This window comes from Amycolatopsis stemonae (genome assembly GCF_054781455.1).
This window is the reverse complement of record NZ_BAAGUJ010000017.1, coordinates 108789-163099: the sequence shown is the minus strand read 5'-3', so window position 1 is coordinate 163099 and position 54311 is coordinate 108789. Positions and strand designations below refer to the sequence as shown.

Genomic DNA, 54311 nt, shown 5'->3' with positions numbered 1-54311 from the left:
AGGTTTCCTCGCCGCGGCGGCGCCGGATGTAGGGGTGCACCGAGCCGCCCTGGATCGGGCCCGGCCGGATCAACGCGACTTCGACCACGAGGTCGTAGAACTTCCTCGGCCGCAGCCGCGGCAGCGTGCCGAGCTGAGCACGGGACTCGACCTGGAACACGCCGATCGCGTCGGCGGCGCAGAGCATGTCGTAGACGTTCTTGTCGGCCAGGTCCAGCTCGCCGAGGTCGACCTCGCGGCCGTGGTGCTCGGCGACCAGGTCGATGCTGAAGCGCAGTGCCGAGAGCATTCCGAGCCCGAGCAGATCGAACTTGACCAGCCCGACGGCCGCGCAGTCGTCTTTGTCCCATTGCAGCACGCTGCGCCCGGCCATGGTCGCCCATTCGACCGGGACCACTTCGGACACCGGCTGCTTCGAGATCACCATGCCGCCGGAGTGGATGCCGAGGTGGCGTGGCATGTCCTCCATCTGCGCGGCGAGCTCGCGGACGTCCTCGGGCACGCCGTGGCCGCGTTCGCCCGGTGTCTCGCTGTCGGCGATCCGGCGCCACCGGTCGACCTGTTTGCCGAACGCGTCCTGCTGGCCCTCGCTGTATCCGAGTGCCTTGGCCGCGTCGCGGACCGCGGACTTCGCCCGGTAGGTGATCACGTTGGCGACCTGGGCGGCGTGCAGCCGGCCGTGCCGCTGGTAGACGTACTGGATGGCTTCCTCGCGGCGGCCGGACTCGATGTCGACGTCGATGTCCGGCGGGCCGTCGCGTTCCTCGGACAGGAACCGCTCGAACAACAAGCCCCACCTGACCGGGTCGGCATGGCAGATCCACAACGCGAAGCAGACCGCCGAGTTCGCGGCGGAACCGCGGCCCTGGGCGAGAATCCGGTTCTCGCGGCAGAACCGGACGATGTCCCAGACGACCAGGAAGTAGCCGGCGAACCCCAGCGCCTTGATGACGTCCAGTTCGCGCTCGAGCTGCGCGTAGGCGTCCGGTGCCTCGGCCGGGGTGCCGTAGCGGACGGCGGCGCCGTCCATGACCAGGTGGCGCAGGTAGGCGTCCTCGTCGGCGTGGCCGGGAGGTACCGGGAACGGCGGCAGCGTCGGGGCCACGAGCGTCAGGTCGACCGCGCACTCCTGGCCGAGCTTCGCCGCGCGGGCGACCGCGCCGGGGTAGCGGCGTTCGAACTGCTGCCGCTGCTCCGCGCCAGAGCGCAGGAACGCTGCGCCGGCCGCGGGAAGCCAGCCCTCCATCTCCTCGAGCGAGCGCTGGGCCCGGATCGCCGCGAGGGCATCTGCCAGCCGGCCGTCGCGGGGAGCCGCGTAGTGCACGTTGTTCGACACGACCGTCGGCAGGCGCAGTTCGCGGGCCATGGCGGCCAGGTAGTCGTTGTGCGTGCTGTCCAGCGGCTGGCGGTGGTCGATGAGCTCCACCGCGACGTGCTCGCGACCGAACCGGTCGGCCAGCAGGGCCAGTTCGTCGGCGGCCGCGGCAGGGCCGCGCTGGACAAGGGCCTGGCGGACGGCGCCCTTACGGCAGCCGGTCAGCACCTGGACGTGCCCGGCCAGCTCGTCCACCACCTCGGCGAGGTCGTAGACGGGGCGCCCTTTCTCCCCGCCGGCGAGCTGGGCGTGGGAGATCACCCGGCACAGCCGGCGGTAGCCCTCCAGGCCGCGGGCCAGGACCAGGAGGTGTGTGCCTTCCGGATCTGGGACGCCGTTCTGCCGGGCGGTCAGCCCGAGCGAGAGCTCCGCGCCGTACCCCGCGCCGATTTCGAGCTCGCGGGCGGCCGTGGCGAAGCGGACCGCGCCGTACATGCCGTCGTGATCGGTCAGCATGATCGCGTCCAGGCCCAGCCGGACGGCCTCTTCGACCAATGCCTCCGGTGAGCTGGCGCCGTCGAGGAAACTGAAGTCGGAGTGGACGTGCAGCTCGGCGTAGGGCACCCGCTCCTGCTCGGTGCCGTGCCCGGTCGCCAGGTCGGGCGGCGGGCGGTAGCCGTCGCGCTTGCGGCTCCAGGCCGGGGAGTCCCCGCCGTCGCCGTCGATCGCGGGTTTCCGGCCGGACGCGATGCGCTCCAGCTCCCGCCATGACGTTCGGTTGCCGCCGTCGAAATTGGACACACTTCACCCCGCGCTACTTGGGCGCCGCGGGAAGGACGGGCCGAACTACACTACTCGAACACCAGTGCGAGCAGCATTGCCATCATGGTCATGGCCAGCGGCGAAAGCAAATCGAGTCCCGCTCGGCACGGCCGAATGGGCTACGCGGAGGAGAGTCGATGCCGATGCCGGACACCAGCGATCTCGTCGACGAGGCCGCGGAGCAGATCCGAGCCACGGCCGAAGCCGACGGGCTGACCGCCGGGACCGCGATCGACGTTGTGCAGGCGATGTACGCCGTCCGCACCCGCAAGGGAACCGGCGATGTGAACCTGGTCGGCAACCGCCGACGCCTCGCGCACGTGGCCGGGAGCGCGATGCACGACGCCCGGCTCGATCCCGACCAGCTCCGCCGGGCAGTCATCGCCAAGCTCACGCCGAATCACACCGCGTCCAGCTGAACAGCTCGCGCCGGGCCGACGCTCCCCGCCGGCCTGGCGCGTGGGCTGTTTCCCGATCATCTGGGAAACGGGAAACACCTGTTCAGAAGGGGTTTCCAGCCATGATCGTTGAGTCATGGACACGACGCCTACCACCCTCACTACTGCCGCCGATTCCGCCGCCCCGGCCGTGCACCTGATCTCGTTCGGGTTCCTGCACGGCCCGGTCCCGGAGGCAGACCTGGTCCTGGACGTCCGCCGCTGGCTGCACGACCCCGCCGCCGCGAAGGCGATCCTGGACCTCGACGGCCGCGACGCCCGTGTGCAGCAGACCGTCTACGGCACGCCCGGCGCGGTGGAGCTGGTCGAGCACGCGGTGCACGCCGCCGGCGTCGCGCACCGCGGTGAACGCGTGCTGGCCTTCGGCTGCGCAGGCGGCCGGCACCGCAGCGTGGCCCTGGCCGAACTCGCCGCCGGTCGCCTGGCGCTGCGCGGCTACCGCGTCAGCCTGGAGCACCGCGACGTCCACCGCCCCCGCGTCCTGCGCGCCGCCACGACGACCACGGAACCTGACCGCCGTGAACTCCGCGACCTGTACTTCGAGGCCCCGAACTATTACCTGCCCCAGCCCGGCGACGCCCCGGCGGTGTTCCTCGCCGGCGGGATCACCGGCTGCCCGCGCTGGCATGATCACGCCGCCGCCGTGCTCGCCGCCGCGCCCGAGCCGGTCGTGGTGCTCAACCCCAACCGGGCGGACTTCCCGATCCACGACCCGGCCGCCGGCTGGGAACAGGTCACCTGGGAGCAGCACCACCTGCACCTGCCCGAGACCACCACGTTGTTCTGGTTTCCCGCCTGCGACCCGGCGGTGACGGTGCAGCCGATCGCGATGTACGAGCTGGGCCAGGCCCTCGGCGAAGGCCGCCGGATCGCCGTCGGCGCAGATCCCGGCTATCCGCGAGTGGCCGACGTCCGGATGCTCTGCCAGCTCGCCCAGCCCGGCCTTCCCGTTCACAGCACCCTTGACGACACTCTCGCCGCGGTCCTGGATGCGTTGCCCCGCCCCGCCGAAGCCGCATTCGCCGCCGCGTAGCCGTCGTTGTGGCCGAGCGCGTGGTGTTCGGCCACAACGGGCGCGGCCGCGGTGAGGGCGGGCGCCGGTCACGCGCTGAGGCGCAAGAACTCGCGGACCACACGGACATCGCGGTGTTGGGCCAGTTCGTCACGGATCTCGGTGAGCGCTTCACCCGGACGGTAGGAGTCGGAACCGGTGTGAGCGGGGAGAGCCTGGGAGGCAGTGGCACAGGCCGCGTCGAGGTCGCCGAGTTGCAGGTGAGCGCGGGCGGCGCGGGTGAGGTAGAGCGCGCTGTCGCGGGAGTGCCCGGTGGTCGCGTAGTCGGCGGCCTGCGCGGCCTCGAAGTGGGCCAGGGCCCGGCGCGGATCGTGCAGGTCGAGCGCGGAGGAACCGGCCAGCATCTCGATTTCGCCGGGGGTATGGGAGTAGGTCCAGGGCGGATCGTCGTCGTGGGTGCCTTGGGCGTAGGTGTCGCGGGCGGCGTCGAGTTCGCGAGCGCAGCCGCGCAGGTCGCCCGTTTTGGACAGGGCGCGCGCGGCGCGGGCGTGCAGCATGGAGCGGACCCGGGGCGTGGCATGCCGGGCCACGGTGCGCTGAGCGGTCTGGACGAGGTTGACCGCGTCCTGCGGGTTGCCCACCGAGTACGCCTGGATGGCCATGTAGGAGAGAATGTGGGCTCCGGCCTGGGGATCTTTGGCCTGGGCGGAGGCTTTGAGACCGGTGACGTAGAAGTCCTGGGCGGCGGCGTGCATGCCGAGCTCGAAGCTCTGCCAGCCGCACATGCGCGCGGCCTCGGCCAGGGTGGTGAACAGGCGCGGGCCGAGTGGGTCGTTGACGGCGGTGTGGGCCAGGGCGCTGAGCATGGTCATCTCGGCGATGGCGGTGGGGCGCAACGTCTCGCTGGCCAGGACGTCGTCGAGGTGGCGGAGGTCTTCGACACGCTGCTCAAGGCGGGTAATCGTGTGCGGAGCCAACCGTCCGGTGCGCGCGGCCACCGGTGCGGGTGCCGGGGGCGCCGCGAGGGCCTGGCTCCAGCTGGCCGCGATGGTGCCCAGCACGGTTCCGCTGGCGATGAGAAACCCGCGTCGGTCCATGGCTCCTCCCCGAGAGGTCGCCTCAATGGATCTCACGGTACCTGCTGGAGTCCAAGGTCCGTAGAGGATGCGGCGGTCTTCGGGGAAGGCCAGTAGCAGGAAATGCGGCCAGCCGGGTTGGTCGACGGCTTCGTGCGGGATGCCGTGCAGCGAGGCCATGGCCCGTTGGGCGTTGGTGTCGGGTTCGTGGGTTCCCTTTTCCCACCGGCAGACCTTCTCCCGGCGGATGGCCATGTGGCCGTGGCCCAGCGCGGCGTGGACCTTGTCCAGGCGGGCTAGGTAGTCGGTCGCGGTGAGGCCGAGCGCTTCGCGCAGCGCGGTCAGCGGGTGGAGGATCGGCGGCTCGAGCATCGCGCTTCCCCCTTCTGGGGACCACGGCCAGGTGGCCTTCACGGTAGTCAGTTTTCGACTGTGCGTGTGCGTGCGGGCGGGTGGTCCGCAACAGCTCGGCAACAGGGATTTCCTTCCCCGCAACGGGTCGGCGGCGGTGACATGGGCAGGCATACCGCCGGGTGTCGTCGGGGAGGGAGATCAGGTGGGGACATCGGAGTTGCCGCTGGTGTCGATCGTGGTCAGCGCTCGGGGTAACACCGCGGCGGTGCGGTCGCTGCTGGACGCGCTGGCGGCCCAGACGCTGCCGGCCGGGCGGATGGAAGCCGTGGTGGTGGACAACGACCTGCCCGGCCCGGTCCGGCCGATCGCCGAGATCGCCCGGGACGCAGGGACCTGGCCGATGCCGGTGCGGGTGCTCTACGAACCGACGCCGGGACTGAGCGCAGGCCGCAACCGCGGGATCTGCGCCGCGCGAGGTCGCTACGTCGCGATCACCGACCCGGACATCACGCCCGAGCCGGGCTGGCTGAAGACGTTGCTGGCCGCGGTCGAGCAGGAGCAGGTGTTCGCGGTTGGCGGCCGCACGATCGTGGACTACCCGCAGGGCGTCGCGGTGCCGCTCACCAAGGCGCTGAAGGAGTGCCACGGCGCGGTGGACTGGCCGCAGGGGCGCGCGCCGGCGCAGTGGCCGTTCTGGGCGACCGGCTGCAATCTGCTGTTCGACCGGCAAACCGCGCTGGACATCGGCCTGTTCCGCACCGACCTGGGCCGCCGCGGACGGTGGATGGGCGACTGCGAGGACCTGGAGTTCATCGACCGGGCCCGCCAGGCCGGCCACGAAACGCTCATCGAACCGGCCGCGGTGGTGTCCCACCCGGTCTACCGGCCCGAGACCACGCTGCGGTACTTCCTGCGCCAGGGCGCTGGCCACGGGGTCTGCGTGGCCCGGATGCACCTGAGCGTGCGGGTGGAACCGGCCGCGATCCAGGCCGACGTGCCCGCGCTGCGCGCTGCCGTCCGGGACGTGCTGGGCGGGCTGCTGCGTGACCGGCCCCGCGCTGTGGAGGCCGCCCGGAACCTGGCCCGGATCGCCGCGTACCACGCCGAAAGGCGGCGTCTACGGCTGCTGGGCCGCCGTCCGCTCGTATCGCCCTGAATTCTCGTTGACACCAAAGGGAGACGTTGATGCAGCTCATTACAACTGGTGGTCTGACGGACTGTTCGGCGCAGGGTGGTGTGGAAGTGGTGGAACGCAAGGGGTTCGGCCACCCCGACACCCTGACCGACGGGGTGGCCGAGGCCATCTCGCGGGCCTACAGCCGCTACTGCTTGGAGGAGTTCGGCGCGATCCTGCACCACAACACCGACAAGACCGCAATGCTCGGCGGCGCCGCCGAGGTCCGGTTCGGGCACGGGGAGCTGATCGCGCCGATCCAGGTGCTGGTCAACGGCCGCATCACCGCCGCGCTGGGCGACCAGAAGATCCCGGTCGCCGACATCGTCACCGACGCGGCGAAGACGTTCCTGGGCGGCGCGTTGCCGCTGCTGGATACCGAGCGGTGGGTGCAGGTGAGCACCCGGCTGACCCAGGCGTCCAGCCCTGGCGGGGTCGAGACGCCGGGCGGGGACGTGCGGGAGGCGGCTCGCCAGCTCTGGTTCGCGCCCCGGTCGCTGGACGACCTGGCCGAGCGGCATCGAATGTTCGCCAACGACACCAGCGGCGGCGTCGGCTACGCCCCGCTGGGCATCGCCGAACAGCTCGCGCTGGATGTCGAGGCCCACCTGTCCAGCGAGGCGTTCCTGGCCGAGCACCCCTACTACGGCACCGACATCAAGCTCATGGTGGTCCGCCACGGCGGCCGGATCGCGATGACCGTGTGCGTCCCGCAGATCGCCCGGTACACCCCGGACCTCGACACCTACATCGCGCATCGGACCCAGATCCAGGCCCTGATCGCCGAGCTGGCGGGACAGCTCGCGCCGGACCACGAGGTCGAAGTGTCGGTCAACACCCGCGACCAAGACGATCGGCCGGAGCTGTACCTGACCGCGACCGGCTGCTCGCTGGAGTCCGGCGACGAGGGCGTGGTGGGCCGCGGCAACCGCGCCAACGGCCTGATCAGCATGCTGCGGCCGTGGTCGGCCGAAGGCGTCTCGGGCAAGAACCCCGTCTACCACGTCGGCAAGCTCTACAACCTGGCCGCCGCCCGCGCGGCGCGGCGGCTGCACGAGGAAACCGGCCTGGTCTGCGCGGTCGCGCTGCTGTCGCAGTCCGGCCGCGACCTGCACGACCCGTGGCAGGCCGTCGTACAGACCTCCGGCCGGCGGCCGGTTCCGGAAGACCTGGCCCGCCGGGTCATCGAGGAGACGATGCGCGGGCTCGACGAGCTGCGCACCGACCTGCTCGACGGGAAGCTGGCCACCGCATGACCCCGCCGCCCGCCCCCGAACAGCACGGTGTGCCGGCGTTCGCGCCGTGCCTTAACCCCGCCACCCTGACCAGCAGCCCGCTCCCGCGGTTCCTCGACCTGGCCGCAGCCGCCGGGTTCGGCGCGGTCGAGCTGGCGATCCAGCAGATCCAGGCCCACGATGCGGTCCTCGTGCGCGAATGGCTCGACCGCCGCGGCCTCACCCTCGCGGCCGCGAGCGGCATCCTGCCCGCCGGCCCGGTCATGCCCGCCCCGCTGCTGATCCCGCCGGACACCTACGCCGTGTGCCTGGACGGCCTGGACGAGCGGCTGATGGCGTTCGCGGACGTCGGCTGCCGGGTCGCGACGATCGTGTTGAACCCGCGCTCGGGGCTTCCCCAGGGCGAGGCGCTGGAGCTGGCCGTCGACCGGATCGGCCGGTTGGCCGACGCGGCGGCCGAGCGCGAGATCACCCTGGCCGTGGAGGTCGTGTCCGCCCGCGCGGGCCTGCCGGTCGAGCTGGACGGGCCTCACCCGGTGGCCGCCACCCTGCCGGAGCTGGCCGAGCTGCTGGCGCGCGCCGGGCGCGCCAACACGACGGTGCTGGTCGACTCGTTCCACTGGGCCGCCGCCGGCGCCGACCCGCGCCACATCGCCGAACTCGGGCCCGGCGGGGTCGGGCACGTCCAGATCGCCGACCTTCCCCTCGAGGTCGCGCGGACCGAGTGCAGCGACGCGCAGCGGCTGCTGCCCGGCGACGGGGCGATGCCGTGGACGGTGTTCGCCGACGCACTCACCGCGGCTGGCTACACCGGACCCGCGTCGGTGGAGCTGTTCAACCCCGACCTGTGGGCCCTGCCCGCCGAGGACCTGGCCCGCCGCTCCTTCGCCGCGGCGAGCAGCTGCTGGGTCGCCTCGGAGGTGGCGCGGTGACCGGGCCGCGCCGTCCGTGGCGGCTGGCGGTCGCCGGATGCGGTGCCGCCGCGTTCGGGCTGCACCTGCCGCGGCTGGCCGAGGACCCCGCCTTCGAGGTCATCACCGTCGCCGACCGGGACCCCGCCCGGTCACGGGACGCGGCACGCCGCTTCGCGATCCCGCGCGTGGCCAGGCACGCCACGAGCGACCTGCTGGAGGGCGCGGACATGCTGGTGGTGCTCACCGGGGTACACGAGGAGCTGATCGAGACGGCACTGAGCGCCGGGCGGCACGTGTTCACCGAGAAGCCGGTGAGCCTCGACCTGGCCCGCACGCGAGCCCTGGCCACCCAGGCCCGCGAGGCCGGGCTTGTGCTGGAGGTCGGCGCGATGCGCGCCTACGACCCGGCGCTTCTCGCCGCGCTGGCCGAGGTACCCGCCCCGGCCGGCGGGTGGCTGATTAAGGCCGACGGCCTCGACGAAGCGGCCCGACGACGGCTGCTGCCCGCCGGGTACGCGCCCTACACCTTTGCCGACGACCCGCCCCGTCCCATGCCGGCCGACCTGGACGCGTGGCAGCTCACGGCTCTGCAAATCCTGCTGTGGCAGGGCTACCACCAGCTGACCGCGCTGGCCTTGGCCGTGCCGGGTGCCACCGCCGTCTCCTGCACGATCGACCGGGACGGCCGGGATCTGCACGCCACTCTGCGCGGCCACGCCGGGCAACTGTTCACGCTGATCATCGGCGCCGCGAGCCCGGGAGTATTCCACGAGCAGATCCACCTCGCCGACGGCGACGCCGCTGCCACGGTCGACTTCGCCCGCCCCTACGAACCGGCCCGCACCACCCGCGTGCACACCGGCGCCCACGGCGAACGGGATGGTTTCGACGACCCGTTCGCCGCGATGTGGACGGCCGTGGCCGCCCGCCTGGCCGGCCAGCACGCGGCCGACCTGCCCACCAGCGTCGACCTGGCACTGCGAGTCGAAGACCTGGCCTACCAGCTGGCCACCACCCTCACCTCCTCCGTCGGCGCGCACCCGGAAAGGAACCTGGCTGATGTCCGGAACTGACACACCCGTCCTCGTCCTCGACGGACCGCCCGGGGCGGGCAAAACCTCGCTGCTGGCCCGCATGGTGCCGGTGCTCGGCGACGACGCGCAGTGGTTCACCGAGCCCAACGCACGCCTGGCCACCGGCCTGCACGCCCCGGTCCATCCCTCACCGGCCGGACACAGCCTGTGGTTCCTCCAGCACGAGCTCAACAAAGCCCGCGCCGCGGCCACCCTGACCACCGACCCCGCGACCCGGCTGATCATCTCCGACCGCAACCACCTCGGCGCGCTCGCGTACTGCTACGCCACCCGCGCCGCAGACTCACTGCCCTACCGCACCGCCCGCGATTTCTATGCCCGGCGCATCGCTCCCGCGCTGCCCGAGCGGGTGCTGACCGTGATCCTGCTGGTCAGCCCGGAGCGCAGCCTGGCGCGCCGCGGCGGCTCCGCGGAACTTCCCCGGTGGGCGCAGTGGTTCGACGAGGGCCTGCTGGAACGGCTGCACGGCTTCTACCTCGACGTGGCACCCACGCTGTGCCCGGCGCCGCCGCTGGTCCTCAACACCGACGACGCATCGCTGGACATGGTCCTGGCCCAGGTCGCCGGCCTGCTCACCGACGCCGGGCTCGACGAGATCGGCCACCGGCTGAGCACGGCCGCCCCACCGACGGGGCGCCCGGACCTCGCGCCGCAATTCGCCGAGGTCTACGACCGGCTCGGCGGCCTGGAGGCGTTCGGGCACCCGTTCACCGAACCGGTCGCCCACCGGGGCGGCACCGTCCAGCTCTGCCAGCTCGGCGCCCTGTACCAGGACGCGACCGGCCACACCGGACTGTGGAACCTGCTCACGTCTCCGACCGGGCGGGCAGCATGACGCCCACCGGCGCCCCGTGCGTCATCGGGCTCAACCTGGGCCACGACGGCGGCGCCGCGCTGATCACCGACGACACGATGATCGCGATCGGGGAGGAACGGCTCAACCGCACCCGCTACAGCCCCGGCTGGCAGGCGTCCCTGCTCTACTGCCTGCGTGCCGCCAGGCTCCAGCTGGCCGACGTCGACCGGTTCGTCCTCAGCGGCATCGGCCAGCACCCGCCAACGCTGGCCGAGAGCGGCCTGACCGCCCTGGGCGTCGACCCGGCCCGCGTCATCGCGGTCGACCACCACCTCAGCCACGCCTACACCGCGTACTGCCTCAGCCCGTTCCCGAACGCGACCGTCCTGGTCGTCGACGGCGCCGGCAACAACAACGACACCGAGACCTACTACGCGGCCACCCCCGACGGCATCCAGCGCCTCGGCGGCACCCCGCCCCGACGTCCCCGCGCCGGCGGCATCGGCGCCACCTACGAGGCGTTCACCAACTGGATCGGCTGGCACGAACAGGAAGCCGGCAAAACCATGGCGCTGGCCGCCTACGGCGTCGCGGATCTCTACCTGGCACCGCTGTTCGACGTACGCAACGCCACCGTGCACGGCCGGCTCCAGCACACCCACGCCGCAGGGGTGGCCGACCTCGCCGCCCAGACGGGCTGGGACTTCGGGCCGGCCGACAGCCGCGGCGAGCACAAGGCCGGGATCAACGCCGCGGCCTACGTCCAGGCACAGACCGAGCAAGCCCTGTGCGCCCTGGCCGAACAGGCCATCGAGGCGACCGGCCTGTCCCACCTGTGCCTGGCCGGCGGGGTCGCGCTCAACTGCGTCGCCGCCGACAAGGTCCGCCGACTGTCCACGGTCGACGGGTACTTCGCCCCGCCAGCCTCCTCCGACCGCGGCCAGGCCCTCGGCGCCGCGCTCTACGGCTGGCACCAGCTCACCGGCGAGTTGCCCCGCCGCCCGCTCACGAGCGACTACTTCGGCCGCGCCTACACCGACGCCGAGATCGAACAGGCGCTGCGCCGCGACCCCCGATCCGGGCTGGTCGAACGCCGCCGCCGCCCGTTCGCGTGGCGCCGCGAGAGCGACATCGCCACCACCGCCGCCCAGCTGATCGCCGACGGCCGCATCGTCGGCTGGTTCACCGGCGGCAGCGAACTCGGACCCCGCGCCCTCGGCGGCCGCAGCATCCTCGCCGACCCCCGCACCACCGCTGGCTCCGACGCCCTCAACACCAGGATCAAGCACCGCGAGCCGTTCCGGCCCTTCGCGCCCGCGGTGCTGGCCGACCACGCCGCCGCCTGGTTCGACCTCGACGTGCCCTCGCCGTTCATGCTCCTGGCCCCGCCGGTCCGCCCGGCCGCCGCCGACCGGATCGCCGGTGTCGTGCACGTCGATGGCACCGCCCGCGTGCAAACCGTCGACCCGTCCAGCGCGCCGGCGTTCGCCGCGATGATCACGGCCTTCGAACGCACCACCGGCGTCCCGGTCGTGCTCAACACCAGCCTCAACGACCGGGAACCCATCGTGGAGACCCCTGCCCACGCCCTTGCCACCTTCCAAGCCTGCGACCTGGACGCCCTCTGCATCGGCGACTACCTGGTCGAACCCGCATGAGCACCGGCACCAGCACGACGCTTCCGACCGACACGTCCGCCTCGGTGACCTACCTCGTCCGTCACGGCCAGACCGCGCTCAACCCCGGCCACCTCGTCAACAGCGACCCCGGCGTCGAGGTCCCGCTCGACGCCGTCGGCATCCGGCAGTGCTCCTCGATCGCCCTCCAGCCCTGGCTGGGCACCGTCACCGTGTGCGTCACCAGCCGGTTCGCCCGCACCGCGCAGACCGCCGCCGAGCTGCTGGGCCCGCGCCGACCGCGCCGTGTCGTCGACCCCCGGCTCGACGAAATCGACTACGGCCAGTTCGACGGCGGCCCCTGGACCGACTACGGCGACTGGGTGACCGCCGAGGGCCGCTTCGCCCGGCCTCCAGGTGCCCGTGAATCCCTCCACGAGGCGACCACCCGGCTGCGCGAGGGCCTGGCGGCGGTCCTCGATCTGCCCGGCCCCCGACTGGTCGTCGGCCACGGCTTGATGGTCGCGATCGTGCAGCACCTGCGGGACCATCCCGATCACCTGCCCGATCACCTGCCCCCACCTCCCCATGTGTCTCCGATCGGCCTGACCGACACCGAACTGCGGACGATCCTCGACGCCTGGCAGGTCCGGCTCTCCGCCCTCGCCACACCGTCCGCGCATCGGTGACCAGCGGCTGCCACACTGGGAACCGTGATGGCCCCACCACTGCGCCCCGCCGCCCGCGTCATCGCTCTCGACCCCGATGACCGGATCTTGCTGGTGTACTACGCCGAGAACGGTGGGTTCTGGGCCACACCCGGCGGCCGCATCGAGGACGGCGACGACAACGACCGCGCCGGCGCCCGCCGCGAATTGGCCGAAGAAGTCGGCATCGACCCCGCCCTCGTCGACCTGCGCGAGCAGGTAGCCGAACGCAGTCAGGAACACGAGGTCGGCGACCAGCTCGTCCGGCAGGTCGAGCGCTACTTCCTCGCCTACCTCGACCCGGACGACATCAACCCGGCTCGTGCCACGCAACCGGACACCATCCGGGCCACTCGATGGTGGACCCTTCAAGAACTGCGCGACACCACCGAGACCGTCTACCCGCTCGGCCTCGCCGACCTCGTCACGAACATCCAGACCACGGGCGCTCCGTCGCATCCGGTCGTGCTGCGATAGCCACGGGGGATAACCCAGTAAGCTGAAGTCGATCCCAACCGGCCGCTTCCGAGTGATCACCGCAGGTCACAGAGTGTCACGTGTGGACGGTCGGCTAGCGCGACGACGCCGTCCGGGTGACCATGGAACCGGCGGCGGGCCGGTCCCGGCGCGGAGCCGGCGGGAGGTGCGGGGATGGCGCGCACCGCCCGCCGCGACGGCTCCCGGGTCCCCGGCTGGGTTGAGCCGATGCTGGCCAAGTCCGACGGCGGGCGACTGCGTGAGGGCCCGGAGTGGGCCTACGAGTACAAATTGGACGGCTACCGCGCCTGCATGCAGATCGCCCCGGACGGCACCACGCGGCTGACCAGCCGCGTCGGCAATGACTTCACCGACGAGTTCGCCGACCTCACCAGCGTATTCGGGCCGGCCCTCGATGGACAGGCGGCCGTGCTGGACGGCGAGATCGTGGTCTACAACGAAGCCGGCCAGCCTGAGTTCGGCCTGTTGCAGGAACGTCGAGGCCGCTACCAGACGCACCGCAGCTCGATCCGCCGCGGCGAGCCGTTCGAGGGCCTGCCGGTCCGGTTCCTGGCCTTCGACCTGCTTCAGCTCGGCACGCGGTCGCTGGTGGGCGCTCCGTACGACGAACGCCGGCAGCAGCTGCTGGCGCTGCCGATGCCGGATCCGTACCGGGTGGCGGTGGTGCGCGGGTTCACCTTCACCGAGCTCGACGCCGACCGACGCACGCCCGCGCAGCTGCTGGCCCACGTCGCCGCGGCCGGCCACGAGGGTCTGGTCGCGAAGAACCGCCGCGCGGTCTACACGCCGGGCAAGCGCACCGACGCCTGGCTCAAGCACCCGCTGATCCAGACCACCGAGGTCATCGTGTGCGGCTGGCGCCCAGGACAGGGCAGCTTCGCCGGGAAGATCGGTGGCCTGCTGCTCGGCGCGCACGATCTGGACACCGGCGACCTGCGCTACATCGGCGACGTCGGCACCGGCTTCAAGGAAGCCGAACGCGACCGCCTGCAAACCCGCTTCGAGCCGCTGGAGCGGTCGCAGCATCCGTTCGCGGTCACGCCGCCGCGGGAGGACGTCGTCCGCGCCCGCTGGGTCGACCCGGTATTGGTCGGGGAGGTCCAATACCGGCAGTTCACGCGCGGTGCCGGGCGCCTGCGCCACACCAGCTGGCGTGGCCTGCGCGCCGACCGTCTGCCCGGCGACGTCCTCGTCCCCCGCGACAAGCCGCAACTGGCCGCCCAGCTCCCGCCGGTCAACACAGCGGCTCCCGAGCCCGCGGTCGCGCCGGCGCAGCCGACCAAGTCGAAGATCACGGTGCAGGCGGGGAAACGGCAGATCACCTTGTCCAACCTGGACAAGCCGTTGTACCCGGACGGGTTTACCAAGGCGCAGGTCATCCACTACTACTCCCGCATTGCCCCCGTCTTGCTGCCACATCTGGCCGGGCGGCCGATCACGGTCATCCGGTTCCCCGACGGCGTCGACGGACAGCAGTTCTTCGAGAAGAACGTCCCCCGCGGCGCTCCGAGCTGGTTGTCCACGGTCCGGCTGCCGAGCACGAGTTCCCGCAGCCGTCACGGCGAGCGCGGTGAACCGATCGAGTACCCGTTGCTGGACGAGCTCGCGGCGCTGGTGTGGGAGGCGAACATGGCCGCCCTGGAGATCCACGTCCCGCAGTACACCGTCGACCTGGGCCCGCCACCAGCGCGCCGGCCGCCGGACCGGTTGGTGTTCGACCTCGACCCCGGCCCCGGCACAACGATCGTGGACTGCTGCCGGGTCGCCGAATGGCTGAACGACTTGCTCGCCGACGACGGGCTGACCGCGTTCGCCAAGACGTCCGGTTCCAAGGGAATGCAGCTGTACTGCGCAATCAGCACCGACGATCCCGCAGCGCCGTCCGCCTACGCCAAGCGTCTGGCCCAGCACCTGGCCCGGCAGACACCTGAGCGGGTGACCGCGGTGATGGCCAAGGCGCAGCGCACGGGCAAGGTGTTCATCGACTGGTCGCAGAACAACCCGGCCAAGACAACCATCGCGCCGTACTCGCTACGCGGCCGCGACCGGCCGACCGTCTCCACACCGGTCACCTGGTCGGAAGTCCGCGCCTGCCGACGCGTGGGCCAGCTGGTGTTCACCGCCGAGGACGTCCTCGACCGCGTCGACGAGCACGGCGACCGCCTGGCCGGCCTTGAAGGCGCCCGTGCTCCGCTTCCGGCCAGCTGACGAAAACGCGAGCGGCGATGGGAGGACGCCTTCCCAGGTGTCCGGCTATCATCGTGGACATGACTTCGGCGTTCGCGCACCGCTCGCCCGCTGACCGGTACCTGGTCCAGCGGATAGCGGTGCGCGACCGGGTTGCTGTGGCGGCGCTGGCCGCGCTGCCGGGGCACGAGCTCGACCGGCTTCTGCCGGGCGGCCGTGCGGCCTTCGAGCATCGCGCGGAGGCCGCCCAGGCGCTGCTGGCTCACCGGGGTATCGACCCGGACTCGGCTGAGTACCAAGCTGCCGACGCAAAGGCCCGCGACATCTTGGCCCGAGTAAACCAGCTCGGTTCGGACCACGCCGCGTGACCTTGCCGCACGCGCTACTGTTCGACTCGACTTTCCTGATTGCCTACGAGCGCGAGCTGAATCCCCGGCTGGCGCAGGCCGTGGTGGTGCAGGCGACCACAAGCGGACGGCTGCTGGTCGTACCCGCCGCGTCGTTGCTGGTCGCCGGGACCGAGTTGGACGGGCGCCACCCGGAACTGTCCTGGGTGCTGAATGACCCCACCGGCCCGGTGGAGGTGTTGACGCTGTCGGCGACCAACGCGCTAGAGACCGGTGAGCAGGCTGCCCGCGCTGGTGGTGCCGACCTGATCGGCATCGAGGTGGCGCAGATTGCGGTGGAGGCCGCCGGCAGTCCGATGGCCGTGATGACCTACGACCCGAAGCGGTATTCGGGGCTGTCGTTGCAGGTCATGGACATGCGACCCCGGTAGAGCGGGTTTGGCGGAGCCGGCTGCGGCAGCGTGCTGCCCCGCAGCGGATCGCGGTCACTCGACGGCGGGTTCGGGAACCACCGACACGAGCACGCCGGTGCCGGTGATCTCGGTCTGGAAGCCGTAGTGGCTGCCGTTGGGCCCGCCCAGCGCGTCGGGTGCCAGCTGATCCGGGGTGAGTTCGATGCTGCCGCCGGCCCGGACGAGCAGCGCGATCAGCAGGGTGTGCGCCCAGTCCTCGGGGCTGACCCGTTCGTCGTCGCACCAGGCGGCGTGGTGCAGCGCCGTGTAGAGCTGTCGGGTGCTAGCGGCGTCCATCGGGCCGTCGACGTGCACGGTGATCGGCGCTGCGGCGCCGGGTTCGCGGTGCACCGACCAGCCTGAGCCGGACCAGTCTGTCGTCTCGTCCTTCATCACTGCTCCTTCATACCGATCATCGGCCGGATCGCGGTCCGGACACGTGCTGCTAAGCGGGTAGTTCCTGTTGGAGTTCGGCGGCGACGGCGCTGCATACCGGGCAGGCGTCCAGATGGGCGTCGACCTGCGCGGTCTCCCGCTTCGCCAGCCCGCCCCGCTGCCACGCGCCCAGCTTTCCGCTGATCACCCGGCATTCGTCCGGCTGGTTGTCCGGCTCGGCCACGTACACCTGGAGATACGCCTGCCGCAGGCCCTCGCGAGCCCGGTAGGCCAAGGCGGACACGCCGTTCGCGGTCAACCCCATCAGGGGGGCGACCTCGGCGGGGGCCATCTCCTCGACCTCGAGCCGCCACAGCACCTCCTGCCACCGTTCGGACAGCAGAGCGAACGCCCGCGCGACCAGGCTGCGCTCCAGCGTCGCGACAGCGGTGTCCCGGAACGGCTCGGCGATCAGCTGCGTGTGGTTGGTGTCGATCGCGAAGGTTTCGACGTCGTCGGTGAATTCGACCTTGCGGGCGCGGCGGGTCCGGTCGTAGGCGATGTGACGCAGGGTCGTGAGCAGGTAGGCGCGGAACGTGCCGTGGGGGCCGCCGCCGGCGCGCATGATGGCGAAGACCTTCGCGAATGCCTCCGCGACCAGGTCGTCGGGGTCGTTGGCCCGGTTCGCCAGCTGGGCGGCGAGGTTGTAGGCCGCGAGACGGTGCCGTCCGAAGAGCACGCCGTACGCCCCGTGCTGCCCGGCGCGGACGGCGGTGATCAGGGCGGCGTCGTCCGGCTCGTCGCCGGCCGACTGGATCCCGCGGGTTGCAGGCGCGCTGTCCGGGCGCCGGGAACCGGGCGTCCGGTGGACTGGGGTGCGTTGGAACGGAACGGTGGCCGGCTGGTCGCTGGGCAACATGGTGGTGGGCACGGCTGTCTCCCCGCGTGACGTGGTGCACGACGTGGACTGCGCGACGTGGATCTGCGAGGCCCGGCCGGATACCTCTACAGCGTGTCGATCGGCAGTTTCGGTAGTTTCGGTAGTTTCGGTAGTTTCAAGCTACCGAACCTACCGAGACATTCGCAAGAGGTTCGGTAGTTTCGGGAGGTTGACTGGCGCTGCGTGCCGGTTGAGCCAGCAGGAGCGCGTCGATGCCGAGCTAGCCGGAAGCGGTCAATCCCAGTCGGGACGCGGCACGGCGCTGATCTGGACGTGGTGGAACCGCGGCCGGTAGAGGGTTTCGTCGGCCAGGACGTCTGCCCAGGGACCGTTCACGCTGTACGCCAGAAGGAAGCTGTTGCCGGTCTGGTGCAGGAGGGTCGGGTTGTAGGCGTAGCAACCGGCGTTGTTCTCCGGTGGGTCCAGGATCAGCTGGGGCCCGGTCCACGGACCGGCCGGGTGCTGGGCTCGGTAGGCGACGATCGGCCACGAACCGTGTGGTCTACGGGTGTCGGAGGTGACCAGCAGCCACCCGGCATCGTCAGGCAGCGGCAGGACGCTGACCTCGTTGCTCACCCCGGTCAGCAGCCGTGCCGCGTCGGCCGGCTCCGGCGACCATCCGCCGGTGTTGGTGCGGTAAAGCCAGGTTGCGGCGGGCCGCAGCACCGAGGTGGAGGCCAGAAGCAGGTGCTTGTGCATCCCCTCGTCGGCCACGCCGTAGACCAGCAGCTCATCGCCGACCCGGTGGACGGCCGCGCCCCACTGCACTCCGGTGCCGTCGGCGATCGGCGTCCGGCTGAGCACGCACAGGTCCGGGAGCGTGAGCTCGACCCGAACCGTCCGGCGCCAGGCGAAGTCCCATTCAGTCTTCTGCTCGTCGGGCACCGTGGCCTGGTACTCCTGGTAGAAGATCCACAGCCGATGCCGGTCGGCGGGCAGCGCGGGGTCGTCCACCACGACGCCGTGGCCGGCCCACAGCCAGCGGGCCAGGCCGTCCGGCCCGACCTTGTCGATCGGGGTGACAAGGGCATCGGGCTGGCCCGCCGTTCCGCCGAGGACGGTGCGCAGCCCGCCGGGGGCGACGTCTTCGACCACGATGCAGTTGTTCACCATGCGGTTGTCGGCCAGCAGGGTGTCGGAGAACAGCCAGAGGCGCTGGCGTCCGTGGGCGAGGTCGATCGCGTAGGCGGAGTCGCCGCCGCGCCAGCCGTTCTGCGTGGCGGCGAGCACGGCGAACCGGTGCGCGAGCGGATGCGGCGCGGGGTCCAGGACGATGGTCAGGCTGGCGACGGGTGGTGCGGGCACGGCGACCGTTCAGCGCGGGCCGGCGGCGTCGGTGCTCGCCGCCGCGGTCCGGAGCTTCCGCAGCAGCGTCAGGTAGCCGCCGAAAGCTTGCGGGCCAAAGGCTTTGACGCCGACGGTCATGGTGAACGAGGCCGCCGCGTGCAGCCACAGTTCCCGGGTCGGCTCGCCTTGGGTCATCGCGACGACCTGTGCGCTGCGGCCGGCGAACCATGCCTCGCACACGTCATAGACCTGCTCGGGGGTCAAGGTGAAGGTGTCGCCGCTCATGCGGGCGACGACGCGGGGGAAGGTTTCGTGGATTTCCTGGGTGGACCAGCCGCGTTCCTCTCGCTCGGCGCGGCGGGCCATCGGGACGTAGATGCCCACCAGGTCCGAGCACACCTGGTCGCTGGCCGACGGGTCGAGTGCCTTGATGATCTCGGCCGCACGGGCGTGATCGGTGACGAGGTAGGCGCGCAACAGCTGGATGGTGTCCAGCCTGGGGGGCGTAACGCCGTCACGCGCAAGACCTGCCAGCTCGTCGGTCATCCGGTCACCCTAGCGATCAACTCGGGTCGACCGGGCGGTCAGCGGGGCGTCCGGATCAGCGCGGTCGACGCGATCTCGCCCCAGCTGGTCAACAGGGGCGCCAGCTCGGTGTCGTCGATGTCGGCCAGCAGCGCGTCCACCGCGTCAGCGCCGTCTCCGGCGGCTTCCGCGATCGCGGCCCGCACGGCGATGATCTGGGCTCGCTGGGCGGGATCGGTTGCCGTGTCGAGGTCGTGGCCGGCTCGCGCCGTCGTCTCCTGCGGGACCGTTCCGGCGTCGACCGCGGCCGCGGCCAGCTTCAGCAGGCACCGCGCGACGATTCCGGCGGAGCCGTCGACGACGGCGTGGTTGAGCCCGAGGCGCAGCGGCGGCTGCCAGTCGGTGGCCGCGCCGACGACGATCCGGGCGGCGGCCATCGAGGCGGCGGTGTCACCGCCGGTGAACACCGAACACAGCTGTTCCAGGGCTTGGATCGCCCGGCCGGGCAGGCGGGGGAGCCGGTCGGTGATCGTGACCGCCGCGGTCATCGCCACCGACAATGCGAGCTCGACGTTCGGGGAGAGCTGTGCCCACCACTTGGCGCGTGCGGTGGGCGTGCCCGCGCGGCCGAACCCGGCGAGGGCGTGCTGCACCTTCGGGCCCAGCTCGGGCCGGGTGGCGACGATGGTCAGCGACGCGGCCGCCGGGTTGTCCGTGCAGTAGTTGGCGTTGATGTAGGTCCAGGACGCGAGCACCTGCGGAACCCGACCGTCCCGGTCGAGCGTGTGCAGCAGCGTGTGGAAGCGGTCCGCGTCGCGGCCGGCGGCCAGCAACGCGTCGCCACGGGTCAGGTCCAGGGCCATGGTCACGACGGACTCGCCTTCGTGTCGGTCGCGGCCTGAACGGAGAGCGCGGCCGCGGCAACGCCGGAGCAGTGTGGCAGCCGGGCCGCTGACACGATCGGGTTACCGGGGCCATCCGGCGCGACCGGTGCGCGAAAGAGGCGGCGGGACGGTGCCGTGAACAGGGACAATCGGAAATGGATTGACCCGGCGAAGGGAGGACGCCGTGTACTCAGCAGGCCACCGCCCGGCCGCCGACGCAGGTGCGGCCTCGGAGGCAGTGGGCCAGGTGCGCCTGGCCGACCGGGTCGTCCCGATCGCCGCGGTCCGCGAGCACCCGGAGCGGTACACCTCGCTGTTCGGGCGGGCGCGCAGCGAGGTCGGGCACGCGGTGTGCTTGTGCCGCACGGATCAGCTGGTGAGGCTGGTGATCCGCTGCCGCGCCGGGCGCTACCACCTGGCCAACTGGCCGGCGGGCGGTCAGCAGCACGCGCCCGGTTGCCCGTGGTTCCGCAGCCCGTCGGCGATGTCGGGGCGTAGCGCCTACACCGAGGCCATCACCGTCGGCGAGGACGGCACGTCGATCCGGCTGTCCACGCCGCTGACCGTGCGCGGCGCGACCGCGGCGCCGTCCGACACCCCGGCTCCACCGGCCGCGTCGGCTGGGTCGGTCACGACCGCGCGGCGAGCGATGGGCCTGTTGGCGCTGCTGCACTACTTGTGGGAGTCCGCTCAGCTGAACGTGTGGCACCCGCGCGACGGGCACAGAAGCTGGCGCGACTGCCGCGAGCTGCTGAACGAGCAGGCCGGGGATTGCCGGGTCAACCGGCTGGAGCTGGCGGACGCGCTGTGGGTCGTGCCGGCGTTCCAGCGCGAGCAGGCCGAGAAGATCAACGCCGCGTGGGAGCGGTTCCTGGGCCGGTTGGCCAACGTCGGGAAGGTCCGCCGGCGTGGCCTGGTGCTCGGCGAGCTCCGGGCTGTCGAGGCGACCGACTACGGCGTGCGGATTCGCCTGGCCCACCAGCGCGCCCCGCTGTTCGCTTCCACCCAGCTGATGGATCGCGTCCGCCGCTCGTATCCGAGCGCGTTCGGCGCGCAGGCCACCCAGGACGGCCGCCGGCAGGTGGTGCTGTGCCTGGTCGAGCGCAGCCGCCGCGGCTACCCGACCGTCGTCGACCTGGCCGCGATGCTCACCACCAGCTCGTACCTGCCCGCCGACTCCAGCTACGAAGCGGAGATGGCCGACGCGCTCGCCGCGGCCGGCCGCGCGTTCCACAAGCCACTGCACTACGACGGCACCGAGGTCTTCCCGGACTTCGTGCTCGTCGACGTCGACCCGGAGACCTACGTCGAGGTGTGGGGCGTGCGCGGGCGCGAGAGCTACGAGATGCGCAAGCGCGCCAAGCAGTCCTTCTACCGCGAGTCGGGCCGGACGCTGCTGGAGTGGGACGTCCGCGAGCCGATGCCGGTGCTCGCCCGTAGCTGACCGCGCCAGCGCGTTCGGGACTCGCGCCGCGCCGAAGACGCCGGGCACACCGTGCTGGCCGGGTTGCGCAGGCCATGATGGGCCAGGAAATGGGGCGGGGCGCGACCAGCGCCTCGACGATCGACAAAGGGGACTTGAATGGCTCTGCCCACCCTCACTCCCGAACAGCGCAATGCCGCGCTCGCCAAGGCCGCCGCGGCCCGGACGGCGCGCTCGGAGCTGTTGCGGGCGCTCAAGGCCGGCGAGACGACGCTCGCCGACGTGCTGGCCAAAGCCGACGCCGACGACGAGATCGTGAAGAAGACCAAGGTGCTGGCGGTATTGAAGGCGCTGCCGGGCATCGGGGATGTCCGGGCGCGCCAGCTGATCGACGGGGCCGAGATCGCCGAGAGCCGGCGCGTCGGTGGGCTCGGCCAGCGCCAGCGCGAAGCCCTTCTCGCCGCGATCAGCTGATCGGGCTTTCCGCGCCGGCGATGCCCGCGGAGCCGGGGCGCGGGTGGAGCGCGGGATGATGGCGCGCATGACGGCTTCCGGCTTGGAACGTGCTCGGCGGGCTCTTCATCAGGGCGACGCCGAAGCGCTGCTCGGCGAGCGGGAATGCGCCTGGCTGGATGTGAAAGAGCGCATCTACCCGCTCGACAAGCCCCGAGGGGCCGAAGAGCTCGCCAAGGACGTGGCGGCGTTCGCGAACACCCTGCACGGCGGCCTGCTGGTGGTGGGGTTCGCCACCAGGAAGGAACACGGCGAGGAGATCGTCGACGTCCTGCACCCGGTTCCCCGCACGCTGGTCAATCTCGACCAGTACCGCCAGGTCATCGCCACGCGGGTGCTGCCCGCGCTGCGCGAGGTGACGGTCGACTGGATCGAGCGCGGGAACGGCACCGGCGTGCTGGTCATCGACATCCCGGCCCAGCCGCGCTCGAGCCAGCTGTTCGCTGTGCCGGCGCCGACCGGGACGGCCGAGGTGAGCAAGATCGCCGTCGGTGTCCCGGTCCGCCGCGGCGACGGCACGACGTGGCTGCGGCCGCACGAGATCCAGCATTTCATCGGGCTGGGCTACGCCAACTCCGGCGACGGGGCCGACAAGCTGGCCGCCGCGCTCGCGGCTATCCAGGCCCCGCGTGAGGAGGAGCCGAAGTACACGGTCGGCGGCGGTGAACCCGGCTGGACCGAGCCGTTTCAGCAGGCCGTCAGCGACCTCGCCGGGAACGGCGTGACGCTGGGCGAGCCGGTCTCCCTCGCGTCCGCAAGCGGTCCCGGGGTGGCGCAGCACTTCCGGGCACCGGGACAGCAGACCGGCTGGGTGCTGTGCGCCCGCCCGGGGCGCCGCCCCGTCGCGGTCGCCGGCGAGATCTGGCAGGCGTTGCGCGAGCAGGGCAGCGGCGCCCCGGACGGCGACGCGCTTGCCGCGCTCGGACTCCCCGCCGGAGATGCCGGTACCACCCGCGTCGTCGGCCAAGACGCCACGGAAGTGGCGCTGTCGGGTGGTCACTGGGGTCCCGGCCGACTGCTGCGCGCGGCCGGCCGAGGCTGGCGGTGGGAACCGGACCCGGTCGTCAGCACGGAAACGTCGGCGGTGACGCGGAACTGGACCGGTGGGCCGAACCCACCGCAGTTACGGGCGCGGGTGCTGGCGGTTCTGCCGTTGGCCGGTGCTGACACCGCGAAGATCAGCCCGGACCGGCTGGACGCGGTGCTTCCGCAGCTTCCGTTCAGCACGCTGGCCGGGATCACCACGGCCTTGTCCCGCGGTCGCGTGTTCGCCGGTAGCTGGGCTCCGGGACGCAACGGCAACGCCAGTGATCGGCTCAGCTACGCCTGCGAGATCACCGCTCCGGATGGGCAGCTCGCGCTGTCGGCCGAGGTCATGATGACGCTGCCGCCGGCGTCACGAGGTTTTGCGGTCGTCACCTGCGCCGAGGTGCGAGTGGAGAACTTTGACGCATGGTCCCGGGTCCTGGACGATCCGGCAGCCGATCTGCGCTGGTCGGTGGACGACCTGGTCGAGTTCTTCGTGGCGGCCTGGGACACCGCCACCGAGCTGCTGCCCCAGTTGATCGACGGCGCCGAGGACGGCTCCCCGGCCTCGCCCCGGTGGGCGGGGGTGCCGCGGGTCGAGCTGTCGATCGGCACGGAGTCGCGGCACGACCAGCAGGCCGGGGAGCAGCTGGTGCTGGCCGACGTCTTCGACCTGGAGCCGTTCGGGCCCGGTGATCGCCGTGACCGGCTGACCGAGCTGTTCGTCGCGGTGCACTCGGCGCCGGGGCTGGACGCGGACTCGCGGCGTCGTCTGGTCCGGTCGGTGCTGGTGGAGATGGCGCACCGGTATGGCTTCATGCAGGTCCGCGACCGCACGTTCTGACCGGCCTCCAGGTTCCTCGCGGGGAGCTCCCGGCCGCGCCGGGCCGCGGCGAGGTCAGCGGCGGCCCGACCAACGACGCCGGCCCGGCCTCCTCGCGTTGGGAGGCCGGGCTGGCGTTCGCCTTTTCGTGTCGAGGTCGTCAGGTGGGTCAGAGTCCGCGCTGCATCTGGTCGAGGGCGGCGGTCAGGGCGTTGCGGTGGTCGCCCCACATGTTGGGAAGCACCGCGTCGAGGGTGTCCAGCGGCGTCCATCGGGCGCGGAAGCCGTCGGGGACGGGCTGGCGCGTGGGCAGCACCACCAGCACGGTGTAGACCACGGTCCAGGCGTTGAGGGTGTGCGGGCTGGACACCGGGCGGATTTCCCGGACGATGCGGAGCGTGGATCCGTCCGGGGTCGCGATCCCGGTCTCCTCGCCCAGCTCGCGTAGTGCGTTGGCGATGATTCCGGCCGGGGTGACCGGCCGGTGCCCGGTGGTCCAGTCCGCGAAGGTCAGCCCGAAGTCCTGGGGTTCGGCGAAGCCGCCGGGCAGCGCGGGAATGGTGCCGTTGTGCGGGGTGTCGCGGTCGATGAGCGCCACGTGCCCGTCGGCCACCGCCACGGCGTCGGTCACGACCTGTTCGCCGTAGCGCCACGAGGGGCCGAGGCCGGTGCACAGCCCGATGCGCGGGTCGGCGAGCAGCGACGCGTACCGGGGGTTGACCGGACGGCCGTGCTGGTCGGTCGGCCACCCGCGGGCGATGGCCCACGCGGTGATGCCGGGGTGCACGCACCCCACGCCGTCGCGGCGCGTCGCCACCGCGGCGTCGCGGCTACCGGGGCCGGGGTCGTTGCGGTGGGCGCGGTCGGCCAGCCAGTCGAAGCCGGGCGGCACCTGGACGATGCCGTCCTCGGTGACGGCCAGCCCGCCGGGCCCGGTGAACAGGCGGGGAGTGTTGGGGTGGCCGTGCATGGGAGCGACGTTGTCGGCGATGACGTCGAGGTCGGCGGCGGTGTAGGGGGCGTCACCGGCGCCCTGGCCCCGGGTGAGGGTCGACAAAGTGGTCATGAATTCAGCATCGGAGCACCGCTGACCTGGGAAAATGGGTTTCCTGTTTCGCACAAGATCCGTCAACTCAGGAAACCCGGAAACTGCCAGGTCAGCGGTGCGACGCCCGCGATGCGTTCAGGCCAGCGCGGAGCTGGCGGTGGCCGGCTGCCGCGGGGAGAGCTTTGCCAGCGGCGAGGGCCGCCCGGCCGGAGTGGCGCGTACGGCGTCCCAGTCGATGGCCGGATGGTCGAGAAGGACTTCGAGATCGGCGGCGCGGAACAGCGGCACCGCGGGGATCGAGTGGCGGCGCTGCCGGCCGCTGCGCACCCAGGTGACCGGCTCCAGCCAGTTCGCGCGGATCAGGTGCTCGACGTCGGACGCGCGCACGCGAAGGTGCTCGACGACCTCCGTGCGCTGGAGCAGGCGCCCGTCGACGAGGGCCTTCTCCAGTACGGCGCGGTCGTCGAAGTGCTCCAGCGCCCGGCCGTCGTAGAGCGGGTAGTCCTTGTACTCGCCGACCTCGGGGATGAGTCCGAGGCGATCGAGCTCGAGCAGGACGTCGGCGGGGACCTCGATGCCGAAGCGCGCGGCCAGCACGTCCGCGGCGCGGCTGGCGCCGACGTCGGGCTGGGAGCCGACCGCGGCCTTGATCTGCTCGATCTCGGCCAGCGCGGTGTGCACGACCGCGGCGGGCCAGCGGCCGGTAGCCGGGTCCGCGGGCGGGATCAGCCCGGCTTTCACCGCGCGCTCGAACTGCCACATCGGCATCCCGAGCGCGGTGGGCGTCTGGATCGGGCCGTAGTCCTTGGGCGTGCGGGTCCTGGTGTTCTTCGCGGCGGTCATCTCAGGCGACCTCCTCGGCGGTCAGCACGCGGACCGAGCCGACGAGGAACGCGTGGGACTCGACCAGGTCGACCACGTGCTCGGCGGTCAGGTGGCCACAGCCGCACCGGTCCGCGGCGTCGTCCTCGAGGAGTTCGGCGATCTCGTCGGCCAGGTCCTCGGGCACCGGGGCGTTGTCCCAATGGCGGGTGCAGGGGCCGACGACGACATCGACGTGGCCGGCGCCGCGGGCCGCGTCGGCCCAGCCGTCGGGCAGGTCCAGCTGGCACACCAGCAGATGACGGGGCGTGCCGTCGGCGTTCTCGCCGTGTCCGGTCCGGATCGCGATCCAGGGCGAGTGGTTGTCGTCGGCGTGCTCGGTGGCGACGCGCAGCGCCCAGCCGGTCTCGTCTTCGTCGTCGAGCTCGTGCACGCGGCCGACGCCTTCGCTGCCGAGATACAGCTCGAGTTCGGTCAGCCAGGCGAAGGGGCCCTGGCCGTGGTCCTGGACGACCTGGGCGGTCAGCAGCAGCATCGCGTGCTGGGTGTCGTCCTCGGGGTCGGTGTCGAGCAGAGCGTGAACCTCGAGCTCGAACTCGCCGACCATGGCGGGCTTGGCGCTGGCCGGCAGGCCGAGGTACTGCGGGCCAGCGGGGATGTCCGCGGGGACCGCCCACGCGATCGAGGAGGGCTTGCAGGTCGCGTGGTACTTCTTCGTGCCGATGTGGTGGGTGACCGGGGAGAGGTCGGGGTCGTAGGCGGTGACGATGAGGGAGAGGCTGGAGTCGTTCTCGCGGGCGTCGCCGGGTTCTCCGCACCAGTCGCAGTCGAAGGTCGGCTTGACCTCGTTGTCGAGCCAGGCGTAGCGGTCGCCGTAGTTGACCCCGCGCCAGCTCTCGCCGGACAGCCAGGCGCGCACGTCGTCGGTGAGGATCCAGCGGTGCTGGGGCTCCCAGGGCTCGGCCGCCCGGATGACCTGGCGCAGCGCGCTGGCGTAGGGCATGCCGGTGCGCTTGGTGAGCCGGCGGGCCTGCGCCTTGCGGGCGTTGGGCCGGTCGGGGTTGGTGGAGGTCATGACGGAAAGTCCCGTTCCCGGCAGGTCCCACGCTCCTGCCGCGGTGGTCTCGTCGCGGCGGAACACGTCGTCGAAGGTCGCTGGATCTCGTGCTGCCTGCCCGGAGGGCTTGGCCTGTTAGCCGGGTGTGCGTGGGACACATCGGCCAGGGCGCGGCCGTGCGCAGCGACGGCCAGGTGCCACGGTAGCGGAGGCCACCGACAAAACCGTGCGCCGCACCGGAACGCGGTGCGGCGCACACGTCAGGGTTCGGAGAGCGCCGACTCGGCCGGAGCCCTATTCGGCGTGGTCACCGACCATGCCCTCGATGACCGGCAGGTCGTAGTGGCCGTCGTGGTTGACCGGGCAGTTCGCCGCCGTCACCTGCCGCACGACACCGCCGGAACCGCGGACGTTGCGGGTGTAGGTGTGGTTGGGGGGCTGGCCGCCGCCGGGGCAGGGCTGGGGGCGCGGGGGCATGGCAGTTCCTCTCGGAGCGCGCGAGACCACCGAGGACGTCGATCGGCAGCTTCGGTAGGTTCGGTAGATTGAAGCTACCGAACCTACCGACACGCATGCAAGAGGTTCGGTACTTTCGGGAGGTTCGGGAGTTCAGCTACGGTAGGCACCGTGTTCGACATGACCAGCGAGGGCGTCCGGCGCGCGTGGAGCGAGTTCCTGGACCAGATCGAGACCGGCCAGGCCGTAACCGTGAGCCATCGCGGCCGGGCGAAGCTGGTCGCGATGCCGTGGCCGCGCTATGCCGAGCACCGCGCCGAGACCGGCGCGGCCATGGGTGAGCCTGCGCGCGTGAGCGCGGCCGACGCCGGCAACGCGCAGCCGAGCTGGTGGACCGCGTCGTTGGTTGTGGTGGAGTCGGGGGTGGCCAAGGACGCGTGGCGCCGCCTTCAGGTGTGGGTCGCGGCGGGCGGGCACGCGATCGTCGAGCGCTACGGCCGTCGTTTGGCCGTGCTAACGCCGGTGAGCTGGGCGCAGAACGTCACCGCAGCGGACGCGTCCGGCGAAGCATCGACGGCCGGCCAGGCGGACTGATCGTCATCGCGGGGCGTCAGTCCGACGTCGTCGCTCAGGGCTCAGGGTCTCCCGAGGATGAGCTCGTAGCGCGGGCCGCACCTGGCCCGCTCGGCGGATCACGTCGACGCTGCGGCTCCCGAAGCGGTCCGCGGGGCACGGTCCATCATGGTCGGAGCCACGGCCGCTCATCACGGCGCTTCGCACCGCCGGTCGAACAGACGCCAGCCTCGACGCAGCGTGTTCATGGTGAGGTCGTACCAGCCGGCCAAGTCCCCGAGTTGCCCACCGGCGATGCCGACCGACAGCCCGGTCGCGCGGTCGGCTGGTCCGGCCGCCTGGAAGTCGGCGCGCGTCGCGATGCTCCACATCAGGACGTGGGCGTCGCTGGACAGGGTGTTCCAGGCCAGGCGCAGACCGCCCTGGCGCACCGTGTCACCGGGGAAGACGATCGGCCCGATGTCGCGCAGGATGTCGGCGACGTTGACCTTCATCAGCGCCGGCTGCACGGCCGTGAGGGCGTCCAGCCGGCCGGTGATCCAGTCGATCTGGTCGCGTACCAGCTGTTGCTGGGCGGCAGTGTTTCCGAGGTCGTCGGCGAGGTCGAGTGTGCGGCGCTGGTACTTGCGCAGCTGGTCGTAGGACTCGGCGATCACCGAGTGGCCGCGGCGCTGTCGTGTCGCCGCATCGTCGGGCGCGGTGATCCACACCGCCTGGGCGGCGCCGACGAGCGCGCCGCGCACGGCGGTGTGCTGGGCGGTGGTGTAGAGGTTTTTGCGGTCCAGCGCGTCCCAGACCAGCCGCAGGTGCTCGCCGGCGGAGATGAGGCTGATGCGCGTCATCTCGCTGATCCGTTGGTAGGGGAAGACCTTGTCGTCCTCGGCGAGGTCGCTGCCGCGCTGGGGTTCTTCGGGCGGGTTGCGCACTTGGCGCTGGCGCCACTGCTCCAGTTCCGGCTGCGCGGACTCGAAAACCTTCAGGTAGTCCATTCCGCTTCCTCGTCGCCGGCGGGGTAGGGGCCCGCTGATCCTGTCGGACCGCGCACCACGACGGCACTCCGGGCCCGCTCTCCGCAGGGGTGGTCAGTATCCGAACCCGGCGTCGAGGTCGCTTCTCTGGTCGACGTTCTCGGCGTCGTCGTAGCGGTTCAGTTCCTCGGCGGCCTCGGTGGCGCGGGCGTCGGTGTGCTGTTCCTGTGCTTCGTCGGCGTAGTCGGTCGCCAGGGCGTCGGCGTCGTCGGCGTAGTCCGCGGCGCGGTTGATGACCTGGTCGCGCAGGGCGTCGATGCGCATCTGGTTGTCCGCGTACGGGTCGGGTGTGGTCACGATGGGCCTCCACTGGTCGGTGAGGTTCTTCCAGGCACGGGCGCGGGCGTCCTCGCCGCGCGGCTGCGCCCCGAGCGGGACGCGGGGGTCGGCGGTGGTGATCCGGTAGGTCTCGCGGTAGGCCGCGGCCGCGCCGGCGAGCTCGTCCCAGCGGGTCGCGGCGACCGGGTCGGAGGGACGCGAGCCGAGGCCGGACGTCCAGTCCGGCGTGGTGTCGGCGACCTCGGCGCGCAACGTGGCGGCGCGGTCGGCGATCGCCTGCCCGAGCTCGTCGAGATGACGGGCGAGGTCGGGCCGGTCGGCCAGTGCGGCGGGATCGGCGGCGTCCAGCCACGGCAGCGGGCCGCGGTGGTACACCGGCTCGCCGGGTGGGTCGGCGCGCTGGATGCGCTGTTCGACCCGCCGGTACAGCACGGCGGCGGGGTCGCGGGCGCCCTCGATGCCGGCCAGGCTGTCGGCGTCGGGCACGGCCTGGGCGATGGTCCAGCCCTGCTCGTGCGCCTGGCGCAGCAGCCAGCGCAGCCCCGGTTCCGCCTCGCGCCCGAGCACCTGCGGGGCGCGAGCGGTGAGGACGCGGGTGATCTCGGCGTCGAGGTGCTGCTCGTCGGCGAACCGCGCGCCTCGCTCGTAGCGGCGCGCGAGGTCGGACAGCCGTTCCTCCAGCGGCTGGTGGGCGAGCAGTTCGTCATCGAACGTGGCCAGCAGCTCGTCCGGGTCGATGGTCTCGCGCAGCCGGTCGGTGCTGTCCTCGCGCGACCCGGCCCTGTCGGCCTGCTCGGCGCCGGCGGTCTCGTCGTCGCCGAGCGGGCTCCACTGGGCCATGAGGTCGCGCCAGGCGCGGGCGCGCAGGCGGTTGCCCTCGGGTTTCTCGCCAAGCGGGTAGCGCGGGTCCTCACCGGTGACGCCGTAGGTGTCGCGGTAGGCCGCGCCGAGTCCGGCCAGCCGGTCCCAGCGGTCCGCGGCCGCGGGATCGTCGAGCGGGCGTGCGCCGAGCGCGCCGGTCCAGGCCGGTTCGTCGGCGATGACGGTGGCGCGCAGCTCGGCGGTACGGGCGCCGATGGCCTGGTTCATGCGGTGCAGGTAGTCCAGCAGTTCCGGCTGCTCGGCGAGCTGGTGGTGGTTCGGGTGCGCCAGCCACGGCAGCGCCGGCTGCCAGCCGCCGCCCTGGGCGCGCTGCCGCGAGAGGGCGTGGTCGAGGGCGTTGGCGGTGAATCGGTAGTCGGGCATGGGGTCGTTGGTGGGGCGGGCGGAGAGCAGGCGAGCGGCGTCGGTGACCGCGGCGTCGGCGTCCAGGCCCTCGCCGGTGGCCGCGGCCGCGACCTGCCACACCGGTTCCCAGGTGCTGTCCTCGACCGCCGCGGCGTTGTCGTGGCGTTCGATGATGCTGCGCCACCGGTTGGTCTCGGCGAGCGTGGGCGCGACGGTGCGCGGGGGCGGAGTGTCGCGCAGGGTGCGCTGCTGGATGCGCCATTGCAGGACCGCGGCCGGGTCGTCGACGTCGTCGACGTCGAGCGGGCCGCTGGCCAGCGCGGGCGCGACGAGCTGGTCGGCCTGCCAGCCGAGGGCCTGCGCGGTGCGCAGGGTCTGCCGCAACGCCGGCGCGGCCTTGTTGTCCAGCAGCTCGGGGACGTGCTCGGCGAGCACGGCGTCGACCTGTTCCTCGGTGCCCAGCAGTGCGACGTAGTCGTGCCGGCCGACCAGGGTGCGCAGCGACTCGGCGGCGACCAGCGCGTCGCGCAGCTCCTCGTTGGCCGAGGTCTCCGCCGACGACCGTGTCAGCGCCTTCTCCAGCACGCCGCGCGGGGTCTGCTCGAGCGGGGTCTCCTGGTGGGAGTCGATGGTGTGCTGGTGCGTCTCGACGTAGACGCGGTTGTCGTCCACGGCGCGGGTGATCAGGGTGTAGAGCTGTTCGCGGGAGATGCCCTGGGTGGCGATCGCGTGCGCGGATCCACCGCTGGTCATGCCCTGGACCCGGTTGATCGTGGCCGCGTAGGCCAGTTCGACGTCCTCGCGGACGTAGTCGGCGGGCACCACGACGGTGCCGCGGCTGGCCTGGTGGCGCAGCTTCAGCGCGCCGTCCCGGCGGACCGCGGTGACCGTCCAGGTGTCGCCGTTCTTGATGAAGTCCTTGCCGCCGAACAACGTCTGGAGGCGGTCGTTGCGGCGGGTGACGACCCAGTCGCCCTTGCTGGCGGCGGTGCCGTCGTGCAGCTGTGCGGTGCGGCCGTCGGCGTCGACGTCGCCGCGGGCGAGGCGCAGTTCGCGGGCTTCGAGGTTGAGCGCGGTGACGTCGACGTTGGTCGGCACGATCAGCAGCGATTGGTGGCCGCGGTCGAGGTCGGCGCGCCAGGCGCGGTGTGCGGCGTCGCGGATAGTCTCCCGGCTGCCGCCGCTGATCCAGCCCTGATCGAAGTAGTAGTCGAGCCCGGCGGCGTTGCCGGCGTGCAGATCGAGGGAGGCGGCGCGCTGGTCGGGGTCGCGGAACCGCACGACTTCTTTGAGCCGGTTGGCGCCGTTGATGTGCTCGAACCACCGCACGGCGCCGCCGGCTTCGACGGCGGCGAGCTGCTTGTCGTCGCCGACCAGGCGCACGTCGGCACCGCGGCGCAGCGCGTAGGAGACGACGTCGTGCAGCGTGTGGGTGCCGGCCATCGACACCTCGTCGATGATCAGCACGTCGCCGCGGCGGAACGGGAACGCCTTCTCGACGACGCCCATCATCTGCGCGGTGGTGACCTGGTGCAGGGTGTGCGGGCGCGCGTCGATCGCCTCGCCGAGCACGTGCGCGGCCCGCGCACTCGGGCCGAAGGCGTACACGCGGCCGCCTTGGGCGCGCACGGCGTCGGCGTAGACCTTCATCGCGGTGGTCTTGCCCGCGCCGGCCGGGGCGTAGAGCAGCTGCACCCGGCGGCCGCTGGTGGCGAACGAGACGACGGCGGAACGCTGGCCGTGGTTGAGCTTGCGGGCGCCGGCGAGGGCGGCGTTGACGGTGGCGGGGGCGAGGCGGTGGCCGTCGGTGAGCTTGCCCCAGGCGGCCAGCGCGGACTCCTCGCGCAGGGTGCGGCCGGTGGTGAAGCGCTGGCTGTTGTGCTCGACGAACACCGACTCGCCGGAGCGCCGCCGCAGCGCGTTCGGCTCGTCGACGATCGACGGTGCTTCCAGGGCGACGATGTCGGCGGAGCCGAGCACGGTGCCGACGACGTCGGCAATCAGGGCGTCGCGGCCGCCGTCGACGACGCGCAGGTGCGCGGTCTGCCGGTGCGCCTCGGCCTCGACGTTCCACCGGTTGAAATGGGAGTAGTGGTCCGAGACGGTGCTCAGCGTGGCTTCGGCGAGCTCGGCGACGTCGACCTCGGACAGCTCCTCGGGTACGCCGGCGAACACCCGCTGGCCGAGCTCGTCGATGCTCTCGGGCGTGACCATCTGCTCGGCCTGGCCGCGCCAGCGGCGCAGGTGATCGGCGAATGAGCGCGGCGATTGCTTGGCGTCGCGGGTGCTGTACTGCGCCTGTTTGGAGATCTCCAGGATCTCCTTGGGGGTGGGCTCGCGGCCGTGCGCGTGGCGGAAGGCGACGATCCGGCGGGCGCGGTCCTGCTCGACCTGCGAGGCGCGCTGGGAGAAGCCGGTCAGCAGCTCGTTGGACACGCCGTCCAGTTCCCAGGTCGGCCGCTTGTGGTCGAATCCGCCGGCGGGGCGCTCGGTCCAGGAGGCGCCGTTCTCCCTGGCCAGGTCTCGGATGCGGCTGTTGTAGAACTCCGACAACGTGACGGAGGCGGCCAGGATGGTCCGGCCGTCCAGCGCGGTCCAGCGCCCGTCCGGGCCCTGGACCTTCGCCGAGATCGTCACGTGGGTGTGCAGGTGCGGGTCGCCGGCGCGGGAGTCCCAGTGTTCGAAAATGGCCGCGGTGATGCCCTTGACGTCGTGCTGGGTGTAGCCGCCGTCGCCGCGGCGGGTGTACGCGATGTTGTCCTCGGCGTAGGTCAGGGTGTCGCGCACGGCCTGGCGGTGGATGGTCATGGCGAGCTCGCGGCTGGCGTCGTCGCCGAGTGCCATGAGCACGCTGAGCGACTTGTACGGGGCGAGCACCAACTCGAAGCCGCTGGTGGCCGACTTCATCGCGCGCTTCTGCTCGGCCAGCCACTTGGTCAGCTCGTCGGCGGAGGGCTGCTGGCCCTCGTGCGCGTCGGCGTACGCCTGGGCCTGGACGTCGCGGCGGATGCCGGCGCGGGTGGCGTCGTCGATGGGGGCGCCGATGGGGCGGCCGTTGTCGAGGTTGTGCTGCTTGTAGGCCGCGATGACCTTGCTGCGCAGCTGGTCGAGCCCGTCGTACTGGTAGAAGCGGTGGCCGAGTTTCGTGGCGGCCAGAGCCTCGGCCTCGGTGTGGCCGGCCGCGATCATCTCCGCCTGAATGCGGTCGGCGTCGGGATGGCGGCCTTCGCCGAACAGGTTGTTCATCTGCGCGGCGGTGACCTCGCCGGACATGCCGAGTTCGGCGGCGCCGCGGCCGAACCACTGGCCGGGCGGGTAGCCATGGGCGATGTAGTAGTCGCTCAGGGACTCGCCGGCGTCGAGTTCGCGGTCTGCGCAGGCCACCGACCCGGTCAGGTACTCGTACCCGCCGGGCGAGAGCTTGCGAACGCCGATCACCGAACGCCCTCCCAAACGTCCATATCAGTTGACGTCCACACTAGTTGACAAATCGCAGCTTCGTCACCAGCTCTTAAACGATTCAGTACCGGCTCGCATGGCACATGCAAGAGGTGCTGTGTGGCAGTAGAGGTGAGCAGAGGGAGGCCGGCGGCCGGGTGAGGGTGCCGAGGGGGCAGGCGGGGCGGCCGGCAGTAGAGGCGAGCAGAGGGCCGGCGCGGGCCGGGCGCGGGTGCCGGGCGGGCAGGCGGGCTGTCCGGCCCTGGACGCGCGGCGCGGCCAGGATGCGGCGCGGAACGGGCGCGCGCACCAACGGGGCCGCGCCGAAAGAACTGTCGGCCGCAAGGCCGTCCGATTCGTCGTGCACGCGCACGAAAAGGCCCCCCGGCGGAAACCGGGGGGCCTGGGCGGCGGGTGTCGGACAGCGGGCGGCTAGTCGGTCCAGCTCTGCCGACGGGCGGCGCGGCGGGCGCGGCGGTTCGCGCGGACCTTCGCGCGCTTGGCGCGGCCGCGACCGGGCTTGACGTCGCGGCGGTGGTCGAACATGTCCACTTCTTCGCCGTCGTGGCGGGCGCGGCGGCCGGTGCTGGGGCGGGTGCTCATCGCGGGGCTCCTGCGGTTCGGGTGGGCGGCTGGCGGCGGGCGGGGTCCGGCCCGACGGGCCGGACCCCTGCGCGGACTACGCGGCGGCGGTCTCGGCGCGGCACTCGGTGCACAGTCCGTCGTCGGCGGACAGCCAACGCACATCACGCGGCTTGCGCTGCTCTCCGCACGTCCCGCAGTCGGCCAGCTCGGGCACGTCGACGGGCCCGGCGAGACGGTCGAACGCGTCGGCGTAGAACTGGTGGGCGGTCGCGTAGTCGGCGATCATCCCGCGAACGGCGGGGTCGGCCGCCTCGCGCCATTCCCGGCGCATGGCGCGCATGACGGCGTCCGTAGTCATGAGCTGGGCGGCGATGAAATCGCATCGCGCGTAGACAGCAGACCGGCGGCTGTGCACCGCCGGAAGGGCGGGGATACCGGCGACGCCGGATTCCCGGCACTCGACACACAGGCCGTCGTCGTTGCGCCCCTCCTCGATGCGCTCGGCGTTCACCTCGCCCGGCCCCCGGCTGATCCAGCACCCGACACACCGGGTGCCGCCCGTCCCGTACAAGGCGGCGCGGTCGTAGTCGAAACCGGAGGCGTAGACCTGCTCCGCGCGGGCGGCGTCGTCGCGGTCGCGCAACTGCTCGCCGTCGGCGACTCCGGCGCGCTCGGCCTGGTACTTGGCGAACTCGGCGGCGTCGGCCTGCTCCTGCCGGGAGCGGCGACGGCGGCGCAGCTCGGCCCGCTGCTCGGTCTTGACGGTGCTCGGAGCCTGGTACTTGTTGCGGCCGTTCCAGCGGGGCGCGCGGCCGGTGTCGGCCTGCGGGCGGCGGCGCTGCTCGCCGTTCTTGGGCGCGCACGCGGCGATGATCGCGCGGTCGCCTTCGCTGGGGGCGCTGGCCCACCACTGCCGGAGGATGTCAACGGCGGTACGCGGCCGGTTCTCCAACAGGTCGGCGATTCGGGCGATGAGCCACAGTTCGCGGGTCTCGGCGACGTTGAGCAGCTTCTTTCCCAGCTTGCGGGCGGCGGGAATGTTCCCGGCCTCCACCAGCGCGGTCAGATCGGAAATGGTCTCCGGAACGGAAGCGATAACAGACATGAAATGAACCCCACTACTGAGTTTTTCCGCTTCACCGGGTCTGGCGTTCCCGGTGTTTCTTACAGGTTTGAGTCTAGTAGCGAAAGGGCTGTTTTGCAAGGTCGAGACCGGTTCTTGGCCGACATTTTTCCGTGACTTTTCCCGCTATCTTGACCTCCTGAACAGCGGTTTTACCCCGCACAAAACCGGAAGCGCACAACAAAAGCTTATTTGTGCTTAACTGATTGCTGCCCTTTCCTCCCCCTCCCCCCTGCCCCTGCCATCTCTTGTGTCGTGGCAGTCGGGTCAAGGTGGGCCCCGAAAAAGATTTTGTCGGAGCTTGCGGAGACAAAATGTTTTTTGGGTGCCTTGAGGCGGCTGACGCGACATAAGACGATCGAGGTCAGGGGGGCCCTGGTGACCACCCAGTGCCGTCAAGGTGAGTCGCCGGATGCCGGTCGGGACGTGATCGGGTCGCGTTCGGCCCGCCGGGCCGCCGAACCGGCCGACAGGCCGCGGCGTACCGGTCACGACTAGGAACCGTCAGGGCGGCCCTGCCGGGTGGTTGCGCGTCGCGACGGCGCCGCCGGCGGGCGATCCGGCGGCCGCGACGCGGCCTGCGGCTGGGAACCGTCAGGACGGGAGCAGCCGCTGCCGAACAGAACCTGACGGTTCCCAGCTGCCCAGGTCGGCGGCGGTGTCGTTTGTCTCGGTCAGCACTGAAGTCATGGTGACAACGGACTGCGGGTGAAGCCGCACGCTGCGGTCGTCCACCGTCATGCGTTGCCTGGGCGGCGCCCGTCGACGGGCTCGGCGGTGCCGGTTCTCCGGCCGACCGGCCGGTGCGGGCGCGACCGATTGGCGGTTCGCACGCGAGGTGGTGCCGGCGGCGCCGCCCAGCGGCTACACTGGGTGGCGCGCCGGTCAGGTCCGCTGAGGCCCTCCGCGCCGGCGCACCGTCGATCGCAGTTTCTGGCGAGATCCGCTTCCGGGCGGTGAGCCCTTCGGGGCTTATGCGATCGGCACCTCAAAGGCGTGTCCCAGCCCTCGGGCGGGACACGCCTTTTGCGTTGCGGGGCTGGTTCGCCGCACCGCGCCGGGTGGCAACTGGTCTGGCCGCGTGTGCCCTCTCGCTGCGTGTCGGCCACCTCACGACGTCCACATGAGTTGACGTTTCGCGGTATGGTGTCCGACGTCGGGGGAACCGGAACGCAGGTCACAGGGGGTAGGAACATGACCGAGCCGACGAAGCAGACCCGCCGCCGCGGTCGCCGGTCGACCAGGGTCAGCCAGCAACTGGAGGCGGCGCGCAAGCGCAACGCCGAGCAGCTGGCCAAGCAGCGCCAGCAGGAGGAGGCCGTCGAGGCGGCGCTGGCGAAGTTCTTCGACGCCGGCGACCAGATCGCCGCGGCGGACGAGGACTGCCAGCGGAAGGTCGAGCCGCACGAGCAGGCCATCGCGCAGTTGCGCGCGCAACGGGACGAGCTGCTCGCCGCGCAGGAAGCGGAGCAGGGGCTGGCCGCGCTGGCGATGCACGAGGCCGACCGGACGGTCGAGCAGGTCGGTGAGCTGCTGGGTCTGGGGGAGAAGGCCACGCGGCGGCTGATCGCGACGGGCCGGGAGGCCAGGGCGAAGCTGGAGGCGGGCGAGGACGAGCAGGGCGGCGGCACGCCGCCGTGCGATCCGGCGAACAGCGACCGCGGCCGGGCTGGGGACGGCGGTCCTCGCGGTGAGCACGTCGCGCCGTCGCCGGACGAGGCGGAGGCCGCGCCGGCGGCCGGACAGGGTTGGCCTGTCAGAGCTCGGGGCGAGGAGACCGCGGCCGCAGCGCCGCCGGTGCCCGGCGCGGTCAGCGCATAAGAAGACGGGAAGGGGGCGGACCAATCCGGTCCGCCCCCTTCCCGTGGTTTCGTGCCTGGTTCAGCGGGTGCGGTGCACCTGCCGCGGCCGGGCGGCGTTGGTCCGGGCGCCGGGTGCGGGGTGCGTGTCGCGGAACCAGCGCACCCACACCACCGTGGTGGTGACCGCGCCGGCGAGCATCAGCACCATGCCGACGGCGAGCAGGTTGCCCAGCTGTCCAATGGCGATGGCCAGCGGCACGACGACGGCGCCGGCCAGGGTGCCCCACAGCAGGCGGTGGCGGGCGATTGCGGGCAGCAGCCAGAGCCGGGTCAGCCTGGCCACGGCGATGCCGACCGGGGCGCCGAACACGATCAGGACCGGCAGGGCGGTCAGCCACGGGCTGGCAGGGGCGAAGGCCCGGCCGGTCAGCACGGCGATCAGGCCGGCGACGGCGGCGCCGACGCCGGCGCCGATGCCCGCGGCGCCGATGAATCGCCAGAAGACGACGAACGTGGTGACCCTCATGTCGTCCGAGGGTAGGGCACCTGCGCGTCCTGGTCTGCGGAGATTCCCGGTCCGGGCGTGCCGCGGCGGGGGCGGCACGGTGGGCCCGCCGGGTCTGGCGGTGGGGCGGGACAGGCCCGGCCGGTGTCCGGCCGGGCGGCGCTGGGGTGCGGTCACTGCGGCGTCCGCCTGGTGGCCGGGTGCAGCTTGGTGAGCACGTATAGCTGCCCGTGCCGGTAGGCGGCGCGGGCAGTCAGCCCGCTGACGAGTGCCGCCGCGATCACGGTGACCGCCCCGTTCGGCAGGCACGGGGGTTCCAGGGCGCTGAGGGCGAGGCCGGCCAGGGCGGTCGCGATGGCGGCGATCCAGGCGCGCCGTTCGGAGCGGCGCCAGCGGCGGGCCCGCTCCGCGGTGGTCTCGGGTGTGTTCACCGGGCCTCCTGGAGGGCGGCGCGGGCACGGGCGGCGGCGTCGCGCAGTTGCTGGGCCGCGGCGCGGGGGGAACGCAGGGCGAAGCGGAACCAGGCGACGTCCTCGCGCCAGGCTTCGGCGCACGCGTCGCAGGGGACGCGCCGGGGCGGGCGGCCGACGCTGAAGTCCAGGTAGTCGCGGGAGCCTTCGCACGCGTCGCAGTGGGCGCGCCAGTACTTGCAGTGCGGGGGTTGGGCGTACCAGCCCTGGCTGGCGCACGAGGGGCAGGCGCACTTGCCGGGGCCGCTGGCGGCCGGGGGCGGGGTGTTAGGTAGGCGGAACCGGTCCGGGCTGCGGCCGAAGAACGTCTCGTACCGCAGGCCGCCGTAGTTGACCCGGAGGTCGAAGGCGTCGGTGCCGGCCGGGTAGATGCCGATGCGCATGGATGTGGGCTCCTTGCCTGGGGTGGGTGGTCGGGGACGCCGTGCTCGACGGCGGCCACGCGGTGGGGGAGCCGTCCGGGGTGGACGGCTCCCCTAGGGCCGGGCGGGTTCAGCGGGTCCGGGTCGAGACGCCGAAGCCGCCGCGGGTGATGGCGGGGTTGCGGGTCGGCGCCGCCGTAGTGGTGCGGGCTGCGGAGGTCGGCGGGGCGGTCGTCGCGGCGGGTTTGGTGCTGGCCGTGGTCGGCGTGGTGGTTCGGGCCGGGACGGTGGCCTGGTTGTGGGCGGCGGCCGCGGAGGCGCGGACGGAGGTGATCGAGCCGCCGGAGGGGGATGCGCCGCGGTCGATGACGACCACGGTGGTGGAGGTGGCCACCGGCACGGTGTGGATGATCGGCACGCCGATGACCGGCTGGTTGTAGGCGGCGATGACGCCGGTGTAGCTGGGCGGGTAGTAGTCCCACAGGTAGCCGGCGCGCGAGAGCGCGGCACCGGTGTAGGGGTCGGCGCCGCCGCAGAAGGTGTCGGCCACCCGCCAGTGGGTGACCGGGTCGACGCACACGCCCACGTAGGCCACGGTCGGCGCGGGTGGCGGTGCGGCGACCGGGTGGCCGCAGGCTGCCAGCAGGGCGGCGGCCGTGATGGTGCCGCCGGCCAGGACGGCGGCGGCGACGTGGGTCCGGCGGCGGGCCGGTGTCGTGGTCGTGCTCAACGGGACCTCCTCTGCGTTGCCTGCGGGCGTGGTCGTCCGCAGTGCTGGTGAGCGGGAAGGGGCACGCGGCGGCCCTCGGCCGGGCGCGGGCCGCTGGGTGAGGGCGGCGCGCCCGGCCGAGGGGTGAGCGGGCAGCAGCGCCGTGGGGGGTGTGGGCGCGCGCCTCGGCTCGGCCGGATGGCGTGAGGCCGCCCGGTGATGGGCGGCTGGTGGGTCCGCAGGACCGGCTGGGGCGCATACGGTCCATGGCCGACGACTCGCCTCGCGTCCAACGCTTCGGCTAGCCGGTCCTGCGGGTGTTCGGGGCGCGCCCGGCGGGCGCGGTGGGACAGCGAGGGCCCGCCGGCGTCGGTGCGCTCGGGGCGGGCCCTCGCTGGGTTTGGGGGCTGGTCAGGTGCTGTCGAGGCCGCACTGCGGGCACAGCAGGGCGATGCCGTCGGGGGCGTTGGGGTCGGTGGCGTCGGTGATCCGGCTGCCGTCGGCGGCGAACCAGATGCCGCGGCCGGAGTCGTCTGAGCATTCCTCGGGGCGGGCGGCCGGCCAGGTGAGGCCGGGAACCTCGATGACGGTCCGGCCGGGGTAGACCCATTCGCGGTTGAACGGGTCGTCGGCGCCGCCGTGCCAGCGGACGAGTTCTTCGCGCTGGCGCAGGGCGGTGCCTGCCAGGTCGGGTGCCTCGAACGGCGCGTAGCCGCGGGCGCGGGCGAATTCGGCGGCCCGTTCGGCGAAGCTGGTCGCCGGCGTGGCGGTACCTGCGGTGGTCGTGGTGGACAACGGGTTCCTCCCGGGCGGGGTTGCCGGACAGAAGTCGGGCCCGGACGCGCGATGGCGTCCGGGCCCGATGTGCGATGGCTGGGGACGGGGGTTGCGGCTGAAGGCAGCCCTTGCCCGGCGTTCAGACGCAGGGCAAGCCGCAGGGCTCGCCGGCGACCTTCTCGTACCAGCAGAGTCGGCAGATCACGTAGATCTCGTCCTCGAGGGGAAGCGGCGGCGCGGGCGGTGGTGGCGTTTCGGACGTCCAGACCAGGACAGACGACATGTGTGCGGTTCCTCCGGCACGGGATGAGCGGCAGGGCGGATCAGGCTCCGGGCGTAGGCGCACCGAGTTCGGGGGCGGGCGCACGCCGGGGCGGTTGGTCAGAACAGGGCCTGGTCGCCGAAGCCGGGGCACCACCGGACGGGCGCACTGCCGGCGGCCAGCCCGCCCGCTCCATTCGAGCGCGCACGCTCTCGGGCAGGAAACGGCGGTACTGCGGGGCGACGGTGACGTCGCCTTGGCGTGCCCGTTCTCGCGTAGTGCGCAGCAGGTTCTGGCGGTGCAGGTCAACTGTCGCCCCGCACCGCTCGTAGTACGCCCGCGCGTCGCGCTTGATGCGGGCAGTCGCGCGACGCTCCATAAGGCTCGCGACGTTCTTGTGCTGCTTGGTCATGACGACTCCGGACGAAGGCACGAGGTTGGACGGCCGGTGGGCGCCCGGCGTGCGCCCACCAGTTCGGGGCGGGCGCACGCCGGGGCGGTCGGTCAGAACGGCGGCTGCTCGCCGAAGCCGTTCTCGCCGGCGGCCGGGGCCGAGCTCCACGGGTCGTCGGCCGGCGTGCCGTTGCCGCCGCCGTTGCCCTGGCTGCGGGAAACCTTGCTGACCTTCGCCGTGGCGTAGCGCAGCGACGGGCCGATCTCGTCGACCTCAAGCTCCACGACGGTGCGCTTCTCGCCCTCCTTGGTCTCGAAGGAGCGCTGCTTGAGGCGCCCGGTCACGACGACGCGGGCGCCGCGGGTCAGCGACTCGGCGACGTTCTCGGCGTACTGGCGCCAGATGTTGCACCGCATGAACAGCGCGTCGCCGTCCTTCCACTCGCCGGACTGCCGGTCGAAGAAGCGCGGGGTCGAGGCGACGGTGAAGCCGGCGACGGCCGCGCCGGAGGTGGTGAAGCGCAGTTCCGGGTCGGCGGTCAGGTTGCCGACGATGGTGATGACGGTCTCTCCAGCCATGGCGAGCACTCCCTTGCAGATCGGTGATCAGGTCACCGACAGCCCGGTCTCGGCTTTCTGCCTCACCCGTTGGCGGGTTCGGCCCGAGGGGGCTGTCGATCTGCGGAGCGGAGATCAGGCCGTGGCAGGGCCCCGAAGGGGGCGGCGGGGGTTCCGGCCCGTGCTTTTTGGGCCGGGTTCATCGGCGCGGACCCTGCCGCGGCCTGATTCGCTTAGAGCAGATCGACAGCCCCCGGTCCGAATCCGCTGGCCCCTCCGCCTCCTCCGTTCCTCTGTTTTTGCTTGTGGGCCGGGCTTGCTGAACGCATTTGCTGGGCGGGGATGTGCTCGTGCCGGGGCGGGCGCGCGGAGGTCAGGCCGCGCGGTCGGCCAGCCGCCGCGGGTAGAGCGCGCCGGCTTCCAGGCCGTCGCTGATCGCGTCGTCGGCTTCGCCGGTGGGGATGCGGCGTTGCTGCGCGGCGATGTGCAGGGCGGCGCGGGCCTCGTCGTCGGTGAACTCGCCGCCGCCGACCAGGCGGCCCAGGGTGTAGGCGGCGCGCACGAGGGTGTCGTGGGCGGTGTGCGGGGCGGCGTGGGCGACGGTGTCGGCGACCTTGTCGAGGTAACGCTGGCGGCGGGTGTCGGACAGCGGGCGGACGTCGCCGAACTCGACCGGCTCGGGCAGCGGCCGCGGCGGCGGGGTGAACAGCGGCACCAGCCAGCCGGGCAGCGGCGCGATCGGTGCGTGGCGCGCGACGGTGTAGACGCCGTCGCGGCGGACCGAGCCGGGCGCGACGATGAACCCGCCGCGGCCGCGGCTGTCGATGCGCCACCCGGCCCGGCCGGCGGTGTTGCGCAGCGTGCTGTCCTGGCCGACCCGGAAGTACAGGTGCAGGGACGGACTGGGGCTGCGGCCGGTGAAGGTGTCGCCGGGGTAGGGCTGGCCGGCCTGCTCGGCCAGGCGGGCGAGGACGTCGCGGCCGTGGCGGGCACCGGCCCATTCCGGCGGCGGGTCCTCGCCGTGGTCGGGGTCGAGGTCGAGCACGTAGAGGTTGGAGGGGCCGCAGGCGATGCCGACGTTGCAGGTCGGCGAGGCGCCCCACCAGTAGCGAATCAGGTCCGGGTCGGTGGTGGCGCGCTGTTCCCAGCCCAGATGCCCGTCGGCGCACACGCCGGTGCCGTGGCAGCGGCGCTTGCCGTGCAGGCAGGGCGTCTTCGAGCGCGGCCAGAGCGGGAACACGTACAGGCCCTGGCGGGCGGCGGCCAGGGCGACGCCCATCAGGCGCGGCGCCGGGCGGCGCCGCCAGGTGCGTCCCCTCGTGGTGCGCCGGCGAACCGCGCCGGCGGGTCGTGGTGCGGTCATGGTCATCTCCCCTTGGATCCAGAGTACCCCGGCGTTTTCCCTGTTCAGGGCTCTCAGGTGAGGCGGCGTCGGTGCGCGAGCGGACGCTCGGGGATGCGGCCGCGCGGACCGGCGACGGGGTAGTGGTCGCCGGTCCGCGCGACGCGGTCAGCTCTCCTTGCGGGCCTGGGTGTCCGGCGCGTCGAGCGCGGCGTCGACGTCCTGCTGGGCGTTGAGCACGTCGAGCAGCGCGGCGATCGCCTGCTCGATGTCGGCGGACTCCGTCTTCGCCACGACGGTGTCGCCGGCGCTGACCGCCGCGGCGGCTCCGAACGGCACCTTGAGGGTGACGATCTTGTAGTCGCGGCCGGCGACGCTCACCATCGTGGCGCGTGCGCGCAGCAGGAACGGAACCCAGATTTTCTTGTGCGGCTTGCTCACGACGACGTCGTCGCGGGTGAGCGCCTGGGACATGCGGTTCTCCTCATCACTCGGTTTCCGGAGGCCGGCGGCGGAGTGGTCGGCCCGCCGCCGGGGATCGGGGGTCACTACGGAGGGGTCTCGGGTGGAGCGGGATCACCGCGCGGTGGCGGGAGCGGCGATCCGGCGGAGGTGCAGCCGCACCAGCACGCCCAGGAAGGGCAGCGAGGGCGGGTGGGTTCCGACACCGCCCAGTCGCGGGTCGTCGTCGACCGGGATCTCGCCGTCGACGGTGAGCTGCCAGTGGTCGCCGCGCGGGCCGTAGGGGGCGGACTCGGTGCGCGAGACCACGGTGATCACCTGGCCGTCGTCGGTGCGCAGGCGGGCGGTGACCTCGCAGCCGACCGGCAGGTGCTCGGGCACCGTGTCGTCCTCGTGCGAGCCGCGGGCGAGCAGTTCGCGGTAGTGCAGCGACAGCGGGGTACCGCCCAGGGCGATGTACAGCTCGACCAGGTGTCCGCGGGCCCAGTTGTGGACGCCCAGGCTGCCGAGGTGGCCGCGGCGCGGGACGTTGGTCTCGACCTCGTCGCGCAGGACGTAGCTGCGGCACGCGTCGTGCGGGGTGAGCCGGTGCGTCCCGGCGGCGGGCCGGATGTCGGTGGCGGACGGCACGGGAACCTCCTGGTGGGTCGGGTGCGGCAGGGGGGCGGGAGGCCGGCGGCTGCGCCGCCGGCCTCCCGCGGGTCAGTTCTGGTCGGCGGGCTGGGAGTTGAGGACGTCGAGCAGGGCGGAGACGACCAGTTCGGTGTTGGCGGTGTCCTGCTCGACCAGGGCCTCGGTGGCGGGATAGACGACGGTGCGGTCGCCGATCAGCCAGCTCTTGACGGTCTGCACCTGGTAGCGCTTCCCGGCGACGGTCAGCTGGGTGAGCTCGGCGCGCACGATGCCGGGGATGTGAAAGCTCGTGCGGGGTTCGCTCAGGAAGACGTCGTCGCGGGTGAGCACCTGGGACATGCGGTTCTCCTTGATCACTCGGTTTCCAGGGGCCCGGCGGCGGGATGGTCGGTCCCGCCGCCGGGGGATCGGGTCAGTACAGGGGCGTGGTGCCGGACGCGGTGATCTGCTTGACCGGCGGCGCCTCGGACAGTTCGCGCCAGCCGGAGGCGTCGCAGGAGTAGAAGCGGCCGTCGATGCCGAGGACGTCGCCGATCGACAGGGAGCGGTTGCGGCGCGCGCGGTAGTCCAGCGCCCGCGGGTCCGGGGTGCCGAACTGCGGGTCGTCGCCGATGTTGAACAGCTCGAACGCCTCGTCGGCCAGGGCGAGGTCGTGGGTGTCGCCCTGCGGGCGGGTGGTGTAGGTGAAGACCTCGGTGACCGTCTGGCCGGACTCGTAGCCGCGCAGGAACGCGCCGTGGGCGTGGTTGTTGTGGAACACCCGCACCCACACCGCGGCGGGCGCGCCGGCGGTGGCCTGGATGGTGGACGACATGGCCCCTCCTGGAATGCAGAAGGCCCGGCCGCGGCCGGGCCCGGGACGGGCCGCGCACCCCAGGCCGGGCCGTGGTGGAAGCTGGCGGAAACGTGGCCAAAAACTGGCCAAAATTTGGCAAAACCGCAGTTCAGGCCACCTGTATGGCGGCGCGGGGGCGCCGGAATTGTCGGTGGGCTCCCTTACGCTGGGGTGCATGACGGCGGCCGCGCGGGACGAGGCCGCGGCTGCGCCGCAGCCGTGGCGGCCGCAGCCCGTGCTGTGGGTCGATCCGCAGGTGCACGCCGAGGAGATCGCGCGGTTCCGGCGCAAGGTGGTGGTGCCGCCGCCGAACGAGGACGGCACGCCGAGCCCGATGTGCTCGTTGTGGAGCCGGGCGGTGGGCAACGACGGCTACGGCCGGTTCTCGATCACCCGCGGCGGGCAGGAGATCACGGTGAAGCCGCACCGGTACGCGGTGGCGCTGCGGCTGGGGATCACGGTCGCCTACGGGCAGGTCATCGAACACGTGGTGTGCGACAACCCGTTGTGTTGCCTGGCCGACCCCGACCTGACCGTGGGCCACATCTGGCCCAGCACCCAGGCCGAGAACCTGCGCCGCATGGCCGCCAAGGGCCGCGGTGGCGGCCGCTGGTGGCACCGCAAGTGGAGTGGCTTGAACCGGACCGAGCGCGCGGAGCGGTCCCGGCAGCTGCGCGACGTCGTCGCCGAGCACGGCTGGGACGAGGAACGCATCCGCGCGGTGTTGCTGCGCATCGATCCGGCGCAGACCGTCCTGTTCTAGCCGGTGATCACCCCGTCGGGCACGACGACGTCGCTGGCCAGGATCTGCGCCCACGCGCGGTGATCAGGGCAGGTCAGCGTCTGGCCGACCTCGTAGTCCCCTTCCATGTCGAACAGGCAGCCGCAGTCGAGTTCGATGGCGGTGACGGTGCGCGCCTTCAGCTCGAGGGAATCCATCCCCGTACTCCGTTCGCTCGGTTGTTCACCTCGCGCGCGGGAGCTGGTCGCGCTCCAGCGCGGTCCCCGCCGTCTCGGTGGGGCGCACTCGGTTCGCGCCGGGCGCGGTTCGGGGTCAAGCCGCGGTGCTGTTCCGCGGCTTGACCCCGAGGCGTGGCCGGGGCAGAGTGCGGCGCCCCACCGAGACGGCGGGGACGGTGACGCACTCCCTTCGTCACCCCTGCCTCACCGGCATCCCGGCCACGGCCGGCGCGGTGATGGCGCGGTGGACGGTGGTCCAGATCCCGGCTCGCCGGGCGAGACCCGCGGTGTGGGTCGCACCGGAGGAGCCGTCCAGGATGAACGCGAGGCAGCGCTCGGCGCCGAGGTCGACGGCGGCCTGCACCATCTCCTCGTTGCGGCGGAATCCGGCGTCGCGGCGGAAGGTGCCGTCCTGCACCCACTGCGCGGGGTAGCGGTCGACGCGGCCGCCCCAGTGGGTCCAGCAGTCCTCGCACAGCCGGTCGGCGCCGCGCGGGCAGGCCCCGGACATCAGGATCGTGTCCGGGTGCCACACCTGGGCGAGCGCGTCGCGGATGACGGTGGTGTCGGTCCACAGCTGGGAGCCGGTGATCAGCACCCGCCGGTACGTCTTCTCCATCACGAGCCACCTCCGATGTCGCTGTCCCGCGGTGCGCGGGGCGGAGGTGGGTGCACGTGGCCGGGTCGGCGGGGTCCAGCGGGGTGTGCTGGAGGCCGTCGACCCGGCCACGTACCGTGTGCCGGCCCCGCCTGCCGGGAAGGCGGTGGCGGAGGCGGTGTTCAGTCGATCCAGCCGTCGCCGTCGTCGTCGAGGATCAGCACGCCGCCGAAGACGGCGACGACGGAGATGATGTAGGCGGTCCACCAGCCGATGTGGTGGCCGAACAGGGCGACCACGCCGATGATCAGCAGGGCGAGCACGGCGGCGAACGCCAGCTTGACGAGGGATTCGAGCAGGAACTCGACGAACGCGTTCATGGCAGGGCCTCACTCGGTGTCGGGGGCGCGGCGGGTGGTCGGTCCGCCGGCGCGCGGGGCAGGGGAAAGGCGAAGGCCCGGAACGCCTCCTGGTGCGGGGGGAGGTGTCCGGGCCTTCGGGTCGTGCTGGAGCCGGGGCGGGGTCAGTGCTGGTGGCGGGGCGGGTCGTCGCAGTCGGCCAGGTGGTGGGTCAGCCACCGTGCGGCGGCGTCGGGTCTGCCGTGGGACTCCAGCAACCCGACCAGCACGTTGACTTCGCGGCAGGCCAGGGCGAAGGCGATGTCGGCGGCGAGGACGGGGTCGGAGAACACGTCGACGAACACGTCGAGCGGGTCGTAGACCAGCTGCTCGGGTGCGGGCATGGCGCACCTCCTCTCGGGGGTCGGGCAGCGGCGGGCGCGCTGCCGGGGGCGGGTCAGTGCACGCGGAAGCCGCCGTAGCGGGCGGCGGTGCGCAGGAACGGGATGACGTCGTCGGCGAAGGCGGCGGGGTGGCCCGCGCCGGCGGCGAGGGCGATCTCGTAGGCGGCCAGGGCCTCGGCGCACTCGTCGCCGGTGACGTGCCAGCCGTCGCCGCTGGCCAGCTTGTGCCAGGGGATGCCGGGCAGCCGGGCGGCGCCGTGTGTGCCGTGGTCGGCCTGGACCTGGGCCAGGGCCTGCATGTAGGCGCGGGCGCGGTCGGTGACCGGCTGCTCGCCGTCGAAGTCGTGCCGGTCGAGGTGGTCGCTGGCGGGGAAGTCCGGGACCGGGCTCGGGTGGGCCATGTCCAGCTCGGCCATCGCCTGGCACAGGCTGGTGGTGCCGTGGGCGAACCCGCGCTCGATGCGGGTCGTGGTCTCGAAGTCGGGGGCGCTGGGGACGTGCATCTCGTAGCCCACCTGGGCTCCTTCCGCTCGGTGTTGCGTGGCGGCCCGGGGTGGTCGGTCCCGGACCTGGGTGTGCCGCGGCGGCCACGCCGCGCTCCCGTCCGGCAGGGCGGGGCGTGGCCTTGGCCGCGGCACCGGCAGTGCTCAGCTGCGGTGGCTCAGCTGGTGATGAACTCGTTGTCCTCGTAGGCGGCGAAGCAGTCGCGGATCCGCGCGGCGGCGTCCGGGCTGGCCTTGTCGGCCAGGCCGCGGCCGGTCTCGCGCCAGTCGGCGAGCCGGTGCCCGGCGCCGGGGTCGACGACGGTGACCTCGGCGGGGTGCGGGACGCCGTCGATGAAGGCGGCGACCTCGGTCCCGGCGTCGGGGTCGCGGTCGACCACGACTTCCAGCCGGAGCCGGTGCTGTTCGGTGATCGCCGCGTGCTCCAGTTCGGCCAGGGCGGCGGAGATCTCGTCGATGACCGTGGCGGCCCCGGACGCGCGGTCGCGGCGGCGGCCCGAGTGGCGGGTGCGTATCCGGTCGAGGTGGTCGCGCAGCCGCCCCAGCACCTCGATGTGGCTCAGGACGTCGCTGCATCGGGCGGCGGCCTCGGCGGCACCACTGGTGAGCCGGCCGAGATCGCCGGGCGCGGGCAGCGTGACCCGGTAGACGTTGTCCGTGAGCTGTTCCCAGAACCGGCGTGGGTCGTTGTCGCCGACCAGGGCGTCCAGCTCCGACTCGATGTCCTCGACCAGCTGGTCGAGGGTGGCTCCGTCGGTGGTGCGGTAGTCGTCGGGGCAGGTGGACACGCCGCCGTCGTCGGTCCACCGGTAGCCCTCGGTGTCCTTGACCGCGGTGAGGGCGAGCTCGCCGTCGACCTCGCCCATGGTGACGATCAGTTCGGTGGCGCCGGGGAACGGGCCGGACACCCAGTAGGCGACCCGCAGGAGGCGGGCGCGGCGCATCGCCGCGCCCGCGGCATCGTGGAATTCGAAGGCGCGGCGCAGAAACACCGCCTGCGGGCTGGCCGGGTCCGGGACGCGGCGGATCGGCACGGTCATGCCGCGGCCGCGGTCGTGGTCTTCGCCGCCGGCTTGGTGGCCGCGGTGGTCTTGCTGGTCGCGGCGGTGGGCTTGGCCGGAGTCTTCGTGGCCGCGGCCAGCCGGACGGCAGTCTCGGGCTCGTCCTCGGCGGTCTCCTCCACGTCGTCGACCGGGGTCTGGATGCCGTAGCGGATGCGGTCGCACACGGCCTCGACCAGGCGGGAGGCGTTCGCGCAGAGAACGACCATGGCCAGGATGGTCAGGGCACCAAGAATCTCATTCCACATTGGACACATCTCCTCGCGTCGTGGGTGCTGCTCCGCCGGTGGTGGAGCGCGGCCCGTAGGCGCGGCCGGGCGCGTGGGGGCAAGCCCGTTTTTGGCTTGCCCCCACGTGGCTGGTCGTGCAGGGTCGTAGCGGTCCACCAGCGGCGGAGCTGCGCGCGGGGAACTCCTCGCCAGGCCCCTCGGCTCAGAACTCGCCGTACAGCTCGGGCACGTAGTGGCCGAGCCCGCGGCGGTCGAGCTCGTCGAAGTCCAGTTCCAGGGAGTCGGCCAGGTGGCGCAGATCGGCGAGCAGGTCGCCGATCACGGTGGCCGGGTCCTCGTCGTTGCGGTCGTTGATCGCGCCGACGCGGTAGGCGAAGGCCAGCACGGCCAGTGCGGCGAACCCGGCGCGGCGGCCGTTGTCGTGGCGCCCGTCTTCGACGATGTCGCCGTAACGCATCTCGCCGTCGCCCTCGTACCAGGGCAGCAGGTTCTTCAGCTGGCTCGTCAGCGTGACCGGGACGTCCGGGGTGGGCGCCGGGCGGGCGATTCGCTGCGGCGCGGGGGCGGCCGGATCCGCGGAGCTCGCGAGGACCAGCTCGGTGCCCGGACCGGTGTCGCCGTCGCGCTCGCCCTGTTCGGCGGCGTAGATGCGGTCGGCGCAGTTACCGCAGCGGCCGTCCCATCCTTCGCCGTCGTCGAGGCGGCCGTCGCAGCCTTCGGTGGCGCAGACCTCGTCCTCGCCTTCGTCGCCGTCCTCAGCGTCCGGGCCGACGGTCGCAGCGGCCGGTGCGGGCACGGCGGTGTCGGCGAGCCGGACGCGAATCACGGTGCCGGGACCGGCGGGCCGCATCATCCTCGGGTCCGTCTTCGTCGGGTCGATCTCGACGGTGAGCACGTCGTCGTCGGCGACGCTGGCGGTGATGGCCACGCCCGCGACGGCCAGCATCGGGTGCGTGGTCTGGCTGGCGAACCACATGGGCGCCCACGGGCGCGGGTCGTCCTCGGTGAGGTAGGCGTCCAGGTGCCGTGGTTTCCGGGCCTGGATGGCGGCGACGTCGGCGGCGGTGGGCAGCTTGCACCAGAAGACGGTGTTGCCGTCCTCGGTCCACGGCTCCCACCACATGCCGGCGCGCTCGGTGCCGATCGCCATGGTGAGCAGCTGTTCGATGTGCTCGACGACCTTGGGCCACGGGGCGTCGTCGCCGGTGCGGTACTCGGCCAGCGCGGCGCCGGGTTGCTGCTCCGGGGCCTGCGGGTCGGGGGAGTCCGGGCCGGCGGCCAGGGTCACCCGGCACGGCGGCTGGCAGTGCTGGGCCGGCGCGGCGCTGGGCTGCTGGTCCCGGGCCCACAGCGCGGGGTTGTCCCGGCTGGTGATCCGCCGCAGGCCCACCCGGTAGGGCGGCTGGTCGTAGTGGTGCTGGTCGTTGACCTCGAGCACGAGGTAGGTGGCCGTGGGCAGGGCGTCGCGCACGATGCGGGCCACGTCGTGCAGCAGCGCGTCGTACAGGTGCTCCTGGGCGACGTCGACGGTCTGGCGGGCGAGGTACTGGCGCCGTTGCAGCGCGCCCTCGGGTTGGAGGGTGATCACGGGCAGGGTCCTTCCGCTCGGTTTCGCGAGGTGGGCGGCGGGCGCGGGTGGTCAGTCCGCGCGCGCCGCGGTCGCCGCAACGGGGTGCGGCGGGAACTGGGGGATTTGCGGCAGCAGCCGGTGCTGCCCGGCGGGCTGGTCGGCGAGGGGCCGGCTACGCGGTGGCTCTGGCCTCGGCGACGATCTCGGCCATGCTGAGACCGGGCTTGAAGGTGTGGCCGATGCCGGCTTCCAGCCGCACGTAGTTCTGCGCCAGCCGGGGGTTGAGCCTGGCGGCGAGGACGAGTTCCTTGCGGCCGGCCAGCACGCAGAACACGCACGACAGGCGTGGTATCCCGGCCGCGTAGGCCGGGTGGTACGGCACTCCGGATCGGCCGATGGTTTGCCAGACGTCGACCTCGGTCCAGTCGAAGATCGGCAGCCATCGCGTCACGTCACGGCGGCCGTTGCTGGCGGGATCGGGGCCGAGCGGGGACTTCTTCGCGCGCGCCGGTGACTCCTCGGCGCGCAGCCCGAGGCAGTTGAGGATGCGGATCGGGCGGTCGTGGCCGCGGCCGCGGAAGGCGGCCGCTTCCCGGGTCATCAGCTTGACCACCTGGGATGTCTTCTGGTCGCTGGTGCAGTAGCGCGCGGTCGAGGACGGGAACTTGCGGCGGGCCTCGATCTGCTCGAGCAGGTCGCCGCGTTCGCGGCGGACCTCTTCGAACCGGATGCTGTAGTGCTCGGCCTGCCGCTCGGCGAGCTCGCGGGTGCCGGGCCACTCGACGCGGCCGAGGTTCGCGTGCACGGCCAGGAAGTGGTGGCGCGGGTAGCGCTGGGCGTCGGCCAGCTCGACCACGTGCGTGATCATGGCTTGGGAGTCTTTGCCCGCGGAGGTGTTGAGCAGGACCAGGTCGTAGTCGTGCAGGTTCACCTCCGGCGCCGGGCTCGCGGTGGTCGCGAGCGCGGGTGTCCGGCAGCGCACGGTGGCTCCTTCCGCTCGGTGTCGTGAGGTGGGCGGCGGGCGCGGGTGGTCGGTCCGCGCCCACCGCGGTCGCCGCAGCGGGGTGCGGCGGGGGAGGCGCCCGGTCAGGCGCGGGTGAGGTGGGCGGCGGCGTTCTCGACGACGACGCCGGCGCTGGGGGCGAGCGCGGCGTAGACGTCGGGGGCCAGGTCCCAGCCGGGCATCGCCGTCCACGGCTCGCCGGCGTGGCGGCGGGGCTCGCCCAGCCGCGGCCGGACGTGGCCGGGGCGCAGGTTGGTGTCCCAGGTCGGGCCGCCGGCGAGGTGGGCGAAGTAGAAGTCGTCGCCGGTGAGGTCCAGGCGGATCAGCGGGGTGGGGTCGGGGACGTCGTGGTTCGGGCGGGCCAGGAATTCCGCCAGCGGGGTGTCGCTGATGACGGTCCAGGTGGTTCCCCGCATCGCGCCGTCGAGCTGGGTGGCCGCGGCGGAGACGTTGCCGGCCAGGCCGACCTGCACCAGCAGGAGGCGGTTGCGGTGCCGGTCGGGGATCAGGCCCACGGCGGCACCTCCCCGGCGGTCAGCGGCTCGCTGGTCAGCTGCGCGGGGCCGGGTTCGGCGTCGAGCACCAGCGGGAGGTCGGTGTCCTCGTCGCCGTCGAGGGTCCAGGCCCGGCCCTGGTGGCGGCGGACGAGTTCGTCGACGATGGCCTGCCCGTCGCGGGCGAGGAACCAGCGCTCGAACTCGCTCTGGGTGCCCAGGGTTCCGCCGTCGGGGTAGCAGGGCTGCCCGTCCAGCACCTCGCAGCCGGGCAGGGCGCTGTCCGCGCCGGGCATGGGCTGGCGGGAGTGGTACTCGACCGACATGCCGCCGCCGAGGGTGGCCACCAGGGCCGGCCGGATTTGCAGCTCGACCGCGCCGGGCGGGCCGTCGACGATCACGCTGTGGACGCTGTTGAACGGGCAGCGCCGCAGGCGCAGCGACAACGGGGCGGGCACGGTGAGTCCGCCGTCGAACAGGACGAGGTCGTTGCCGGACATGAGGTTTCTCCCTTGCGCGAGAACGGGTTGCGGGCTGGTGATGGGCGCGGCGAAGCGACCGCGGCGGCCGCCCCGGTCGTTGTCGGGGCGGCCGCCGTGGTCGCGGGGCGTGCGGGGATCGGGGTCAGGACACCCGGTGGGTCTGCTCGAATCCGCCGGGCTGGAAGGGGTCCTCGAGGCGGACGGTGACCGGCAGCCCGGACATGTGCGCTTCCGGGGTGATCAGCACGGTCGGGTGGCCGTCGGGGCCGGGGAACACCGCGACGGTGAGCCCGTCGGCGTCCAGGCAGTAGGTGAGCGCGGGGACGTCGGGGTCGGCGGGGTCGCCGTCCAGGACGCGCAGGGTGCCCAGCCGCAGCGAGACCGCGGCGGGTTCGGGGCCGGCGACGACGTCTTCGCTGATCACGAATCCGGCGTCGAGCGACATTCCGAAGGTGGGCGCGTCGGGGCCTCCGCTGCCGCCGTTGCCGCCGAAGTAGGAGAGGACGGCCTCGGCGTCGCTGAGCCCGTCGGGGCTGGCGGGGACGTCGTCGCGGTAGGTGATGCTGGACCAGTCGGCGCGGACGGCCGTGGCGAGCGCGGCCAGCGCGGCGGGGTAGCTGTGGTACAGGCTGATCTCGCTGTCGCGGCCGAACCGGTGCAGCACGTGAACGTGGGTTCCGACCGTCGCGGTGGGCGCTTCGGGCGTGGTGGACATGCGGATGCTCCTCGTCGCTCGGGGTGGGACCGCGGCGCGGGTGGTCAGCCCGGGGCGGTGGCGCTGCGGGGAAGCTCTGGTCAGGACGCTGCGGCGGGGGCGACCCGCGGGGAGCCGTCGGCCTGGGCGCGGGCCTCGACGCCGGCGATGATCTCCGCGGCGATCACCGGCCAGGCGCGGCCGTAGCCGTAGTGCTGGGCGCCGGCGAGGACGTCGTCGGCGACGTTGAAGGCGAGGCCGCCGCAGATTCCGGCCCGGCAGGCGGCAACGAACTGGGCGGGGCCGTCGGCGTCGCCGTGGGCCTCGGTGAGGTAGTCGCGGACCGCGACCAGGCCCAGCGCCGGGATGGTCTGGGGTTCGGTGTCGGGCAGCACGCGGGTGCGGCAGTTCTCGCACCGTTCGGCGCTGCCGGGGTTGTACCAGCCGCACCCGTGCAGGCGCAGCAGGCCGGCGCGGAGGGCGACGCCGCGGATCACCGTGTCCTCGCGGGCGGTTGACGCGCTGAGCAGGACGTCGAGCGTGGTCTTGGCGTCGGCGGGATCGGGCATGGCGGCTCCTTCGGGGCGGTGGCGGGAGTGCGCTGGCCGGGACGTGGCTGGGGCGTCCCGGCCAGCGCGGTCTGCGGAGGCGACGTGGTCGCGGGTGGGTCGCTACGCTGCTGCGGTCGGGCCCTGGCGTCGGGTATCCGCTCGGTATCGGTGGCGACGCCGGGCCCGCCTGGCCGGTGGGTGCCCCTGGTCCGGGCACGCGCCCCTCGCGGGGCGCAGCCCACCGGCCTCCCTCAGCTCAGGCGGCGAGCAGGTCGTAGGCGGCCTGCTTGCGCTTGGCCACGTCTTCGCTGACCAGGACCCGGTTCGCGCGGACGTCGATGTTCTTGGCCGGGGCGAAGTGGTCCAGGTACTCGGTGACGGCCTGGAACGCCGCCCACCGGGTGCCGCGGATGTGGGCCTGGGTCTCGGCCGAGGTCCACAGGCCGGTGAGCAGGTCGTTGCGCCGGCGGGCGTTGTTCAGCGTCCGCGCCGAGGCGTTGGCCTTGACCGGCCACACCTCGCGGATCAGGTCGTCGAACTCGCGGTTGGTCATCTCGGTGCGGATCAGCTTCTTCGCCTCGGATTCGAAGGCGGTGCCGTAGTCGTAGAGCAGGCCGAGCTTGGAGCGGATCTCCTCGGTGTTGATCTCGGACTTGCTGGTGTGCCGGATCGACACGCAGGAGACGTGGTTGGCGATGGCGACGGGCAGCTGGTTGGCGCAGAAGGGCCGGAACGGCACGATCATCACTCGGAACGCCGTCTCGCCGTCGTGGCTGTTGAACACCACCAGGTGCAGCTGGATGGCGTCGTGGCCGTCGACGTAC

60 protein-coding genes (2 of these 60 cut by a window edge) are annotated in these 54311 nt (G+C 72.5%); 19 read left to right on the top strand and 41 right to left on the bottom strand.

The genetic code is table 11. From position 1 onward, the window contains the following. Positions 1 to 2116, bottom strand: the 5' portion of a protein-coding gene (locus ACYVLJ_RS40620) for an error-prone DNA polymerase (protein WP_460442688.1). The gene continues 1214 nt to the left of window position 1, outside the view; 2116 of the gene's 3330 nt are visible here — the first part of the coding sequence; the start codon lies at positions 2114 to 2116; its stop codon lies off the left edge, out of view. 158 nt (positions 2117 to 2274) lie between these two features. Here ACYVLJ_RS40620 and ACYVLJ_RS40615 point away from each other — a divergent pair, with 158 nt between their 5' ends. Both ACYVLJ_RS40615 and ACYVLJ_RS40610 read left to right on the top strand, forming a co-directional pair. Further along, complete coding sequence (locus ACYVLJ_RS40615) at positions 2275 to 2556, top strand: hypothetical protein (RefSeq protein ID WP_460442687.1); 282 nt, start codon at positions 2275 to 2277, stop codon at positions 2554 to 2556. Positions 2557 to 2671: 115 nt separating this feature from the next. Then, positions 2672 to 3628: a RapZ C-terminal domain-containing protein gene (locus ACYVLJ_RS40610; RefSeq protein WP_460442686.1), complete on the top strand. Its 957-nt coding sequence runs from the start codon at positions 2672 to 2674 to the stop codon at positions 3626 to 3628. Between the two features lie 68 nt (positions 3629 to 3696). On the opposite strand, the gene ACYVLJ_RS40605 is transcribed toward ACYVLJ_RS40610, so the two are convergent. Continuing rightward, positions 3697 to 5097 carry a hypothetical protein gene (locus ACYVLJ_RS40605; RefSeq protein ID WP_460442685.1) on the bottom strand — a complete coding sequence of 467 codons (1401 nt, stop codon included), beginning with the start codon at positions 5095 to 5097 and terminating at the stop codon, positions 3697 to 3699. Positions 5098 to 5239: 142 nt separating this feature from the next. Between ACYVLJ_RS40605 and ACYVLJ_RS40600 the strand changes: the two genes are divergently transcribed. The 11 genes from ACYVLJ_RS40600 to ACYVLJ_RS40550 all read left to right on the top strand — a co-directional run bounded on the left by ACYVLJ_RS40600 (position 5240) and on the right by ACYVLJ_RS40550 (position 16036). Beyond that, the gene (locus ACYVLJ_RS40600; RefSeq protein ID WP_460442684.1) at positions 5240 to 6193 is read left to right on the top strand and encodes a glycosyltransferase family 2 protein; all 954 of its coding nucleotides are present in this window, start codon (positions 5240 to 5242) and stop codon (positions 6191 to 6193) included. A gap of 29 nt (positions 6194 to 6222) precedes the next feature. Continuing rightward, entirely contained in the window at positions 6223 to 7467 is a 1245-nt protein-coding gene (locus ACYVLJ_RS40595) for a methionine adenosyltransferase (RefSeq protein WP_460442683.1), read from the top strand. Next, positions 7464 to 8378 carry a sugar phosphate isomerase/epimerase family protein gene (locus ACYVLJ_RS40590; RefSeq protein WP_460442682.1) on the top strand — a complete coding sequence of 305 codons (915 nt, stop codon included), beginning with the start codon at positions 7464 to 7466 and terminating at the stop codon, positions 8376 to 8378. Before ACYVLJ_RS40595 ends, ACYVLJ_RS40590 begins: the two co-directional genes overlap by 4 nt. After that, on the top strand, positions 8375 to 9433 hold the full coding sequence (locus ACYVLJ_RS40585) for a Gfo/Idh/MocA family protein (protein ID WP_460442681.1): 1059 nt from the start codon (positions 8375 to 8377) through the stop codon (positions 9431 to 9433). The genes ACYVLJ_RS40590 and ACYVLJ_RS40585 overlap by 4 nt, the downstream gene beginning before the upstream one ends. Next, the gene (locus ACYVLJ_RS40580; protein WP_460442680.1) at positions 9420 to 10289 is read left to right on the top strand and encodes a nucleoside/nucleotide kinase family protein; all 870 of its coding nucleotides are present in this window, start codon (positions 9420 to 9422) and stop codon (positions 10287 to 10289) included. The genes ACYVLJ_RS40585 and ACYVLJ_RS40580 overlap by 14 nt, the downstream gene beginning before the upstream one ends. Beyond that, complete coding sequence (locus ACYVLJ_RS40575; RefSeq protein ID WP_460442679.1) at positions 10286 to 11908, top strand: carbamoyltransferase family protein; 1623 nt, start codon at positions 10286 to 10288, stop codon at positions 11906 to 11908. Before ACYVLJ_RS40580 ends, ACYVLJ_RS40575 begins: the two co-directional genes overlap by 4 nt. Further along, the gene (locus tag ACYVLJ_RS40570) at positions 11905 to 12555 is read left to right on the top strand and encodes a histidine phosphatase family protein (protein ID WP_460442678.1); all 651 of its coding nucleotides are present in this window, start codon (positions 11905 to 11907) and stop codon (positions 12553 to 12555) included. The genes ACYVLJ_RS40575 and ACYVLJ_RS40570 overlap by 4 nt, the downstream gene beginning before the upstream one ends. Positions 12556 to 12582: 27 nt before the next feature. Then, the gene (locus ACYVLJ_RS40565; protein WP_460442715.1) at positions 12583 to 13050 is read left to right on the top strand and encodes an NUDIX hydrolase; all 468 of its coding nucleotides are present in this window, start codon (positions 12583 to 12585) and stop codon (positions 13048 to 13050) included. Between the two features lie 174 nt (positions 13051 to 13224). Beyond that, positions 13225 to 15279, top strand: a complete 2055-nt coding sequence (gene ligD, locus ACYVLJ_RS40560; RefSeq protein WP_460442677.1) for a DNA ligase D — start codon at positions 13225 to 13227, stop codon at positions 15277 to 15279. Between the two features lie 59 nt (positions 15280 to 15338). After that, positions 15339 to 15626, top strand: coding sequence for a hypothetical protein (locus ACYVLJ_RS40555; RefSeq protein ID WP_460442676.1), 288 nt, complete (start codon positions 15339 to 15341; stop codon positions 15624 to 15626). Further along, complete coding sequence (locus ACYVLJ_RS40550; RefSeq protein WP_460442675.1) at positions 15623 to 16036, top strand: hypothetical protein; 414 nt, start codon at positions 15623 to 15625, stop codon at positions 16034 to 16036. Before ACYVLJ_RS40555 ends, ACYVLJ_RS40550 begins: the two co-directional genes overlap by 4 nt. Positions 16037 to 16090: 54 nt before the next feature. Here ACYVLJ_RS40550 and ACYVLJ_RS40545 read toward each other — a convergent pair whose 3' ends face one another. From ACYVLJ_RS40545 to ACYVLJ_RS40525, 5 genes are all read right to left on the bottom strand, one after another. Then, positions 16091 to 16450, bottom strand: a complete 360-nt coding sequence (locus tag ACYVLJ_RS40545; protein ID WP_460442674.1) for a hypothetical protein — start codon at positions 16448 to 16450, stop codon at positions 16091 to 16093. 52 nt (positions 16451 to 16502) lie between these two features. Continuing rightward, a complete protein-coding gene (locus ACYVLJ_RS40540) occupies positions 16503 to 17363 on the bottom strand; it encodes a sigma-70 family RNA polymerase sigma factor (protein WP_460442673.1) in 861 nt (286 codons plus the stop codon). A 243-nt stretch (positions 17364 to 17606) separates the two neighbouring features. Then, complete coding sequence (locus tag ACYVLJ_RS40535) at positions 17607 to 18677, bottom strand: hypothetical protein (RefSeq protein ID WP_460442672.1); 1071 nt, start codon at positions 18675 to 18677, stop codon at positions 17607 to 17609. A gap of 9 nt (positions 18678 to 18686) precedes the next feature. Then, a complete protein-coding gene (locus ACYVLJ_RS40530) occupies positions 18687 to 19205 on the bottom strand; it encodes a hypothetical protein (RefSeq protein ID WP_460442671.1) in 519 nt (172 codons plus the stop codon). Positions 19206 to 19243: 38 nt separating this feature from the next. Beyond that, a complete protein-coding gene (locus ACYVLJ_RS40525; protein WP_460442670.1) occupies positions 19244 to 20053 on the bottom strand; it encodes a hypothetical protein in 810 nt (269 codons plus the stop codon). Positions 20054 to 20252: 199 nt separating this feature from the next. Between ACYVLJ_RS40525 and ACYVLJ_RS40520 the strand changes: the two genes are divergently transcribed. From ACYVLJ_RS40520 to ACYVLJ_RS40510, 3 genes are all read left to right on the top strand, one after another. Beyond that, positions 20253 to 21512, top strand: a complete 1260-nt coding sequence (locus ACYVLJ_RS40520; protein WP_460442669.1) for a DUF1173 family protein — start codon at positions 20253 to 20255, stop codon at positions 21510 to 21512. Positions 21513 to 21650: 138 nt separating this feature from the next. Further along, positions 21651 to 21965 (top strand): integration host factor, actinobacterial type, encoded by a 315-nt coding sequence (mihF, locus tag ACYVLJ_RS40515; RefSeq protein WP_370973872.1) that lies wholly within the window; start codon positions 21651 to 21653, stop codon positions 21963 to 21965. Between the two features lie 67 nt (positions 21966 to 22032). After that, complete coding sequence (locus ACYVLJ_RS40510; RefSeq protein ID WP_460442668.1) at positions 22033 to 23874, top strand: RNA-binding domain-containing protein; 1842 nt, start codon at positions 22033 to 22035, stop codon at positions 23872 to 23874. Positions 23875 to 24022: 148 nt separating this feature from the next. Here the strand turns inward: ACYVLJ_RS40510 and ACYVLJ_RS40505 are convergent, their stop codons facing one another. From ACYVLJ_RS40505 to ACYVLJ_RS40490, 4 genes are all read right to left on the bottom strand, one after another. Then, the gene (locus tag ACYVLJ_RS40505) at positions 24023 to 24919 is read right to left on the bottom strand and encodes an NUDIX domain-containing protein (protein WP_460442667.1); all 897 of its coding nucleotides are present in this window, start codon (positions 24917 to 24919) and stop codon (positions 24023 to 24025) included. A 117-nt stretch (positions 24920 to 25036) separates the two neighbouring features. Further along, positions 25037 to 25744 (bottom strand): hypothetical protein, encoded by a 708-nt coding sequence (locus tag ACYVLJ_RS40500; protein WP_460442666.1) that lies wholly within the window; start codon positions 25742 to 25744, stop codon positions 25037 to 25039. 1 nt (position 25745) lies between these two features. Further along, entirely contained in the window at positions 25746 to 26798 is a 1053-nt protein-coding gene (locus ACYVLJ_RS40495) for a hypothetical protein (RefSeq protein ID WP_460442665.1), read from the bottom strand. Between the two features lie 276 nt (positions 26799 to 27074). After that, positions 27075 to 27257, bottom strand: a complete 183-nt coding sequence (locus ACYVLJ_RS40490) for a hypothetical protein (RefSeq protein ID WP_460442664.1) — start codon at positions 27255 to 27257, stop codon at positions 27075 to 27077. 150 nt (positions 27258 to 27407) lie between these two features. On the opposite strand from ACYVLJ_RS40490, the gene ACYVLJ_RS40485 reads away from it, so the two are divergent. Beyond that, complete coding sequence (locus ACYVLJ_RS40485; protein ID WP_460442663.1) at positions 27408 to 27830, top strand: hypothetical protein; 423 nt, start codon at positions 27408 to 27410, stop codon at positions 27828 to 27830. A 170-nt stretch (positions 27831 to 28000) separates the two neighbouring features. On the opposite strand, the gene ACYVLJ_RS40480 is transcribed toward ACYVLJ_RS40485, so the two are convergent. From ACYVLJ_RS40480 to ACYVLJ_RS40465, 4 genes are all read right to left on the bottom strand, one after another. After that, positions 28001 to 28798 (bottom strand): hypothetical protein, encoded by a 798-nt coding sequence (locus tag ACYVLJ_RS40480; RefSeq protein ID WP_460442662.1) that lies wholly within the window; start codon positions 28796 to 28798, stop codon positions 28001 to 28003. Between the two features lie 93 nt (positions 28799 to 28891). Continuing rightward, on the bottom strand, positions 28892 to 33781 hold the full coding sequence (mobF, locus tag ACYVLJ_RS40475) for a MobF family relaxase (protein ID WP_460442661.1): 4890 nt from the start codon (positions 33779 to 33781) through the stop codon (positions 28892 to 28894). Between the two features lie 432 nt (positions 33782 to 34213). After that, complete coding sequence (locus ACYVLJ_RS40470; RefSeq protein WP_460442660.1) at positions 34214 to 34384, bottom strand: hypothetical protein; 171 nt, start codon at positions 34382 to 34384, stop codon at positions 34214 to 34216. Between the two features lie 76 nt (positions 34385 to 34460). After that, positions 34461 to 35471, bottom strand: a complete 1011-nt coding sequence (locus tag ACYVLJ_RS40465) for a hypothetical protein (protein ID WP_460442659.1) — start codon at positions 35469 to 35471, stop codon at positions 34461 to 34463. A gap of 1212 nt (positions 35472 to 36683) precedes the next feature. On the opposite strand from ACYVLJ_RS40465, the gene ACYVLJ_RS40460 reads away from it, so the two are divergent. Continuing rightward, positions 36684 to 37310 (top strand): hypothetical protein, encoded by a 627-nt coding sequence (locus tag ACYVLJ_RS40460; RefSeq protein ID WP_460442658.1) that lies wholly within the window; start codon positions 36684 to 36686, stop codon positions 37308 to 37310. A 60-nt stretch (positions 37311 to 37370) separates the two neighbouring features. Here the strand turns inward: ACYVLJ_RS40460 and ACYVLJ_RS40455 are convergent, their stop codons facing one another. The 12 genes from ACYVLJ_RS40455 to ACYVLJ_RS40400 form a co-directional block, all read right to left on the bottom strand. Beyond that, positions 37371 to 37817: a hypothetical protein gene (locus ACYVLJ_RS40455; RefSeq protein WP_460442657.1), complete on the bottom strand. Its 447-nt coding sequence runs from the start codon at positions 37815 to 37817 to the stop codon at positions 37371 to 37373. Between the two features lie 152 nt (positions 37818 to 37969). Continuing rightward, entirely contained in the window at positions 37970 to 38227 is a 258-nt protein-coding gene (locus ACYVLJ_RS40450; protein WP_460442656.1) for a hypothetical protein, read from the bottom strand. Next, a complete protein-coding gene (locus ACYVLJ_RS40445) occupies positions 38224 to 38649 on the bottom strand; it encodes a hypothetical protein (RefSeq protein ID WP_460442655.1) in 426 nt (141 codons plus the stop codon). Before ACYVLJ_RS40445 ends, ACYVLJ_RS40450 begins: the two co-directional genes overlap by 4 nt. Before the next feature lie 109 nt (positions 38650 to 38758). Then, on the bottom strand, positions 38759 to 39358 hold the full coding sequence (locus tag ACYVLJ_RS40440; protein WP_460442654.1) for a hypothetical protein: 600 nt from the start codon (positions 39356 to 39358) through the stop codon (positions 38759 to 38761). A gap of 390 nt (positions 39359 to 39748) precedes the next feature. After that, entirely contained in the window at positions 39749 to 40132 is a 384-nt protein-coding gene (locus ACYVLJ_RS40435) for a hypothetical protein (RefSeq protein WP_460442653.1), read from the bottom strand. A gap of 121 nt (positions 40133 to 40253) precedes the next feature. Next, entirely contained in the window at positions 40254 to 40397 is a 144-nt protein-coding gene (locus ACYVLJ_RS40430; protein ID WP_370973902.1) for a hypothetical protein, read from the bottom strand. Positions 40398 to 40880: 483 nt separating this feature from the next. Beyond that, positions 40881 to 41348, bottom strand: a complete 468-nt coding sequence (locus tag ACYVLJ_RS40425) for a single-stranded DNA-binding protein (protein ID WP_370973905.1) — start codon at positions 41346 to 41348, stop codon at positions 40881 to 40883. A 352-nt stretch (positions 41349 to 41700) separates the two neighbouring features. Further along, entirely contained in the window at positions 41701 to 42690 is a 990-nt protein-coding gene (locus ACYVLJ_RS40420) for a bifunctional DNA primase/polymerase (protein WP_460442652.1), read from the bottom strand. A 147-nt stretch (positions 42691 to 42837) separates the two neighbouring features. Further along, the gene (locus ACYVLJ_RS40415; protein WP_370973909.1) at positions 42838 to 43143 is read right to left on the bottom strand and encodes a hypothetical protein; all 306 of its coding nucleotides are present in this window, start codon (positions 43141 to 43143) and stop codon (positions 42838 to 42840) included. A 102-nt stretch (positions 43144 to 43245) separates the two neighbouring features. Continuing rightward, positions 43246 to 43761 (bottom strand): hypothetical protein, encoded by a 516-nt coding sequence (locus tag ACYVLJ_RS40410; RefSeq protein ID WP_460442651.1) that lies wholly within the window; start codon positions 43759 to 43761, stop codon positions 43246 to 43248. Between the two features lie 72 nt (positions 43762 to 43833). Then, on the bottom strand, positions 43834 to 44103 hold the full coding sequence (locus ACYVLJ_RS40405; RefSeq protein WP_460442650.1) for a hypothetical protein: 270 nt from the start codon (positions 44101 to 44103) through the stop codon (positions 43834 to 43836). 73 nt (positions 44104 to 44176) lie between these two features. Then, on the bottom strand, positions 44177 to 44578 hold the full coding sequence (locus tag ACYVLJ_RS40400; RefSeq protein ID WP_460442649.1) for a hypothetical protein: 402 nt from the start codon (positions 44576 to 44578) through the stop codon (positions 44177 to 44179). Positions 44579 to 44774: 196 nt separating this feature from the next. Here ACYVLJ_RS40400 and ACYVLJ_RS40395 point away from each other — a divergent pair, with 196 nt between their 5' ends. Further along, the gene (locus tag ACYVLJ_RS40395; RefSeq protein WP_460442648.1) at positions 44775 to 45362 is read left to right on the top strand and encodes a hypothetical protein; all 588 of its coding nucleotides are present in this window, start codon (positions 44775 to 44777) and stop codon (positions 45360 to 45362) included. Here the strand turns inward: ACYVLJ_RS40395 and ACYVLJ_RS40390 are convergent. From ACYVLJ_RS40390 to ACYVLJ_RS40325, 14 genes are all read right to left on the bottom strand, one after another. Continuing rightward, positions 45359 to 45538, bottom strand: a complete 180-nt coding sequence (locus ACYVLJ_RS40390) for a hypothetical protein (protein ID WP_370973919.1) — start codon at positions 45536 to 45538, stop codon at positions 45359 to 45361. The genes ACYVLJ_RS40395 and ACYVLJ_RS40390 overlap by 4 nt on opposite strands. Before the next feature lie 214 nt (positions 45539 to 45752). Beyond that, entirely contained in the window at positions 45753 to 46178 is a 426-nt protein-coding gene (locus tag ACYVLJ_RS40385; RefSeq protein ID WP_460442647.1) for an SLOG family protein, read from the bottom strand. Between the two features lie 161 nt (positions 46179 to 46339). Continuing rightward, positions 46340 to 46537 (bottom strand): hypothetical protein, encoded by a 198-nt coding sequence (locus ACYVLJ_RS40380; protein WP_460442646.1) that lies wholly within the window; start codon positions 46535 to 46537, stop codon positions 46340 to 46342. 143 nt (positions 46538 to 46680) lie between these two features. Continuing rightward, positions 46681 to 46899: a hypothetical protein gene (locus tag ACYVLJ_RS40375; protein ID WP_370973924.1), complete on the bottom strand. Its 219-nt coding sequence runs from the start codon at positions 46897 to 46899 to the stop codon at positions 46681 to 46683. A gap of 53 nt (positions 46900 to 46952) precedes the next feature. Next, positions 46953 to 47414, bottom strand: coding sequence for a hypothetical protein (locus ACYVLJ_RS40370; RefSeq protein ID WP_460442645.1), 462 nt, complete (start codon positions 47412 to 47414; stop codon positions 46953 to 46955). Between the two features lie 146 nt (positions 47415 to 47560). After that, positions 47561 to 48442, bottom strand: a complete 882-nt coding sequence (locus tag ACYVLJ_RS40365) for a hypothetical protein (RefSeq protein WP_460442644.1) — start codon at positions 48440 to 48442, stop codon at positions 47561 to 47563. Further along, the gene (locus ACYVLJ_RS40360; RefSeq protein WP_460442643.1) at positions 48439 to 48672 is read right to left on the bottom strand and encodes a hypothetical protein; all 234 of its coding nucleotides are present in this window, start codon (positions 48670 to 48672) and stop codon (positions 48439 to 48441) included. The genes ACYVLJ_RS40365 and ACYVLJ_RS40360 overlap by 4 nt, the downstream gene beginning before the upstream one ends. A 223-nt stretch (positions 48673 to 48895) precedes the next feature. Then, entirely contained in the window at positions 48896 to 50281 is a 1386-nt protein-coding gene (locus ACYVLJ_RS40355; RefSeq protein ID WP_460442642.1) for a hypothetical protein, read from the bottom strand. Between the two features lie 154 nt (positions 50282 to 50435). Beyond that, positions 50436 to 51245, bottom strand: coding sequence for an adenine nucleotide alpha hydrolase family protein (locus tag ACYVLJ_RS40350; protein WP_460442641.1), 810 nt, complete (start codon positions 51243 to 51245; stop codon positions 50436 to 50438). 104 nt (positions 51246 to 51349) lie between these two features. Next, positions 51350 to 51781 carry a hypothetical protein gene (locus ACYVLJ_RS40345; protein WP_460442640.1) on the bottom strand — a complete coding sequence of 144 codons (432 nt, stop codon included), beginning with the start codon at positions 51779 to 51781 and terminating at the stop codon, positions 51350 to 51352. Continuing rightward, the gene (locus ACYVLJ_RS40340) at positions 51772 to 52260 is read right to left on the bottom strand and encodes a hypothetical protein (RefSeq protein ID WP_370973937.1); all 489 of its coding nucleotides are present in this window, start codon (positions 52258 to 52260) and stop codon (positions 51772 to 51774) included. Before ACYVLJ_RS40340 ends, ACYVLJ_RS40345 begins: the two co-directional genes overlap by 10 nt. A gap of 124 nt (positions 52261 to 52384) precedes the next feature. Then, positions 52385 to 52957, bottom strand: coding sequence for a hypothetical protein (locus ACYVLJ_RS40335; RefSeq protein WP_460442639.1), 573 nt, complete (start codon positions 52955 to 52957; stop codon positions 52385 to 52387). A gap of 80 nt (positions 52958 to 53037) precedes the next feature. Beyond that, positions 53038 to 53505 carry a 2Fe-2S iron-sulfur cluster-binding family protein gene (locus ACYVLJ_RS40330; protein WP_460442638.1) on the bottom strand — a complete coding sequence of 156 codons (468 nt, stop codon included), beginning with the start codon at positions 53503 to 53505 and terminating at the stop codon, positions 53038 to 53040. A 238-nt stretch (positions 53506 to 53743) separates the two neighbouring features. Continuing rightward, positions 53744 to 54311: the 3' portion of a DUF932 domain-containing protein gene (locus ACYVLJ_RS40325; RefSeq protein ID WP_460442637.1), read on the bottom strand. 434 nt of this gene lie beyond the right edge of the window; the window shows 568 of its 1002 coding nt (coding positions 435-1002); its start codon lies off the right edge, out of view — the gene reads right to left on this strand; the stop codon is at positions 53744 to 53746.

Bases quoted from the DNA above. Each gene is read 5' to 3' on its own strand.
- ACYVLJ_RS40615 (WP_460442687.1), top strand. From the start codon at position 2,275: ATGCCGATGCCGGACACCAGCGATCTCGTCGACGAGGCCGCGGAGCAG.
- ACYVLJ_RS40610 (WP_460442686.1), top strand. From the start codon at position 2,672: ATGGACACGACGCCTACCACCCTCACTACTGCCGCCGATTCCGCCGCC.
- ACYVLJ_RS40595 (WP_460442683.1), top strand. From the start codon at position 6,223: ATGCAGCTCATTACAACTGGTGGTCTGACGGACTGTTCGGCGCAGGGT.
- ACYVLJ_RS40590 (WP_460442682.1), top strand. From the start codon at position 7,464: ATGACCCCGCCGCCCGCCCCCGAACAGCACGGTGTGCCGGCGTTCGCG.
- ACYVLJ_RS40580 (WP_460442680.1), top strand. From the start codon at position 9,420: ATGTCCGGAACTGACACACCCGTCCTCGTCCTCGACGGACCGCCCGGG.
- ACYVLJ_RS40575 (WP_460442679.1), top strand. From the start codon at position 10,286: ATGACGCCCACCGGCGCCCCGTGCGTCATCGGGCTCAACCTGGGCCAC.
- ACYVLJ_RS40570 (WP_460442678.1), top strand. From the start codon at position 11,905: ATGAGCACCGGCACCAGCACGACGCTTCCGACCGACACGTCCGCCTCG.
- ACYVLJ_RS40565 (WP_460442715.1), top strand. From the start codon at position 12,583: ATGGCCCCACCACTGCGCCCCGCCGCCCGCGTCATCGCTCTCGACCCC.
- ligD (WP_460442677.1), top strand. From the start codon at position 13,225: ATGGCGCGCACCGCCCGCCGCGACGGCTCCCGGGTCCCCGGCTGGGTT.
- ACYVLJ_RS40555 (WP_460442676.1), top strand. From the start codon at position 15,339: ATGACTTCGGCGTTCGCGCACCGCTCGCCCGCTGACCGGTACCTGGTC.
- ACYVLJ_RS40545 (WP_460442674.1), bottom strand. From the start codon at position 16,450: ATGAAGGACGAGACGACAGACTGGTCCGGCTCAGGCTGGTCGGTGCAC.
- ACYVLJ_RS40530 (WP_460442671.1), bottom strand. From the start codon at position 19,205: ATGACCGACGAGCTGGCAGGTCTTGCGCGTGACGGCGTTACGCCCCCC.
- mihF (WP_370973872.1), top strand. From the start codon at position 21,651: ATGGCTCTGCCCACCCTCACTCCCGAACAGCGCAATGCCGCGCTCGCC.
- ACYVLJ_RS40510 (WP_460442668.1), top strand. From the start codon at position 22,033: ATGACGGCTTCCGGCTTGGAACGTGCTCGGCGGGCTCTTCATCAGGGC.
- ACYVLJ_RS40505 (WP_460442667.1), bottom strand. From the start codon at position 24,919: ATGACCACTTTGTCGACCCTCACCCGGGGCCAGGGCGCCGGTGACGCC.
- ACYVLJ_RS40500 (WP_460442666.1), bottom strand. From the start codon at position 25,744: ATGACCGCCGCGAAGAACACCAGGACCCGCACGCCCAAGGACTACGGC.
- ACYVLJ_RS40495 (WP_460442665.1), bottom strand. From the start codon at position 26,798: ATGACCTCCACCAACCCCGACCGGCCCAACGCCCGCAAGGCGCAGGCC.
- ACYVLJ_RS40490 (WP_460442664.1), bottom strand. From the start codon at position 27,257: ATGCCCCCGCGCCCCCAGCCCTGCCCCGGCGGCGGCCAGCCCCCCAAC.
- ACYVLJ_RS40480 (WP_460442662.1), bottom strand. From the start codon at position 28,798: ATGGACTACCTGAAGGTTTTCGAGTCCGCGCAGCCGGAACTGGAGCAG.
- ACYVLJ_RS40470 (WP_460442660.1), bottom strand. From the start codon at position 34,384: ATGAGCACCCGCCCCAGCACCGGCCGCCGCGCCCGCCACGACGGCGAA.
- ACYVLJ_RS40465 (WP_460442659.1), bottom strand. From the start codon at position 35,471: ATGTCTGTTATCGCTTCCGTTCCGGAGACCATTTCCGATCTGACCGCG.
- ACYVLJ_RS40460 (WP_460442658.1), top strand. From the start codon at position 36,684: ATGACCGAGCCGACGAAGCAGACCCGCCGCCGCGGTCGCCGGTCGACC.
- ACYVLJ_RS40455 (WP_460442657.1), bottom strand. From the start codon at position 37,817: ATGAGGGTCACCACGTTCGTCGTCTTCTGGCGATTCATCGGCGCCGCG.
- ACYVLJ_RS40445 (WP_460442655.1), bottom strand. From the start codon at position 38,649: ATGCGCATCGGCATCTACCCGGCCGGCACCGACGCCTTCGACCTCCGG.
- ACYVLJ_RS40430 (WP_370973902.1), bottom strand. From the start codon at position 40,397: ATGTCGTCTGTCCTGGTCTGGACGTCCGAAACGCCACCACCGCCCGCG.
- ACYVLJ_RS40425 (WP_370973905.1), bottom strand. From the start codon at position 41,348: ATGGCTGGAGAGACCGTCATCACCATCGTCGGCAACCTGACCGCCGAC.
- ACYVLJ_RS40420 (WP_460442652.1), bottom strand. From the start codon at position 42,690: ATGACCGCACCACGACCCGCCGGCGCGGTTCGCCGGCGCACCACGAGG.
- ACYVLJ_RS40415 (WP_370973909.1), bottom strand. From the start codon at position 43,143: ATGTCCCAGGCGCTCACCCGCGACGACGTCGTCGTGAGCAAGCCGCAC.
- ACYVLJ_RS40405 (WP_460442650.1), bottom strand. From the start codon at position 44,103: ATGTCCCAGGTGCTCACCCGCGACGACGTCTTCCTGAGCGAACCCCGC.
- ACYVLJ_RS40400 (WP_460442649.1), bottom strand. From the start codon at position 44,578: ATGTCGTCCACCATCCAGGCCACCGCCGGCGCGCCCGCCGCGGTGTGG.
- ACYVLJ_RS40395 (WP_460442648.1), top strand. From the start codon at position 44,775: ATGACGGCGGCCGCGCGGGACGAGGCCGCGGCTGCGCCGCAGCCGTGG.
- ACYVLJ_RS40390 (WP_370973919.1), bottom strand. From the start codon at position 45,538: ATGGATTCCCTCGAGCTGAAGGCGCGCACCGTCACCGCCATCGAACTC.
- ACYVLJ_RS40385 (WP_460442647.1), bottom strand. From the start codon at position 46,178: ATGGAGAAGACGTACCGGCGGGTGCTGATCACCGGCTCCCAGCTGTGG.
- ACYVLJ_RS40380 (WP_460442646.1), bottom strand. From the start codon at position 46,537: ATGAACGCGTTCGTCGAGTTCCTGCTCGAATCCCTCGTCAAGCTGGCG.
- ACYVLJ_RS40375 (WP_370973924.1), bottom strand. From the start codon at position 46,899: ATGCCCGCACCCGAGCAGCTGGTCTACGACCCGCTCGACGTGTTCGTC.
- ACYVLJ_RS40365 (WP_460442644.1), bottom strand. From the start codon at position 48,442: ATGACCGTGCCGATCCGCCGCGTCCCGGACCCGGCCAGCCCGCAGGCG.
- ACYVLJ_RS40360 (WP_460442643.1), bottom strand. From the start codon at position 48,672: ATGGTCGTTCTCTGCGCGAACGCCTCCCGCCTGGTCGAGGCCGTGTGC.
- ACYVLJ_RS40340 (WP_370973937.1), bottom strand. From the start codon at position 52,260: ATGTCCGGCAACGACCTCGTCCTGTTCGACGGCGGACTCACCGTGCCC.
- ACYVLJ_RS40335 (WP_460442639.1), bottom strand. From the start codon at position 52,957: ATGTCCACCACGCCCGAAGCGCCCACCGCGACGGTCGGAACCCACGTT.
- ACYVLJ_RS40330 (WP_460442638.1), bottom strand. From the start codon at position 53,505: ATGCCCGATCCCGCCGACGCCAAGACCACGCTCGACGTCCTGCTCAGC.